The following is a 55,917-nucleotide window of genomic DNA, read 5'->3' as shown; positions in this document are numbered from 1 at the left end:
CGCGGCGAAGTGCAGCGCGCGCAACCCACAGCGCGGCGTTGGCGGCGACGATAAATCGAAGGAGAAAGCCGAAATAGGTCATCGGCGCCTCACCGCGATGACGGTCGGACGGTGTTCCAGCGCGGCGCGCATGGCGATGCGCGGCGGGCGTGACGTGGGTTGAAGGCTCACGTGTTGCAGGAGCCGGGCCAACATCCACTTGACCTCCATGCGCGCAAAGGTCGCTCCAGGGCAATATCGCGGACCCGCCCCAAACGGCAGGTAGGTGTAGGCGCCCGGGGCCAAGCCGCTCAGCCACCGCTCGGGGACGAAGCTGTCCGCGTCCGGCCAGAGCTCCTGGTGGCGGTGCAGGAGAAAGTAGCTCACCATGACGCGATCGCCAGATTCCGCCTCGGAGCGCAAGCCCGAATGGATGGGGGGATACAGGCGCAGCGTCTCCTTCACGACGGCATCCAGAAGGGGCAGCCGGTCGAGCACGCGGATTTCCGGCCGCTCGCGCCCCGTGGCGCCGTGAATCTCTCCCCAGAGCGCATCCTGGAGGTCGGGACGATGCGCGAGCAGGATGAGGAGCGAGGACAGAAGCGACGTGGCGGTGTCGTGCCCCGCCACCAAAAGCGTCATGAGCTGATCCACGGCGAACGGCGTCTCCTCATCTCCGTACGCCTGCGCGAGGGCGTGAATGGGCGCGTTGTCCCGTCGGATCAGCGCTTTATCGTACATCGCCGAAAGGCGAAGGCGCATCCGGTGATACGCCTTGGGCAACCGCGGCGTTTTGCCGAGCAACAGCCACCATCCGGGGCCAATGTAGTGGACGAGATGGGTGAGATCGGACAGGTACGCGCGCTCTTCCTCGGGCGTCAAACGATGGTGAAAGTACACGGACTCCAGCGCGCGCCACGTCATGCGCCTCGGCATGTCGGGCAGGGATATCGTGCCCTGGCCGAGGGCGCGCTGAAGCGCCTCGTCGAGCGCGGGCAGCTCGTCCCGGAGGCGCGACTCGAGGACGCCGCGCGTGCTGGACCTGACGATCACGTCCTTCGCAGCGCCATGCCTTGGGCCATCGATCACAAGCAGTCCTTGGCCAAAGAGGGCGGTGACGGGATCGCCTGCCAGACGAGACGAGTAAGCGTCGGCCTGTTCGTGCAGAACGCGTTTGATCGATGCCGGCCCTGCCGCGACGCGCATGCGCAGCCTCGGAGCCGCAAGCTCGAACTCATCCGACGCAAAGGCTCGGTGCAGCGACAGCAAACCCATGAGCGGACTGCCTGGAGGCGCGAGCATGTTTCGAAGCGCTTGCCAACCCTCCTCGGGCTTTACATTCCGGGTCGAGGGTATGCCTCGATGGATGTCTTCACGCACGCCCCTTCACCTCCCCCATGTCGCGCACGATAAGTTTCTCCGCGATTTTGGCCGACAGCAGGACCCCTGGAATCCCGGCGCCCGGATGGGTCCCTGCGCCCACGAGATACAGCCCGCGAATGAAGGGGCTTTTGTTGTGCGGGCGAAACCATGCCGACTGGGTGAGGCGCGGTTCGAGCGAGAAGCCCGTGCCGAGATAGGTGTTGAGATCATTGGCAAAGTATAGCGGGTCAATCCTGTGCCGCACTTCGATGAAGCGCCGAAATCCCGGCCAGAATCGTGCTTCGATAAACGACAGCACGCGCTCTTCCAGTCGCCCCAGCTCCTCGTCCCACGCGATGGTGGAGGCGAGATTGGGCACGGGGACGAGTACGTACATGGCGGTTTTGCCCGGGGGCGCTGCGGACGGATCGGTCCGAGTCGGGACGTGCAGGTAGAGGGAAAAGTCGTCCGCGATGACCTTCCGCTCAAAAATGTCGCGGATGAGGTCCTCGTAGCGCGGACCAAACACGATGTTGTGGTGCGCCAAGGTGTCGGGAACATCTGGCGTTGCGAGGCCGTAATACCACACGACAAGCGACATGCTGTACCGCGCTCGCGTCAGCCCGCGCCGCACGGACGAGGGGACTTCTTGAACGAGGTGGAGGTAGGTGGTGGCGGCATCGGCGTTCGACACGACCGCGTCCGCCGCGACGCGCTCTCCCCCTGCGATCACGCCCTCGACTCGCCCATTGGAGACGAGGACGCGATCCACGGATGTGCCTAGGTGAAGTCTGCCGCCGAGATGAGAGAAAAGCGCCACGAGCGCCTCCACGAGGGAGCGCATGCCGCCGCGGGGGTACCAAACGCCCCAACGCTGCTCGATGAGATGGATCATGGCGTAGATGGCAGACGCCTTCAGGGGATTCCCCCCGATAAAGAGCGGGTGAAACGTGAAGCACTGGCGAAGAAAGGGGTGCTGAATGTACCTGCCGACGAAACGATACACGGACTCGTACGCGCGAAGCCTCACGAGATCCGGGGCGACGCGCGCCATGTCCGTGGCGCGGAGAAAGGGTTCAGCGCCGAGCTCGACAAAGCCCTTCTGAAGCAAGGGTTCGGCGGCTCGGAGGAATTGCAGGTATCCGGGCGCATCCGGGGCGTGGATGGCCTCCATTTGCGGCATGACGAACGCCGGATCGCCGTTGTAGGTGAGGGCGTTGTCACCCTGGCCAAATAGCTTGTAGAACGGATCGACGGGAAGAAGCTCAACCGCGCGGTCAAAGCGCTGGCCTGCGAGTTCAAACAGCTCTTCAAACAGAAAGGGCGCGGTCACGACGGTGGGCCCGCCATCGAACTGGTAGCCGCCCATCTGAAACGTGCGCGCTCGGCCGCCGGGTTCGGGGAGCCGTTCGAACAAGTCCACCTGAAACCCACGCGCCTGCAGTCGCACGGCAGCCGCCAGGCCGCCGAAACCCGAACCGATGACCGTGATGCGCTTTCCAGTCATGGCGCACCTCCTTGTTGCGAGTGAATGCTGTGGAACGACGCATCCGTGGCGCGCGCGCGAGCCCTCACACTCCATCCGAAGGCGGCGGGCAACCCTTGGGAGCACGCGATGCGGAGTTTCCTGAGGAGCGGTACGTGCGCTCGCCGGGTGAACACGTCTCCGCCGTGGCGTTCGATATCGCGCAAGATGGCCCGGTACCACACGGCGGCCAAGGCGACCGGCACGCGCGCGGCGGGCGCAAGATGGCGAATGCCAGGGATGGCGTACTCGTAGAGCTGGCGCGCCAGCGCGATGTAGTGTTGAAGGAGTTGCTGCCAACCCTCGTGAAGGCGGCCGCACGCGAGATGGTCGGCCGTGACGCCAAACCGCTGCAGATCTTCGACGGGGAGATAGATGCGGCCCCGCGAGAGATCTTCCGCCACATCCCGCAGGATGTTGGTCAACTGCATCGCCATCCCCAGCGCGATGGCGCGCGCGAAGACGTCCTCGAGAGAACTCGTTCGCCGATAGCCGACGATGACCGTCGTGATGAGGCCGACCGTGGACGCGACACCGTAGGCGTACCCAAGGAGGTCCTCCAGCGTGGGGACCACGGAGCGCTGTGTATCTGCCAAAAGCGTCTCGACAAGCGACTCGCTCCACCGGCGCGGAATACGCATGGCATCGCCGATGGCGAGCCAACTGGCCAGGATGGGGTCTGGTGCGGGCGCGCCGCCGCGAATGGCCGCGAGATAGGCTTCCAGGCGTCGCTTACCCTCTTCACCGAGGTGATCGGCGAAGTCGTCGGCGGATCGGCAGAAGGCGTAAAAGGCTTCCACCGCCTTGCGCGAGCGCCTGGGAAGGCACCGCGCGGCAAGACTGAACGTCTTGCTGTGTTGGCGGATGATATGTCCGACGCGGGGTAAATCCCCTAGGCGCGTCCGGATTGTCGCGGGGGAAGCAGACAGCTCATGGGCGGCGCGGCGCCCTTCTTCCACCACAAAGTGAAGGACCCGTTCATCCAACTGCGTTCACCTCCGCCGCTGCACGAGGCGATGGATGGTTTCCAGCATCTCCGGCTTCCAAGCGTCCACGAAGGGCGCGCGCTCTATACGGTGTTGGAGCTCGGCGCGCACCCGTTCCTCGATGGCGATGGCCTCGCGCAGAATCGAATCGGTGATGAGCCGCGCGCGCAGGTGCGGCAACATCTCCTGATTGTCGCGCAGGCACCGCCACATCTCGGCAAATTCGCGATCGCGACTGAGCCCGAGCACGACCGGAAGCGTCTTCTTTCGGCGAAGGGCGTCCTGTGCGGTTGGTTTTCCCAGATCCTCCTCACGGCCGAACAAGTCATGGAAGTCATCGAGGATTTGAAAGAGAACACCGAGTTTCCTCCCGGCGCTTCGCAGGTCGTCACGCACGGATGGAGGGTGCCCGGCCAAAATGGCGGCAACCTCGAGCGCCGCGCCGAAGAGGGCGCCCGTCTTCAACTCCGCCATAGCCAGGTACTGTTCGATGGACACGTTTTCAACTTGTTCGAAGGCGAGATCGAGCTCCTGGCCCGCGGACAGCGCGATGCACGCGTCCGTCATGGCCTGATAAGTCTCCACGATCCATCGGGGGTCGAAGTGGGCGGCGAGATCGCCCATGACGCGAAACGCAAGGGCGAAGAGCGCGTCGCCCGCGTTCAGGGCGCGATCCACGCCCCACACGGCCCACAGGCTTGCCCGCCCACGCCGGAGAGGCGACCGATCCTCGATGTCGTCGTGGATCAGCGAAAATCCGTGCACGTATTCAATCGCGACGGCAGCCGGCAGGGCCGCTCGCCAGTCTCCGCCGAGTGCGGCGTGCGCCGTGAGGAGAAGCAGCGGCCGCACCCGCTTGCTGTGCCCGAGGGGCCGAGCGGGCGGGGCCGCGTGCACCCCCAGGTGATAGCGGATCATGGCTTCGATCTCGCCCTGCGACTCCGAGATGGACGCGGTCGCCCTGGCCAAGTGTTCCTCGATGGACTGAAGCATGTCGCGAGCCGTGGTCGTGACGGGCATGGCGATTCCCCCGTTTCGAACTTGAGCGCGTCAACCCCCAAGACGGATGAGGCGGAGCACTTCCTCGCGCTCGTGTGGATGGTGCAGGTAACGGCCTCGGGTCGCCACGGTGGTTGTGCGGCTCCCCGGTTTGCGAATGCCGCGCATGCTCATGCACAGATGTTCGGCATCCACAACCACCAGAACGCCTTCGGCCTCGAGTGCCTCCACCAGCGCGTCTGCGATTTCGTTCGTCATGCGCTCTTGGACCTGCGGCTTCTTCGCCACGACGTCGACGAGCCGCGCCAGCTTGGACAGGCCCGTCACCACATGGTTGTGCGGGAGGTAGGCGATGTGCGCGATACCGAAGAACGGGAGCAGGTGGTGTTCGCACATCGAATGGAAGGGGATGTCCCGCACCAGCACAACCTCGCCGTGTTCCACGTGAAAGCGAGCGGACAACTCGTCCCGAGGGTCTTGATGCAATCCCGAAAAGATTTCTTGGTACATTCGGGCGACACGCGCGGGCGTGTCGACGAGGCCCTCTCGATCCGGCGCCTCTCCAATCGCTTCGAGAATCATCCGAACCGCCTGTTCAATCCGTGCGGTATCGACGGATTTCGCCTGATGCTGAAGCTGCACCTGCCTTGCATTGACGTGAAACGTCGCCATAGGTCTTCCTCCTCGCTGGGGTATGAAAGGTCCGTGTCCCATCTTCCGCGCTTGACGATCGCGTCCTCAGCGCCTGACGAGCGAATTGGCTGATTCGTCCACCTTGTACGCCCGTTGACCGATCCGCGGATCAATGGAGCGCGCGGCAAAAAAGCCGCTCAAGGCTGCGGACAGCATACCGGGGCCCGGGAACACCGTGTCTCCCGCCAAGTACCAGCGCGGCCAAGATGTCTTCGGACCTCTCGGCTGGCTGATGGCGTTGGCAACGGTGAGCGGCACGCCGCCAACCCAAGCCTTGTTCAAATAGCGCGCGTACGTGAGCGGCGTGCCCATCGAGCACGTGACCATGTGCTCCGAAAAGTGGGGCAGACGCCGGTCGATGCGCTCGAACATGTCTTGCAAATACCGCTGCTTGAGCTCGTGATACATCGCCTTTGGGAGGTTCAGCCAGTCATGAGGGCGGGTGTGGGCACTGACCGTGATGCGGATGGCGTGATCGCCAGCAGGTGCGCCAGAGTCGCCTTCCGCTGCCTCTCCCGGATGAAACGTGATGTAAAGGGGACCACATGGCCGTTCATCAGGGGCGTCCAAACCAGCGTCGTCCGCGATTTGAATGGCGAAAGGTGCACGGAGGTCATCCCGGTGAAACCACGCTTCTTGAACGCCCTGTCCGCTCATCAGCGCGTCGACCCGAACTGCGCCCCACTGGGCTCCGCTCGCCTGCGATGCTGAGGTGTCCCCACTCACCGGTTCGTCGGTCTGCGCCGTCACGCGCGTTCCCGTCGCGTTGACAACGGCGTCGACACACAATTCGTGTCCGCGATTCGTCCTCAGGCACCATTGGTTCGACGCGTGGGAATAGGTGGCGTCCGTCACGGTGTTCGAAAACAGCACATGGACACCCAGCGTGCGCGCCCGATCCGCCATGGCCGCCGCCAAGGCTGGCACGCCGCCCTGAGGAAGCCACACGCCGTATCGGTAGATATCCAGCGCGAGACACGACGGAAGCCATGCGGCCCACTCGCTCGTGGTCTGAACCGCGTCGAACAGCTGCGCATCGATGAAGAGGCGAAACGGGCCATAGTCGTCGAGATGGAACTCTCGCAGTGCGTCGGCAACGGTCGCTCGCAGGCGTTGGACACCGAAGCCGAGCATGGATTTGTTCGCGACCATCGTGGCCAGAATGTGCAGGAAGTCTTCCCGAGCCTGAACAGGCAGTGCCGCTCGGGCCTTCGCAAACAGATAGGCAGCTTGCGCGGTCTTCTCCACGGCGCGCCAGAAGCGGACCACCTGGGAGGCGCGTTCGGGGAAAGAAGTCTTCAGCGCTGCCAACCATTCCGCTCTGGACGCGACCACCGGAACGTTCCGATCCGGCAATCGGACGTCCATCACGTGGTTCACGGAGTAGAGCGGAAGGTGCACGCCCACCTCTTGCAGGATGGACGCAAACAGACCTCCGGGTTCAAGCCCGAATGTCAGCGTGGCGCCGGTCGGATACACCCTACCGCGCTTTGTGTAGAAGCCGGCCGTCCCGCCCGGGTATTTCGCTCGTTCGAGGAGAAAGACTTCGTGGCCGCGCTGAGCCAGATAAAGGGACGCAGTGAGGCCACCCATGCCTGCGCCTACAACGGCCACGGAGCGTATCGGACGAGAGCGCATCATACACCCTCCCGTCGCGACAAGCGCAGACTGGGATGCGAGGTTGTCCTATGGAGGATTCGATGCCGGTTTTGCATGCACGTTCCACCTTCACGTGAGCACCGTGCCGATGCTCGGGGAACGGAGCATGGGGCTCCGGCCAGTGGGAGATGAACATTTTACCTGCCGCCTGTAGATTCGCACAGTTGTATGGGAAAGTCAAGTGCAATTCGATGGGGAACAATGGGCCAACGAGTTCATGATGAAGCTTGAGCGTGGCGAGCGACGTAGGTCAGAATTCCATGAGGCGCGTATCGAAACAGGGGTGCGTTGCATGCGTCAAACAGTTATGATGATTCAAGCGAAGGGTTGGCGATGTCCAACGGAGGGCTGAACGCGTGAGAGCGCGGAGCTGTTTCGCCCCGGAACGGAGGGTTTTTCATGCCCGCTCGAGTCGCGGCTTTGTATGACATCCACGGGAACCTGGCTGCCTTGGACGCGGTGCTCCAAGAGGTCGAGCGCGCCGGCGCAGACGCGTTGGTGTTTGGGGGCGATCTCGCCTTCGGGCCGCAGCCCTGGCGGGTATTGGAACGGGTGATGTCGCTCGGCGGAGCCGTTTCTTTCGTCCGCGGCAACACCGACCGGGAGGTCGCCGAGCGCCACGGCGTGGAGCAAGGGGTGCGGGGCTGGATTGCGGACGTGAACGCCTGGTGTCATGACCAGCTCACGCCTGATCAACGCGCGTTCTTGCTCAGTCAGAAGGCTCACGTGACGCTTCATGTGGAGGGGCTCGGCGACCTACTCTTCGTCCATGGATCGCCGAGAAGTGACGAGGAGGCCATTCGGCGGGACACGCCAGAAGCGGAGATCCTGCCCATGGTGGCCCATGTGCGCGAGCCCATCATCGTCTGTGGGCACACGCACGTCCAGTTTGACCGGATGGTGGCGGGCAAGCGCATCGTGAACGCGGGCAGCGTCGGCCTTCCGAACGCAGCGCGGGGCGCGTGCTGGGCGCTCATCGGCCCCGAGATCGAACTCCGGGAGACGCTGTACGACTTCGAGCGTGCCGCAGCGGAAATCCGGAAGTCGGGCGTTCCCATGGCGGGGGAGTTTGCGGATCACATTTTGAATCCGCCCGTCGCGGGGTCTTAATCTTTGTGCCCGCGGATGGCGCGGCCTGAGGCTTTGTCCTGCCAAGGGGCGACCGAGGTTTTGCAGACCTCGGCCCCGTGATGTCAGGTGCCGTGCATCGCTCATCGGCTTGCACCGCTCGGGCCATCCTTTGCCCTCACGCGCGAAGCTTCTCGACGAGTTCTCGCCAGGTGGCGTACCGCCGCTCCAGATCCGCGCGCGCAACCGCCTGCGCTTGCGGCCCCGGCATCACAGCGAGCATCGGCAGGTCCACGCCTACGCGCCGCCCTGCCATCATCGCTGCGCCGTAGGCGGCACCGTCCGCGTCTGCCTGCATCCAAACGGGCACGGGCAAAAGCGCTGCGGCTGACTCGGCAATCCAGGGCTGTTCAAACAGCCTGCCCGCGAGCATCACGCCGCGCGCTCCCTCGGCGAGGCCGAGCATCTCCTCGACCAGCCAGCGCGTGTGAAACAAGACCCCTTCGACCGCCGCGCGCACCATGTGCGGCGGGCCGTGGTGCAGGCGCAGGCCCACCCATGCCGCCGACATGCCCTCGTCCCAAAACGGCGCGCGCTCGCCCGCCACATACGGCAGCGCGAAGAGGTCGTCCACCTGAACATCGCCTGCCGCAGCAAGCAGTTGCTCAATCTCCCCCGGGTGGCCCAACAGCGTCTGCACGAGCCAATCGATGACAATCCCGCCCGCGTTGCTCGGTGCGCCGAGCACGTATTCACCCTCGCCGAGGGCATAGCAGAACGTGCGCAGGCTGGCGTTCGTCACCGGCCTGCGGCTTGCGGCGCGCACGGCGAGGCTCGTGCCGACGGTCGCCACGAGCATCTCGCGCTCCTTGGCGCCCGCTGCCAAGGTGGCCAATACGCCGTCCGATCCGCCGACGACCGCCTGTGCGCCCTCTGCGAGCGGCAGGCGGGGGGCAAGGCGGCAGGACGCAAGCGGCTGGCTCCAGTCGGAGGGCACCACGCGGCTCAGTTGGTCGGCGTGGACGCCCGCGAACTCGAGTGCATCCGGATCCCAGTCGAGCCTCTGCACGTCGAACAAGCCCGTGGCCGAGGCGATGGCCGGATCGCACACCCACTCGCCAAACAGGCGGTGCCACACGTACTCCTTGAGGGAGACGAAGCGCCGGGCTCTTGCAAACACGTCCGGCCTCTCCCGGCGCAGCCACGCCAGTTTGCAAACCGGCGCCATGGCGTGAATCGGCGTGCCCGTCCGCGCATAGAGCCGCGGGCCGTCCGGCGACGCCCAGAGCGCTTGCGCCACCTCGGCGGGCCGCGCGTCCATCCACGTCATGGCCGGCATGAGCGGCTCGTCGCGAGGGTCCAGCGCCACGAGGCTGTGCATGGCAGCCGACATGCCGAGCGCCGCGATGCGCCCCTCCTTCTGCGCGATCTCGGCCGCCAGATGGCCCAGCACCGCCATCGCCGCATCCGCCACGTCGTCCGGGTTCTGCACCGCGCGTCCGTCCGCGCCGGTCTCCGTCTTCACGACAGCCGAACGGCTGGCGAGAAGCTCGCCAGCCGGTGTATACGCGACCGCTTTGATGGACGTGGTACCCAAATCCAGGCCCACGATACAGGTATCTCGACGATTCACCGCAGTCACACCTTCGGATCCGGAATCGGCTCAATCTTACCGAGCATGAACACGTAGAACAAGATGCCAAGCAACAGCACCACGCCCGCGATGACAAACGCGGATTCGAACGATCCCGTCCTCTGCACCACAAACCCCGTGACGATGGGCGCGACGATGCTCATCAGGTTGTTGACGAAATTCATGATGCTGCCCACGAGCCCCACGGTGCCCTTCGGCGCGATGAGCGACGGGATGCTCCAGCCGACCGGCGCCGAAAACGCCAGGCCTCCAAGCGCGATGGCGATGAAGATGACCGCCGTGTTCGGGTTGTGCGTGAACGCGGCCGGAATGACGGCAAGGCCGAAGATCATGCCGACGACAAGCACGGTCTTGCGGACGCGCGTGACGTCGTGCCCACGCTGAATCAGGCGATCCACCAACCAACCGCCGATGACGAGATCGGTGATGGTGGCCACGAGCCACGGCCCAGCGGTGTACCAGCCCGATTTCAGCACCGTCATGTGCATCTCTTTGACGAGGTAACTCGGCAACCATGTGAGGAACAGGTAAAACGAGTAGCCGTAGGCCGCAAACCCAAGCGTCAGCCCCCAGACCTTGCGCTGGCGAAGCAGGTATGCGAGGCTCTTGCCGATCCCGGCCTCCGCCTCGCCAGCCTGCTGCGCGCCGCCCTCGCGCAACAGCTCGGCCTCTTCCTGGGAGAGCCGGGTTTCGTGCGGATCGCGATAAAAGGCCCAGTACAAGGCTGCGTACACGAGGCTGAGCACACCTGTGAGCCAGAAACCGCCTTTCCAGCCCCATGTGGTCACCGCCCATGCGACGAGCGGCGTTCCGATGACGTTGGAGAACTTGGCCGCCGCGTCGAACAGCGAGGTGGCCACGCCGCGCTCGCGCACGGGAAACCAGTAGCCCGTCGCCTTGGATGCCGCAGGGAAGGCGGGCGCTTCCGCGACGCCGAGCAGCACGCGAGAGAGGATGATGAGTCCCATGCCGCTTACGATGGCCGTCATGAACGTGGCGATGGACCAGAGGATGGTCGCGAGGCGATTTAGCCACTTCACGCCGATCTTGTCGAGCAAGGCGCCGACGGGAATCTGGAAGGCCGCGTACGACCATCCGAAAGCCGACAGGATGATGCCCATCTGGGCGTCGGACAGATGATATAAGTTCGAGATGGGCGTTGCTGCGACCGACAGATTGGTTCGGTCGAAGTAGTTGATGAGCACGCCGAGGCCAATGAGCAGGCCAATCCACCAGCGCTTCACGAGTAATCCCCCTTGCAAGTCAGGATAGCCGACTCCAGCGCGCGGCATGCCCGAAGCCAACAAGGGAGCGCAGTGCTGGAGCGGTAAAGAAAGTAAACGATTTACGAAATCGATATACTGAACATAAACGAAAGCGCTTCACAGAGCAAGGGGGATCTGCGTTCGGGTGCGGCCCCTCGAGTTGCGACAGGACCAGAAGACCTGCGGACATCTCCTAACCGTGTTATGAAAGATTCACTTGTGCAGTGACGGATGGAAACCAGTTTGGTAGGCTACAGGTGGGCACCACCTTGGGGGTCACTCCCTGCCCGCTCGCGGGAACGGGAGGGGGTGAGGCCATGACAGTGGCGGACGCGGTGTCACTGGGGATCCAATTTGGGTCGTTTGTGATTGCGCTCTTGTCGCTTGTTGTGGCTCTGGTTCTTGCCTTGACGCGCAAGTGACCGCCCCCCAGGTCTCCCAGCCTCGGGGCGGTCACTGCTCACAGCTATCACGTTCGATGGCGACGGGCAGGGACACTGCCCAGGCGTCGGTGCCTGAGCGCCGGAGGCTGCAACTCCGGCGCTCTTTTCAGTTTAAGTGTACCATATTGCGGATATTCGTCAATGTGTGGCCAGCCTTCACCAGACCGCACCACGGATTGGATATTAGGCAAGATGGACGAGCGAGTCACTCGAACGGCGCGTGTGCGGCGGATGGGATGTTGCTCCGGAAATGTTCAGATGAGGAGAACCCCCATCGCGCGGATTCTGATATCATCAGTTTAGCATTGGTGTTTGGGAATTGCCGTGTTGGGCATGGGAGGGACTGTGCATGGCCATGGTCGCTGTCAGCATTTCGCCCATCGGCACGGGCGAGACGAGCGTGAGCCACTTCGTCGCGGAAGCTGAGCGCGTGATCGCGCGCTATCCAGAACTGAACTATCGGCTGGATCCGATGTTCACGACCATCGAGGGAGATTTGAGTACCATCTTTGCGGCAATTCAGGAGATGCACGAGGCGCTCGTGGCCATGGGCGCCAAGCGGCTGTCGACCGTGATCAAAATCGACGATCGCCGCGACGTCCATCATTCGATGGACGAAAAGGTCGCGGCTGTGCTGTCGAAATTGAACGGCGAAGGAGCGTACAACCGTGCGCCATGACAGGCCGAGCTTGCTGTCCGGGAAAGGAGCCACAGGATGAGCATCGAAACTCCACCACGCGTCCCGTCTCCGGCCCCCAATTGGCCGACGTGTTTCGCCGCTCAGGCATCCGGCGCCCTGTTGACGATCTCGCTCGCATGGAGCGCATGGCTCACGCAGCGGATCTGATGGTCACCGCGTGGGACGGCGAACTTCTGGTGGGTGTGGCGAGATCGCTCACAGATTTTTGCTTCTGCTGCTACTTGTCCGATCTCGCCGTGGACCGCGCGTACCAGCGGCAGGGGATTGGCAAGCGGCTGGTGGAGATGACGCGCGAAGCGCTGTCGGATGAAGTCATGTTGCTTCTGTTGGCGGCTCCGACGGCGATGTCGTATTACCCGCATATCGGTTTTGACAAGGCCGACAACGCGTGGCTGATCCCGCGAAAGCGCTGAACAGCATACCCTTTGATACAGCGCCGTGCCACACAGGGCCATTCCGTGCAGGCGGCCGCGTCACGACGACGTTACGTTCACCGGCATGTACGCTTCGAAGAAGTCGACGACATGATGCACATACGCCTTCGGCTCCACATCGTACGCGCCCACGTGTTTCGCTCCCGGAACCAGCCACAGCGTATCCTCCGGATCGCGCCGATGCAACTCGTCGTACAGCGCCTCGCTGTTCGCCGGCGGAATGGTGGTGTCGGCGGTCCCCGCGATGAGGAGAATCGGGCGAGGCTTGGCCGACGCGAGCTGTTTCAGCGGATCGACCGCGTTCGGATCCAGGCCGAACAGGTGCTTGACCTCCCACAGAATCTCTCCGTTGAACGGGAACGAGGGCAGGTTGGTCCACACGCTTAAATTTTGCTGCAGGTAGGTCTCGAGATCGTCAAACGGGCTATCGGCGACGGTCGCGTCCACAGACGGATCGGCCGCCGTGGCCTCGAGCGCGGTCGACGCGCCCATCGAGTAGCCGATGAGCCCGACCTCGTCGTAGCCGAGCTTGTGCGCGTAGTCGATGGCGCCGAGAAGGTCCCGCAACTCGTAGTCGCCGACGGTCACCTCGGTGCCGGGCGATTCGCCTTCGTCGCGGAAATCGAACATGAGCACGGCAAAACCGGCGTCGTGCAGCGCTTTGGCCACCGGCAGCGCCGGGTGATCCAGGGCGCGGTTCTGCCGATACCCGTGCGCTTCAATCACGATGCGATCCGTCGGTCTCGCGGCGGGGATCAGCCAGCCAGAAAGCATCAGGTGATCCACGCGGGACGGAAAGCGGATGTTTTCGTATTTCAGGCCATACGCGGCAGGGGACGTGGAGATGGGTTTGCGCGCGGGATGCGTCAACTTCTCTGCAACCACGTATCCTATCGCCATCGTGGCGATCAATGCTAGAATGGCGAGAACCACTACGCCCACGACCATTCGCAACACCCAGCGACCTGCGTTCGTCAAGGTGCCTCATCCTTTCCGTGCGGCCGCGTCCATTCACGGCCCGGTCCATCGAGCGGGCCGCGCTCCGCCGTCTGATGAATTCGCTTTCAAAGGTGCGCCAACCTCCTCAGCCGCGCGCCAATCGTCGCGCACAGCCGGGCGACCGCCGAGGGGCGACACAAAGCCCCCTCGGCCTCGCCGGCGAACACGGGGCGCTCCGTCACCCGCGCATGATGCGCTCGATCTCGTCTGGGTCCTTCGGGATGCTCAGCGAGAGGTTGACCGCGCCGTCCTCCGTCACCAGCACGTCGTCTTCAATCCGAATGCCAATGCCCTCTTCCGCGATGTACAGCCCTGGCTCGACCGTGATGACGTCGCCCGCCTCGAGCGGCCACTTGGGCGATCCGACGTCGTGCGTGTCAAGCCCCAGCCGATGGCTGACGCCGTGGTAATAGTAGCGCGCGACTTCGCCGTCGTCCTGAATGAGTCCGATGCGCTTCAGTTCTTGCGCCAACACGGATTTCGTGACGTCGTTCAATTCACTCGTCGTCACACCCGGGCGAATAGCTTCGATCGTCGCTTCCATCGCCGCCAGCACGATGTTGTAAATCTCTCGTTGGCGCGGCGTGAATCGACCGGAGATCGGAAACGTGCGCGTGATGTCGGCCGAATAGCAGCCGTACTGCGCGCCGAGATCGCAGAGCACAAGCTGGCCGTCTTCAATGACCTGGTCGTTGTCGACGTAGTGGAGCACGCACGCGCGCTCGCCGCCCGCCACAATCGGCGGAAACGCGTGCTCCCGCACGCCCCGGGATCGGAGCGCGAAGTCAAAGTGCGCCTCAAGTTCGTATTCCCACATGCCCGGCCGCGCGCTTTTCATCATGGCCAACACGCCTTCGCGCGTGATGTCTATCGCCTGCCGTATGCAGTCGATCTCGGCCTCGTCCTTCACCGTGCGCATCCGGCACACCTCGGCGTAGGGGTTGCGGATGACGATGGCCGGGTATTTGTCCCGAAAGATGCGCGCGAAGCGGTGCGCCTCAGTCTCCGTTTGGTGGAATCGATCCTGCTCCACATCTAAATACAGCCACTCGTATTCGCCGGTGCGAAGCATGCGCCCGAGCGTCGTTTCGAACTGGGCGAGATCTTGCACCTCCGCGATGCCGGAAATCCTTCGGGCCAGTTGGTCGGGGAGCCGCTTGCCGGTCCACTTTTCCTCCACTTCGGAGACGTGTTCCGTGAAGAGGATGATCTGTTCATTGCCGTCGAGTTTGGCGAGCAAAAGGCGCGAGTGTTCCTGTGTGATGCCGGTCAGATAGAAGAAGTTGCGGTTGACGTGGAACGGACTGTATGGGTGATCGCCAGACATATAGGGGGCCTGGCCGGCGAAGAAGAGCGCGATGGAGCCGTCGGGAATGCGGCGAAGCAGGGCCTCGCGGCGCTTCGCGTACGGATTCATGGTTTCCGTCATGAGGGAGACCTCCTCGAGATAGGCTCACGGAGTGGGGCCCGTGGGGACGTGGCCCGGCCTTTAACGCTTGCGATCCCGCGGCCGAAACTCCGCCAGCCCGTGTTCAATGGCGCGGACGAGGATCTCCGCCGCGGCGAGGTTGGTCGCGAGTGGCACGTTGTGCACGTCGCAGATGCGGAGGAGCGCGGTGATGTCGGGATCGTGCGGCTGGGCGGTGAGTGGGTCCCGCAGGAAGATGACGAGGTCCATCTCGTCGTTCGCGACCATGGCCCCAATCTGCTGATCTCCACCGTACGGGCCGGACTGAAAGCGGTGCACCTCAAGTCCCGTGGCTTCCTGGATGCGGCGGCCGGTCGTGCCGGTGGCAAACAGGTTGTGGTGCTTCAGTATGTTCTGATACGCGATGGCCAGATTCACCATGTCGTCCTTCTTGTTGTCGTGCGCAATGAGGGCAACGTTCATCTCTGTGCCTCCTCGGCAAATCTTACGCCCCCAGTGTAGCGCAAAGGTGGCTTTGGGGGAATGATGGACCGAGAGGACGCGCGTGATACACTGAAGGTGTGCGAGAAATGGGGGGTGCATCATGGCGACGGGGGAAGAGGCGCTGGCGGATCGGCTTGGGCGGCCGCTTCGGGATCTGCGCGTGTCGCTCACGGATCGATGCAACTTTCGCTGTCCGTACTGCATGCCGAGTGACGTGTTCGGGCCGAATTATCCGTTTTTGCGCCCTGATGCGCTCATGTCGCCGGACGAAATTGCGAAGCTGGTGCGGGCGCTCGTGCCGTTTGGGCTGGAGAAGGTGCGGTTGACGGGCGGCGAGCCGATTCTGCGCCGGGAGGTCGTCGAGATCGTCGAAAAGGTGGCTGCCGTGCCTGGGCTTCACGAGATTGCCATGACGACGAATGGCAGCTTGCTGACGCCCGAGAAGGCGATGGCGCTGAAGAAGGCGGGGCTGACGCGAGTCACGGTGAGCCTCGACGCCCTTCGCCCGGACGTGGCGGCGCGGATGAACGGCGTGCGCTTTCCGGTCCAGCGGGTTCTCGCGGCCATCGACGCCGCCGCGGAGGCGGGGCTTTCGCCGGTGAAGGTGAATGTGGTGGTCCGCCGCGGCTGGAACGAGGACGAGGTGGTGGCCATCGCGGAGCGGTTCCGAGGGACGGGCGTGATTGTGCGCTTCATTGAATATATGGATGTTGGGACGACCAACGGCTGGCGCATGGAGGACGTGGTGACGGCCGACGAGATCCTGGACTGGATTGGGACGAGGCATCCGCTCGAGCCACTGCCTCCGCGGCGCGAGGGTGAGGTGGCGACGCGGTATCGGTACCGGGACGGTCAGGGCGAGATCGGCGTCATCCACTCGGTGTCTCGGCCATTTTGCCGATTTTGCACGAGGCTTCGCGTGACGGCCGCTGGCGAACTCTTCACCTGCTTGTTTGGCGCGCGTGGCGTTTCGCTTCGGCCGCTGTTCGATCGCGGCGCGTCGGAGCAGGAGATCGGTGCGTTTGTCGCGGATGTGTGGCGCAAGCGCCAGGATCGATATTCGGAAATTCGGAGCGAGGCGACGGCGAGAAAACCGAAGGTGGAGATGTCGCGGATTGGCGGCTGACCCGTTTTCGTTTCGCCCATCCCTTGGTATGATGCTGTCACCAAGCACGCGGAGGGAAGGCTCGTGAAGGTGGTACGCAAGGTCCTTCACATGTTTGTGGTGGCGTTTGTCGGCTTGAGCCTGATGCTGTTCACAGGATTTGCGCTTCTTGTGTGCGCGGCGCACCGCGAGTGGTGGGGCGCCATCGGCGCGGCGCTGATGGTGCTGGCCGCCATCCTCGCCGCTGCCATCGACATTCGCCTGCGAAGCCCCGAGGTGAGGCAGTCGTAGGTACGCCGCCAGCGCTATTTTGGGCGGTGAGAATCGAGACACCCTTCCTTTGGCTCGCATACCCTGAGGAGAGGCTCCGGTAGGGGCAACGCGAGGAGGAGGGTGCAACCATGGCGGCTTCATCCGGAAAGAAGGGGCGCAAGCCACAGGCGAAGGCCAAGCGGCCGCAGCAGGCTGCGGCGCCGGTGGATCAGCCACCGCTTTCGGTCGCAGCGCAGCAGCCGCCGGCGGGATCGCTCGACGTGTTGAAGCAAAACCTGGCCGGAAAGCGCAAGGCCATCTTTGAGATCCTCGAAGACGTCAAGAACGTTCCGCCGGATTCGTGGCGGGATCCGAACCAGGTCGAGTCGTTGGCGAAAAACTTCGCGAATAAGCTCGGCCTGCCCGTGCCCGAGAGCCGGTTCAAGCAGTTTGTGAAGGCCTACACGGACGCGACGAAGAACGGCCCGACGACGAACGTCGACGAGATCGTGAAAAAGTATGGGCCGCCCGTCGATGAGAAGACGCTGAAGGAAATTAAGAAGTTCGTCCCGAAGCAGACGAAGGACTGAAACGAAACAACGGCTGGTCCCCGCAGTTGTCGGGGGACCAGCCCTTTTGCTGTGCGGGGCATTTTACGCCTGTGGGTCCCGTGACTGCGGCGGTTCTTGGGAAAGATGTGCGCGCGAGTCCGAAGCCGGCTCGTCTCGAATACCGACGAGCTGCGGAAACGCGCGGTAGACGGAGCGGCGGTTCACGAGCCACAACAGGGCGACCGCCCAGGCGTGATCGCGTACGCGAATCCAAAGCGGGCCCGGGCCTAGGAAAAAGAGAAGGTACACGGTCAGGGCGATGTTCACGGCGAAACTGAAGTACCTCGTGAACCAGGAGATCCACCGGTTGCTCACGGCCATGGCGCCTCCCCGCACAGGTTCATCCTGTCTCCATTGTATTGCAGAGGCATGCGAACGGGATGATGCGGGAATGCGCAAATTTCGTGAAGAGGCACAAGAAGCCGCCCGGGCGGATGGCCAGGCGGCTCGTGGCGCGGGGCTCAGCTGGGCGCGCGTCCGGTGTCGGGGCCGGTTGCAGCTCTTGCCGGTGGCGGCACAGGCGCGGGCGGAGGTCCATAATACGGATACGGCGGCGCTCCGTACATTGGCTGCTGCGCAGCGTACGGCTGCACGGGCGCAGCGTAGGGCGCGTAGGCCGGCGGGGCGTATGGGGGCCCGGGCGCCTGCTGGGATTGGGGCGGCTGCTGGATGTTTGCGGCCGCGTTTGGTGCGCTCGGCGCGGGCTGCGCGCTTTGCGCCGATCCGGCCGGCTCATGCGCCGATGCGCTTTCGCCACCGTTGCCGCCCGATCCCTTGAGGAATCCCTCGGCTAGCGGCGACGACAAGAGCGCGGCGAGAATGTTGGTGAAATCTTCGGTCGTCAGGTTGCGGCCCTTGAATTTCAGCAGTTTGTCGAGCACGCCGCTCTCCTTCAGAGCCCCGGTTGTGACGTAGAAGGTATCCAGCATCTTGTCGGCCTGCTGGAGATAGTTCAGCCAGTTTTTGACCATGTTCCGCAGATTGCCGACCGTCTTCAGCGTGTCCTGCATGTTTTTGGGCGTCAGGAGCTGCGATGGAGCAGGCGACTTGCTGCCCGCCTTCGACTGCGCGGGCGAGCCGTTTCGCCCGCCGGATCGCGCGGCGCCTCTTCTCGTTCCCCGCCCGTTCGCGGGGCGCGACGCCTGCGCCTTCGCGAGCGCGACGCCGGGGATGCGCTCGGCCTTCTGGGGCTTGGCATTCATCACAGTCCACCTCGCTTCCCCAGCCTGCTCCTAAAGCGTATGACAATCGCCTGAGGGCCGTGCGGGGCACGCGCCCAAGTGGCATAGGCTCGGCGGCTTCGGAGGACAATACGCTTGTTGGCAAAGCGAGGAGGGGAGCGGATGACGTACAGGCGCGACTTGTACGCAAAGTACGGCGGGGTGCACTTCGTGCAACTGGCCCCAGCGCAGGACATCAATCAATTCGTGCGATCCCTGCCGGAGGACAAGCGCGACAGTCTCTTCGAAGTGTTGCAGGCGTTGCACAACGCGGGCCTCATTGAGGTGCAAGAGGATCACCAAATCCTCGATGCACACGGGGAGATCCACCCGGCGCATCCGGGCGCCTCGAGCGAGCCGCAGTGAGGCCGACATAAGCGGAGGGCCCCGAAGCGTCGGGGCCCTCGCGCCAAGTGCGGCTGGCTCAGTTCGTCAGCTTGCTGTGGAACTCGCGCATGCGATTCACGGCTTCGATCACGTCCTCGTCGCGCACCGCATACGAGAAGCGGACGTAGCCCGGTGCCCCGAACGCCTCGCCCGGCACGCTCGCGACAAGCGCGTGTTCGAGCAACAGTTCGCAGTAGTCCGCGCTCGACTCGATGGCCTGGCCCTCATAGCGTCTCCCGAAGACCCCGCGGACGTCGGGGAACGCGTAAAACGCGCCTTCAGGCACGAGGCAGCGCACGCCCTCAAGGCTGTTGAGTCCGGCCACGAGCGCATCGCGCCGACGGCGGAACACGTCGATCACGCCTGGATCGAAGTGCGCAAGCGCCGTTTCGCCCGCGATCTGCGACATGGTCGCCGGGCTGCCCGTGGAGTGGCTTTGGAAGCTCGCCATGGCCTTGGCGAGATCGAGCGGCGCGGCCACGTAGCCGAGGCGCCACCCCGTCATCGCGAATGCCTTTGAAAAGCCGTTCACGACGAGGGCGCGATCGTACAAATCAGGGCAGGCGGCCACGAGGCTCACGTGCTTCACGCCGTAGACCAGGCGCTCGTAAATCTCGTCGAGCACGACGTAGACGTCGTGCTGGCGCAGGACTTCGCCGAGCGCCTTCAGCTCGTCCTCGTGGTACACCGAGCCGGTGGGGTTGCACGGGCTGTTCAGCAGGACCGCCTTGGTCCGCGGCGTGATGGCCGCGGCGAGCTGTTCGGGCGTGAGCTTGAAGCCCGTCTCGGGCCCGCACTCGATCACGACGGGCTTGCCGCCCGCCACGCGGATCTGCTCTGGATAGGAGGTCCAGTACGGCGCGGGGAGAATCACCTCGTCCCCCTCGTCGAGGATGGCCACGAAGATGTTGTACAGCGTGTGCTTCGCGCCGTTCGAGACCACGATTTGCTCCGGCGCGTAGTGAAGGCCGTTTTCGGTCTGAAGCTTATGCGCGATGGCCTTGCGCAGAGCCAGCATGCCAGCGGCCTCGGTATAGCGGGTCTGCCCGTTGGTGATGGCGCGGATGCCCGCGAAGGCGGCGGGGACCGGCGTTTGAAAGTCCGGTTCGCCGACGCTCATGTTGATCACCGGCTGGCCCTTGGCGATGAGTTGCTTGGTCTTGCTGTCGACGCTCATGGTCGCCGACGGCCGGATGGTTCTGACTCGTCTCGACAGACGCTCTTCCACTCGTTCACGCCCCCATGGATTACTCTCCGCCATTGTACCACAGGCTGCGCTCGACTTGTCGCAAGATTCCGCGCCGGCGCGAGCGTTGCCCGCGCTCGTGCGGCTTTGCGCAAAGCGTCGGCCGCAGCGGGGCTAGAAGAGCCGCCGCAGCCAGTTCCACAATCGGCTCGGCGCGGGTTCGGGCACAACCGGCGCCCGATGAAGCGGGCACGTGGCCGTGGGGGCGGTTCCCGGCAGGAAGTAGTCCGTCTCCGCGGCGCCGCACTGGGGCGTGGCGAGCGCGCCGGACAGCGGATCGATCCGGACAGCCTCGAGATCGGACGGCGGCGTGTACCACGGCCCGGGCAGGTGCGCCTGTGCGGTGCCCATGAACTTGCCCCATATGGGTGCAGCGAGGTGAGACTCCTCCACCGTGAGCGGGCGGCCCGAGTCGTAACCCACCCACACCGCGACCACCAGCCGGGGCGTGTAACCCACCATCCAGGCGTCTGTATCCGTTGTCCCGGTCTTCGCCGCGGCCGGGGCGTGCAGGTACGGCCGAGCGCCATATCCCGTTCCGCCGGGTGCCAGCACGCTCTGCATGAGATCGGTCATCTGAAACGCGAGCTCGGGCGAGATGACGCGCGTCTTCTCGAGCGGATGGACCGTGCGGCCATACGGCGTGTCGACGGATTCGACGGTGTGTGGCGAGACCTTGTAGCCCCCGTTGGCGAAGGCCGCGTAGGCTGCGGCCAATTCCACCGGGGTGACGGGGAACACGCCGAGGGCCAGAGAGGGATACGGCTTCATCTCCTCCTGAATTCCGAGCTTCTTGGCGAAGTCCACGACGTTTTGGGCTCCGATGGCGAGTTCCGTCTGCACGGCGTACACGTTGTCCGACCGGGCGATGGCTTCCCGCAGCGTGAGCGGCCGACCGGCGTAGATGTCGCCGTAGTCGTGCACCGTGTACTCGTCCTTGGGAGACGGGCCGTAGATGAACGTGGTGAGCTTGGAGTCCACCTCGCGCGCGGGCGTCCAACCCCGTGTGAGCGCCGCCCCGTAGACGAACGCCTTAAACGTCGATCCCGGCTGCCGCTCGCCGAGCGCCCGGTTGTACGGGCTCTCGCGGTAATCCCGTCCGCCGACCAGCGCGCGGATGGCGCCGGTTTGCGGATCCAGGGCGACGAGCGCGGCTTGGAGCTCACTCCCCTTCGGCAGGGTCGACTGAATGGCGCGCTCTGCCGCCTTTTGCAGCAGCGGATCCAGCGTCGTGTGAATGCGGACGTAGCCCGCGTCGAGATCGCCGTCTGTGAGCCGGGCCATCCGCTTGGCTTCGTGGAACGCCATGTCGCTGAAGTACGGCGCCTGAAGCGTGGGCGGCTGGTGGCGCTCGATGTGCAGGGGCTCGGCGTACGCGGCGTCGGCCTCGGCCTGGGTGATGTAGCCCGTCTGCACCATGCGCTCCAGCACCACCTTTTGGCGAGCCTTGGCGCGCTCGGGGTGATCGAGCGGCGAGTACAGCGTCGGGCCCTTGGGCAGGCCGGCGAGCAGGGCGCTCTCGGCGAGATCGAGCGACTGAACGGGTTTGCCAAAGTAGAGCTGGCTCGCTGCGGGCGCGCCGTACGCGCCGTGCCCGTAGTAGACGACGTTGAGGTATCGGTCCAGAATCCAGTCCTTCGGCTCGTGCAACTCGAGCTGCGTGGCGAGCATGGCCTCGCGCAGCTTGCGGCCGAGCGTGCGATCCTGGGTGAGGTACAGGTTTTTCGCGAGCTGCTGCGTGATGGTGGAACCGCCTTGGACGATCTCGCCGTGCCGCAGATCGACCGCCACGGCACGGAGCGTGGAGCGCACGCTGATGGCGTGATCGCGGTAGAAATTGGCGTCTTCGGTGGCGAGTGTCGCCTGGATGAGCCAGCGCGGGAAGGTGCCGAGCGGCAGGGTGGCCCGCGCCTGTCCGGCTGGGGACCAGAGGGCGATGGGGCGGCCGTCCGCGCTCGTCAGCTCGGTCGGCGCGGTGTCTGCGGTCGACGGCAGGGGGAGCAGTTTGAGGCCCACGAGCACGAGCGAGGTACCGACGAATCCGGCGCCAAACGCGGCGCCAAAGGCCACGGCGGCGACTCGGGCGAAGGAACGCCGGGCGCGGCGCGGAAGCGGGGAATCGGCGTCGGAAAGGAACGGTTTCGGCATGGCTCGCGACCTCCGGACGGAAATTAGATGCGCACAACGGTAGTGTGCGCATAGAAAAGAAAAATATGTCAAGTTTCGTCTGCGTGAAAGCGGATGCTTGCGACAGAGAGTGAGGTCACGTACACTGAAATGAGAGGTGGGGGCTCGTTCGTTTGTTTCTTTTTTGAACTCTCGTTTCACATTCGAAAGGAGGGGGAGCCGTGAAAGCGTGGGTTGTGCGAGAATTGGGACACCATCGCGATGTGCTGCGCCTTGAAGAGATTCCTAATCCCGCGATGCAGCCAGCAAGCGCGCGCATCCGCGTCGAAGCGGCGGCGCTCAACTTTCTGGATCTGCTGGTCTGCCAAGGGCAGTATCAGGAGAAGCCGCCTCTGCCCTTCACGCCCGGCGTCGAGGTGTGCGGCGTGATCGAAGAGGTCACACCGGGGTCGGCGTTTCAGGTGGGCGAGCGCGTCATTGCCCTGCCGCAGCTGCCGCACGGCGGCCTGGCGGAGCAAGTGGTGGTGCCGCTTGCGCAGGTGCACCGCGTGCCCGAGGGGGCATCTCCGGCGGAGGCCGCCGCGATGTTTGTCACCTATCACACGGCGTATTACGCGCTCCACCGCCTGGCGCGGCTCAAAGCCGGCGAGGTCTTGCTGGTGCATGCGGGTGCGGGCGGGGTCGGGTCCGCGGCGATTCAACTCGGCAAAGCCGTGGGCGCGCGCGTCATCGCGACCGCGGGCGGGTCGGAAAAGGTGGAGACGTGCCGCCAGCTCGGCGCGGACGAGGCGATCGACTACCGCAGCGCAGATTTTGTGGAGGCGGTGAAAGCGTTCACATCGGGCCGCGGCGCGGACGTGATCTTCGATCCGGTGGGCGGCGACGTGTTCGACCAGTCGCGCAGGTGCATCGCGTTCGAGGGGAGGCTGCTCGTCATCGGATTTGCGAGCGGGCATATCCCGCAGGTCCCCATGAACCACGCGCTCGTGAAGAACTACAGCCTCGTGGGCGTGCACTGGGGGCTGTTTCACCGCCTGTATCCGGACGCGGTCCGCGCCATGCACGAGGAACTCATCCATCTGTATGAGGCGGGGCGCATTCGTCCTCTGGTGCGGCATGTCTACCCGTTCGAAGACGTGATTCCCGCGATGGACGCGCTCGGCGGGCGGCAGACGGTCGGCAAGGTCATCGTGACTGTGTCGTGACATCCAGGGCGATTCGCGCCGTGATCGAGAAGGGAGATTCGACGATGGAACAGGTTCAGGTGCCCGGCGGGGAATTTTTGGTGCGCTCGGCCGATCCGGCGGACGTCTACACGCCGGAGGAGTTCACCGAGGAGCACCGCATGATTCGGAAAACCGCGCGCGATTTCGTGGAGCGGGAGGTCTGGCCGAGTCAGGATGCCATCGAGGCCGAGGATTTCGACCGGGTGGTTCAACTACTTAAGCAGGCGGGCGATCTCGGCCTTCTCGCGCACAGCGTGCCGGAGGCGTACGGGGGCCTTGGGCTCGACAAGATTTCCAAGGGCATCGTGGGTGAGATGGTCGGCATGACGGGTGCGTACGGTGTGGCGCATTCCAACCACACCTGCATCGCGACACTGCCCATCACGTACTTCGCCAGTGATGCTGTTAAGCAGCGCGTGCTGCCGAAGATGGCGAGCGGGGAATATCTCGGCGCCTACTGCCTGACCGAGCCCACGGCCGGATCGGACGCGCTCGCGGCGAAGACGGTGGCGCGGCTCAGTGAAGACGGCACGCACTACCTCATCTCGGGGACGAAGCAGTTCATCACAAACGCGGGGTTTGCGGACACGTTTGTCGTGTACGCGAAGATCGACGGGGAGCAGTTCACCGCGTTCCTCGTGGAGAAATCGTTCCCGGGCATTTCCCTCGGGCCCGAGGAGCAGAAGATGGGCATTCATGGATCGTCCACGCGCCAGGTGATTTTCGACGAGTGCCCGGTGCCGGTGGAAAACGTGATTGGCGAGGTGGGCCGAGGACACGCGGTGGCGCTTGGCGTGCTGAATCTCGGCCGGTACAATCTCGGCGCGGGCAATGTCGGCGGGGCGAAGCGGGCACTGGCGGTGGCGGCGCGCTACGCGGCGGAACGGCGCCAGTTCGGCCGGGCCATCGCCGAGTTTCCCGCGACACAGGCGAAGCTCGCGTCCGTGGCGGCGCGAATTTACGCGGCCGGGTCGCTCGTCTACCGGACCGCGGCGATGCTCGAAGATGCGCTGGCGCCCCTGTATGGCGAACTGCCCACGCGCGAGAAGGAAGCGCGGCTGCGCGAGCACGCCATCGAGTGCGCCATCTGCAAGGTGCATGGTTCGGAGACGCTGTGGAAGGCCGCCGACGAGGCTGTGCAGATCCACGGCGGGTACGGCTACATTCGCAAGTATCACGTCGAGCGGATGCTCCGCGACGCGCGCATTCAGCGAATCTTCGAGGGGACAAACGAGATCAATCGCCTGCTCATCCCGACCCACTTCTTGCGCCGCGTGAGCCGTCAGCCCGAGCTGGTCTCCCGCTTGTCTGCCGCGGTGGACGCGCTGGGCAAGCCGCTGCAGGTGGGCGCTGGCCCGACGGCCCACGAGCGCGCGGCCATCGAGCAGATGCGCGCGCTGTACCTCGCCGGCTGCGCCCTGGTGGCGGATCGGTTCGCGGGCAGGCTCGATGCGGAGCAAGAGGTCGCGATGCATTTGGCCGATCTCGCCATTTCGCTCTACGCCGCGGAGAGCGCGCTGGCGCGCGCGGAAAAGGCGGCGTCTGGGGCACAGGCCGAGGTGCATGCCGCGCTGGCCAGCGTCGCGGTAGACGACGAGATCCAGGCGGCGGTACAGGCCGCGGTCGCGCTCTTCGCCGCGATTGGCGATCACGCGGGCGTGCGGGAGCGGGCGCTCGACGCCATCCGCAATCTTGCGGGTCTGCGCAATCCGGACGGGATCGCGAAACGGCGCAAGTTGGCGCGCACAGTGGTGGAACAAGGCGGGTATCCCATCGATTGAATGGGTGATAGGTCCCGGTGGTCGAGGCAGCCCTGCGGCAGGGCTGCCTCGTTCGCGCATAGGGGGGCAGACGGGGGCTCTGATGGATGAGCGCGCCCGTGACCCGCCACTTCAACTGGATTCGCTGAGTCGAATTGGGTACGCTTGTCCTCGGGCTTGTTTGGCGAGTTTGGTATAATACCGCCCGAGAAAGGATGGATGAGCGTGGCACAGACCAATCTGTGGTTTACCGAGCTTCAGAACGACAACCTGACGATTGGCTTGCGGATAGAGAAGACCATTCACAGCGAGAAGACGGAGTACCAGCAGCTCGATGTCTACAAGACGGTCCAGTACGGCAATCTGCTCGTGCTCGACGGCTGCATCATGACCACGGACAAGGACGAGTTTGTGTATCACGAGATGTTGGCGCACGTGCCACTGCACACGCACCCGAATCCGAAGAGCGTGCTCGTGGTGGGCGGCGGCGACGGGGGCATTATCCGCGAGGTCATCAAGCACCCATCGGTTGAGCGTGCGGTGCTTGCCGAGATCGACGGGCGCGTTGTGGAGGCGTCCAAGATGTACTTTCCGCACATCGCGTCGGGCCTTTCGGATCCGCGCGTCGACGTGCAGATTGTGGACGGCATCCGCTACGTGGAGGAGCATCCGAACGAGTTCGACGTCATCCTCATCGATTCCACGGATCCGGTGGGGCCAGCGGTCGGGCTCTTCCAGCGCCCGTTCTATGAGTCCGTGTTCCGAGCGCTGAAGGAAGACGGCCTCATGGCCGCGCAGACGGAGTCGCCGTTCATCAACCAGGACCTCATCCGCCAGGTGTATGGCGATGTGCGGGCGACGTTCCCCATCGTGAAGCTGTACCTCGCGTACGTGCCCACGTATCCGACGGGCATGTGGAGCTTCACGCTCGGCAGCAAGAAGTATCGCCCGCAAGACGTCCGCGAGGTGCGGGTGCACGACACGAAGTATTACAACCGCGACATCCACCACGCGTCGCTCGTCCTGCCGAACTTTGTGAAGGAGCTCGTCGGCGAATGACGTTCTCGTTTGATGTGGAGAAGCCTTTTCCGCTCGCCTACAGCGGCAACGTGTTCATCGGCGCCACCGAGGATTTCGCCGCCGCCCAGGCGGCCATCTACGGCATGCCCATGGATTGGACCGTGTCCTTCCGAGCCGGGGCCAGGCTTGGCCCCGCGCGCATCCGCGAAGTGAGCCTCGGGCTCGAGGAGTACAGCCCGTATCTCGATCGCGACCTGAGCGAGATCGCCTATTTTGACGCGGGGGACATTCCGCTTCCGTTCGGCAATCCGGAGGAGAGCCTGGAACGCATCTATCAGTACGTGTCGGCGCTCTACGACGCGGACAAGCTGCCAATAGGCCTCGGCGGCGAACACCTGGTCTCGTGGGGATCCATCCGCGCGGCGGCGGAGCGCTATCCGGATCTGCGCGTCATCCACATCGACGCACACACGGATCTGCGAGAGCACTACGAGGGCGAACCGCTTTCGCATGCCACAGTTATCAAGAAGGTGTGCGATCTCATCGGGCCAAATCGCGTATACCAGTTCGGCATCCGCAGCGGGACGCGCGAGGAGTTCCGCTGGGCGCGCGAACACACCCACTTCGCGCCGTTTGAGCTCGCCGAGCCGCTCCGCGCCGTGCTGCCGGAGTTGCACGGGAAGCCGGTGTACATCACCTGGGACATCGACGTGTTCGATCCGGCCACGGCTCCAGGCACGGGCACGGCGGAGCACGGCGGCATCTTCGCGCCCGAGGCGTTCCGCGCCATCACGTACATGAAGGCTCTGCGCGTCGTCGGCTTCGATCTCGTCGAGGTGGCGCCTCAGATCGATCCGACGGAGCAGACGCAGATCCTCGCGGCGAAAATCGTGCGCGAGGCCCTGCTCGCGTTTGTGCGGTGAGGACCATGGGTGCCTGGTTGGAACCGCAGGAAGGCGTGTCCTGGGGCTGCCACGTCACCTGGCGCCGGCGCGCGCGCATGAATGAAGGCGGGCGGGCGCGGTATCAGACCACCCGCGGGGAGGCAAAGGATGCGCGCTGGCTCCAGACAAAAGGCGGACACCTGCTCTCGTTCCAGGACGGCGAGGCCGTGTACGCCGTGCGCATGGAGCGCCATCGCGTCCTCATGGTGCGCCGCGGCGACGTATCGCTCACGCAGATCTTCGCCGCTGGCAAATCGCAGGACCTCGTCCTTCGCGCCTACGGGAAAGAGCTGCCGGTCCGCGCCGAGACGCGGTCCGTCGAGGTGTCCGTGGGCGAAGCCGGTGGCAGGGCGCACGTGACCTTCGATCTGATGTACGCGGACGAGGCGGAGCAGTCGGTCGATCTCGTCTTTCAGTGGGTCCGCCGATCCTGAGCGCCGGCGGACGTGCGAGGGACGAGATCGGCCACGTCCAGCCATCCTTCGGGATGCATTCCCCATACAATCTCGTACGGATCTCCCCATTCGCGCATGATCCGCTCGTACATCGCCTTTTTGATGGCGTTGAGTCGCGCCCGCTCCTCGGGGCGCGTGAGATTCGCCGCGTGCAGGCGGACGTGGTACAGCACGCGGTCCACGTGCAGGAATCGGCCGATGGCGGCGAGCTTGAGCAGGATGAGTTTGTCCTCGTAGAAGCGGCCTTGGCCGTGCGGGTCGCGCTCAAAACCTCCGACGCGCAGGACGGCTTCCGTGCGGTAAAAGCGAGGTACGAGATACGGCCCGTAGCGAAACACGTCAAACTTGTCCGAAAACGGGCGCCCGCGCAGGACGTGATCTCGCACCAGGCGGCCTCGGTCTTCTCGCCAGTGCTGCGCGTTGGCCGACGCCAGCACCGCATCTTCGGATCCCTCGTCCATGGCGGCCATCAAGTCGGCGAGAGCCGTCGGCGCGAGCCAGTCGTCGCTGTCCAGCGTGACGAAGTACGGCGTACGCACGTGCGGCAGGGCGGCCTGCAGCGCGTTGCCAAGGCCCACGTTGTTCCCGAGCGCCAGCACGCGCACGCGAGCATCCCACAGGTAGCGCCGGGCAATCGCGAAGGAGTCGTCCGTGGAGCCATCGTCCACGACGAGCAGTTCCCACGCCGGCGTGGTCTGGCTGAACACGCTGGCGATGGCCAGCGGCAGTTCGCGCGCACGGTTGTACACGGCGAGCACCACCGTCACGCGCGGCTCTCCCCCGCTCTGCATGGCCAACCTCCTTTGCGCGGAACAAGGCGCGAAAATTCGATACAATGAGTGTAAATCATCTCGGAAGGCGTGGGAAACGGCCGTGATCGAAGACAAGGTGCGACTGGAGTTCATGGGCGATCAGGCGCTTCTCCTGCGCCTCCCGGAGGACGTCTCCATCGAGACGGGCGAGGCGCTCGACAGGCTTCTGTCTTTGCGAGCGGCGCTTTTGCGAGAGTTCGAAGGCGTACGCGGGATTGAGGACATCATTATCGGCTATCGATCTGTCGCCGTCTATGCGCGCTTCGAGGATGTGGCACCCGAAGACTTGCTGGCGCGCGCTCGCCGCGCGATTCAGGGATCAGGGGGTGCGCCCGTGGCTTCGACGAGGCCGGGGGCTGTCGTCACGCTGCCGGTCGTCTACGGCGGTTCCTTCGGCCCGGACCTGGACGAGGTGGCCGAGCGCGCCGGGCTTTCGCCGCAGGACGTGATCAGGCTGCATCAGGAGGCGGTCTACCGCGTGGCGATGGTCGGATTTTCGCCGGGGTTCGCCTATCTCATCGGCTTGCCGGAACCGCTTCGCGTGCCGCGCCGCGAGACCCCGCGAAGCCGGGTGGAACAGGGCTCGGTCGGGATCGCGGGCTTTCAGACGGGGGTGTATTCGTTCGCGACACCTGGGGGGTGGCAGATCATCGGCCGCACGCCGGTGGCGCTCTTTGACGTGCGCCGGTCTTCGCCGAGCCTTCTTGCGCCGGGCGACGAGGTGCGGTTTGAAGCGGTGACGGAGGAGGAATACCATGGCGGCTTTGGCGCGTACACATGAGCCAGGTATCGCCCGCGTGCGCGTGTTGGCGCCAGGGCTTTTCACCACCGTGCAAGACGGCGGGCGCCCGCATCACCGCCTCATCGGCGTGCCGCTCGGAGGCGCGCTCGACGTGTTGTCGTTTCGCGCGGCCAATCGACTGGTGGGAAATGGCGAAGACGTCGCGGTGCTCGAGGTGACGGGTGCGGGGCCGCGGCTCTTGTTTGAGGCGCCCGCCGCCGTTGCGCTGTGCGGTGGGGACTTTCGGGCGTATGTAGACGGCGAGCCTTTGCCGCCGCAGCGCGCGGTCTGGCTCGGAGGCGGCGCGATACTCGAGATTCGACAGGTGCGGCGAGGTTTGCGCGGCTATTTGGCCATCCGCGGCGGCTTTCTCGCGGAGCAGGCGCTCGACAGCAGGAGCGCATTGCCCCGCTACGGCATCGGCAAGCTCCTGGCCGCGGGGGACGAGATGACCTATCAGCCTGGGCCTGCTGCGCCGCCCGCGGGTTTTCGCGCCATTTCTCTCCGCGCGGCCGTCGCGCCGTTCCAGGTCGGTGGATGGCTGGATCAAATCGAGGACGAGATCGTCATCCTGCGCGTGGTGCGCGGCGAGCAGGCGGACTGGTTCGACGAGGGTGCGCGGCGGGCTTTCTTCGACCGCACGTGGCAGGTGGCGCCGCAGTCGGATCGCATGGGCCTCAGGCTCCGCGGTGATCCGCTTGGCGCGCCTTCGCGGCAACTCGCGAGTGAGCCCGTCGTGCCGGGGAGTGTCCAGGTGCCGACGGACGGCCTGCCCATCCTACTCATGCGGGAGTGCCAGACCACGGGCGGTTATCCGAAGCTCGCGACCGTCATCTCGGCCGATCTCGACAAATTGGCGCATCTTCGACCAGGAAGTTCGGTGCGCTTTGTGGAAGTGAGTTTCGAGGAAGCCTTCAGGCTTCGGAGCGTGCAGGATCGACTTGCGCGCGTGTGGCTCCAGTTTGTCGCGGAGAGGGCACAGCAGGCGTGGGGCAGCGAAGGAGGGAACTGAGCGTGGCTTACGTGGATCTCAACGCGGATCTCGGGGAGGACTTCGGCGCTTACCGCCTGGCGGACGACGGCGAAATTCTGGCCTATGTGACGTCTGCGAATCTCGCGTGCGGCATGCATGCGGGCGATCCCGTCGTCATGGCGCGATCGGTCGCCCTGGCCAAGGCGCGCGGCGTGGCCGTGGGCGCGCATCCGGGCTATCCAGATCTTCAGGGGTTCGGACGGCGGGACATGGCGCTGGACGAGGACGAGATTCACGCGTTCGTGTTGTACCAACTGGGCGCGATCGCCGCGTTCGCCCGGTCGCAGGGCGTCCGCCTTCACCACGTGAAGCCGCACGGTGCGCTCTACAACCGGGCTGCGGTGGATCGCGCCGCCGCTCGCGCCATCTGCCGGGCCGTCGCCGAGTTCGATCCGTCGCTCAAAGTGTACGCCCCCTACCGCAGCGAGCTCGCGGCACAGGCGGAGGCCGTGGGGCTTTGCGCCTGTTGCGAAGTGTTCGCGGACAGGCGCTACGAGGAGGACGGCCAGCTGACGCCAAGGCGGCACCCGGACGCGATGATTCGCGATCTCGACGAGGCCTGCGAGCAGGTGCTGACGATGGTGCGCGAAGGGCGTGTGCGGTCGCGGACAGGCGAGTGGGTCGAGGTGGCGGCGGACACCGTCTGCCTTCATGGCGATGGCCCCCACGCCGTAGCGCTCGCCAAGGCACTACACGAGCGGCTGACGCATGCGGGCGTGCAAATCCGTCCGGCGTGATGCCGCCGGGGTGCGCGTCGCAGCATAGACGAATGGAGTGAGGAATTTGACAGAGATGTTCACCACGTATCGCGTGGAGGATCATGTGGCGGTATTGACGCTCAATCGTCCGCAGGCTTTGAACGCGCTTTCGAGGGAAGTGCTTTCGGAAATCGGGGCGCACCTTGCGATGTTGGATCTCAAGGACGTCCGCGTTCTCGTCATTCGCGGCGAAGGCCGGGTGTTCTGCGCGGGCGCGGACATCGCGCAGATGCAGCAAATGAGCGGAGTCGAGGGCGAAAGTATGGCGCGCCTTGGGCAGCGCGTGTTCCAGGCGATTGAACAGCTGCCCATTCCCGTTGTGGCGCTGATTCACGGCGGGGCGTTTGGCGGGGGGCTCGAGCTCGCGCTCGCGTGCGACTTTCGGATTGCGGCCGCGGGCGCCGTCGTCGGGCTGCCCGAGGTGACGCTGGGGGTCAACCCAAGTTTTGGAGGAACGTATCGCTTGCCGCGCGCCATCGGGTTTGCGCGCGCCCTCTCGATGATGCTTCTCGGGGAGCGGATCCCGGTCGAGAAGGCATTGGAGTACGGGCTCGTGAACGAAGTGGTGGCGCCCGACGAGATCCAAGCGAGGGGCATGGAGCTTGCGAGGAAACTGGCGAGCCAGTCGAGCGCCGCGATGGCAGCCATCAAGCGGTCGGCTCACCACGGATTTGGGCAGGACTCGGCTCGCGCGCAGGCGTACGAGGCGGCGCAGTTCGGCCTGTGCTTTGCTTCCGGCGACGCGCGCGAGGGGATGGCGGCGTTCAAGGAAAAGCGCCAGGCCAGGTTCCACGAGGACTGAGCCATTCTCCTCGGACTGAGAGCTCGGAGGGTCCACCTGAGGGGTGTATTCCCGTCATGGCGTCGGCAGGCGCTGGTTGCGCGCATGCGCGGCTGGCGCCCTTTGCTTTTTGCGTCTTCCGTGCCGCAAAAATGTCGGTTTGGAGTATGGACGTCATGTGCTAAACTTAGATAACATGTAAGCCGGTCATTCGAGCTGTGTTCATGGGTCGAAGTTGGCCACCGGCCTATCCCGAGCTGGAAGGGAAGATTCCAAGATGGCCATCTCATTGGCACGAACGGAACACGAGATACAGGAAATGCCTCTCGTGGAGCTCGTGTACGAGATCTTGAAAGCCCGGAAAGAGCCCATGTACTTCCGCGATATCATGCAAGAAATTCAGGAACTTCGCCACATGACCGATGAGCAGGTGGCGGAGGTCATCGCGCGGGTGTTCACAGAGATCAACGTCGATGGCCGGTTCGTCTGTATTGGTCACAATGTGTGGGGGTTGAATCGTTGGTATCCGACGGATCGCAACGCCGAGCGCCTGTCCGGTGGGAAGAAGTTCATCCGCAAGACTGGCGACGCGTTTGGCGATGAGGAGGACGACGAAGAGGATTACGAGGAGGACGTCCTCGAGGACGACATGGACTACGACGAGGTCGATGCGGTCGACGAGGAGGCCGAGTTCGACGAGGTCGAGGTTGCCGAAGACGAGGACGAAATCCTGCCAGAAGATGACGAATACGACGATGCGCCGCTGTTCGACGAAGACGAGGAAGTGGAGGAAGACGAGGAGGACTGAAGTCTTCCGCGCCTTTCGGACGCGTTCTGGACCTTCCGGAACGCGGTTTTTGTGTGCTTAGGTCGCGTGCTTGGCAGGGAGGACAGAGTCATGACGGCGAAGTACATCTTCGTGACGGGCGGCGTGGTGTCCGGACTCGGCAAGGGCATCACCGCCGCGAGCTTGGGGCGCCTCTTGAAGAACCGCGGGCTCAACGTCACCATCCAGAAGTTTGATCCCTATATCAATGTCGATCCCGGGACGATGAGCCCGTATCAGCACGGGGAAGTGTTCGTCACGGACGACGGTGCGGAGACGGACCTGGATCTCGGCCACTATGAGCGCTTTATCGACAACGATCTCAGCCAGGACAACAACGTCACCAGTGGGAGAATTTACTGGTCGGTCATCCAAAAGGAGCGGCGCGGCGACTATCTCGGCGCGACGGTTCAGGTCATTCCGCATGTGACGAACGAGATCAAGGAGCGCGTGATGCAGGCCGCGAAGCCGGACACGGACATCGTCATCACGGAGATCGGCGGAACGGTTGGCGATATCGAGAGTCAGCCGTTTCTTGAGGCCATCCGCGAGATGAAAAACGAGGTCGGCCGCAACAACGTGCTGTACATCCACGTCACGCTCATCCCGTACCTGCGGATGACGAGCGAGGTGAAGACGAAGCCGACGCAGCACAGCGTGGCAACCCTGCGCAGCATCGGCATCAGTCCGAACATCATCGTGTGCCGCACGGAGGTGCCGCTGTCGCAGGACGTGAAGCGGAAGATCGCGCTCTTCTGCGACACGGACGAGGACAGCGTGATTGAGGCGAGCGACGCCGAGGTGCTGTATGAGGTTCCGCTCCGGCTGCGGGACGAGGGCCTGGACGAAATTGTCCTCCGGCACTTTGGCATCTCGGCACCACCTGCCGATATGCGCGAGTGGGAGGGAATGGTCGAGCGGATCAAGCGCCTGCACCGAGACGTCGAGATCGCCGTGGTCGGCAAGTACGTGGCTCTGCCGGACGCGTACGCGAGCGTCGTGGCCGCGCTCCAGCATGGAGGCTTCGAGAACGACGCCCGCGTGCACATCCGCTGGGTCAATTCGGAGGACGTCACCGACGAGAACGTGGACAAGCTGCTTGAGGGCGTCGACGGCATTCTGGTGCCGGGGGGATTTGGCGATCGCGGCATCGACGGCAAGATTGTCGCTTGCCGCTATGCGCGCGAGCGGGACATCCCATACTTTGGCATCTGCCTCGGCATGCAGATTGCGGTGATCGAGTACGCGCGCCACGTCGCCGGGCTTGCGGGCGCGCATACGAGCGAGATCGACCCGCGCACGCCCTATCCCGTGATCGATTTGCTGCCGGAGCAGAAGGAAATCGAGGACAAGGGCGGGACCATGCGCCTAGGCGCGTATCCCTGTCGCCTGAAGCCGGGATCGCGCGCGCAGCAGGCGTACGGCTCCGACTTCATCTCGGAGCGACATCGCCATCGGTACGAGTTCAACAACGACTTTCGCGACCCGCTTGAAGCGCATGGCTTGGCCATCACGGGCACGTCGCCGGACGGCCGGCTCGTCGAGATCGTCGAGATCCCTGAGCACCGTTGGTTTGTCGGCGTTCAGTTCCACCCTGAATTCAAGTCGAGGCCGAACCGCGCACACGCGCTGTTCCGCGATTTCGTGGCGGCCAGCCTCGCCTATAGGCGCAACGGCGCTCACTCCTGACCCCGCCCGGTCAAGAGACAGGAATTTTGATCCTGTCCGGCGAAGATCCTCGAGACGAGTTGAGCTAGCGAAGAGGTGGGGGCATGGCATACAAGGTGCTCGTGGTCGACGATCAATTTGGGATTCGCGTATTGCTGCATGAAGTTCTACAGCGGGAAGGCTATGAGGTGTTTCAGGCGTCCAACGGGCCGAGCGCCCTCAGCATCGTCGAACGTGAGCAGCCCGATCTCGTCCTCTTGGACATGAAGATACCTGGGATGGACGGATTGGAGATCCTGCGCAATGTGCGCAAACTCGGTGTCGACGCGAAGGTCATCATGATGACGGCGTACGGCGAACTGGATCTGATTCACGAGGCGATGGAGATGGGAGCGGTGGCTCATTTCACGAAGCCGTTCGACATCGATGAATTGCGGCGCGTGGTGCGGGAGCACCTCGAGGCGCGCCGGCAGTCCCAGTGATGGTTTCGCGCGGTGAGCCGAAAGGTGAGTTTGCGTGCCGAAAGCATGGTATCATAGAGGTGGTACGCGGGTCGCCCGCGCGAGCCCTCAGGTGAGCCGAGCAGAGAGAAAACGAGTGGCGACCGGAGGACCGGAGATTTTGGGGACAGGAGAGGATGAGGAACATGAAGCTGTTCATCGATACGGCCAATGTCGACGAGATTCGCCGAGCCGCGGATATGGGCATTCTGAGCGGCGTCACGACCAACCCGAGCCTTGTGGCCAAAGAGGGACGTGACTTCGTTGAGGTGCTGAAGGAAATTGTCGAGATCGTCGATGGGCCCATCAGCGCCGAGGTCGTGAGCCTCGACGCCGAGGGTATGGTGAAGGAGGCGCTCCCTCTTTCGGAGATTCACCCCAATATCGTCATCAAGATTCCGATGACCGCGGAAGGTTTGAAGGCGGTACATCAGCTGGCGAAGCGCGGGATTCGTACGAACGTGACGCTGATTTTCAGCGCAAATCAGGCGCTGCTCGCTGCCCGCGCTGGTGCGTCGTTCGTCAGCCCGTTCATCGGCCGGCTGGATGACATCAGCATGGATGGCGTCGAACTGATTGCCGATATCGCGCAGATTTTTGATCTGCACGGCATTGACACGGAGATCATCGCGGCGAGCGTCCGCCACCCGATGCACGTCACCGCCGCGGCCAAGGCGGGGGCGCACATCGCCACGTGCCCCTTCAGCGTACTGGATCAGATGATCAAGCATCCGCTGACGGATCGCGGGATTGAGCGGTTCTTGGCCGATTGGAATAAAATGAGCCAGAAGTAATCAGCGAAGGCCAGGGCTGGTTCGCCGGCTCTGGCCCATTTCTGTTTTGAAAGTGCTCATTCGACAAGACTCGCCCTTGTAGAAACGCAAGGGCGTGTTTATACTACGGATAGCCGCAACAACGTCCGGTTGAGCCGTTGGATTCGCTTCTCCGCGCTCCTCGCGCGCAGCGTTTCTCCTCGCACTGAAGACTCCAATGGGCTTTGCCTGGATGGCACGTATCGTGCTGAATTGCCTCTTTCCATGCTGTGATCTGGGTCCCCGAGTGGTGTGAGAACAAGCCGCGACGACGCAAGGTGCATAGAATGACGCAGCCCGCCTCCAGCCGTCTGATTTTGCCCGGGCGCGGCGTGTGCCGCCGGGACACGAATGTGAGGGACGATGCTTGGACATCCGCGAACTTGAAGAAAAGAAGTTAACAGAGCTATACAAATATGCTCGAGAATTTCAGATCCCGCACTACGGTTCCATGAAAAAGAAAGAACTGATTTTTGCCATTTTGAAGGCGCAGGCCGAGCGGGACGGGCTGATGTTCGCCGAAGGCGTGCTCGAAATCATGCAGGAAGGTTACGGATTTCTCCGGCCCGTGGGGTACCTGCCGAGTCAAGAGGACATCTACGTCGCGGCATCCCAGATCCGGCGCTTCGACCTCCGAACGGGTGATCTCGTCAGCGGGAAAGTCCGCCCCCCCAAGGAGAACGAGCGGTACTTCGGTCTTTTGCATGTTGAGGCGGTCAATGGATACAGCCCCGAAGTGGCTGCGGAACGGCTTCACTTCCCGGCGCTCACTCCGCTTTTTCCATCCAAACGCATCGAGCTCGAGACCACTCCGGAAAACTTGGCCACGCGCCTCATCGACCTGTTTGCGCCCATTGGCTTTGGGCAGCGCGGCATGATTGTGGCGCCGCCCAAAGCAGGAAAGACGGTGCTCCTGAAGGAGATTGCTCACAGCATCGCCACGAATTATCCAGACGTGCACCTGTTTGTCCTGCTCATCGACGAGCGCCCCGAAGAAGTGACCGACATGCAGCGGTCAGTCAGGGGAGAGGTGATTGCGTCCACGTTTGATGAGGTGCCCGAGAATCACATCAAGGTGTCGGAGCTGGTGCTCGAACGGGCGCTGCGCCTCGTGGAGCACAAGCAGGACGTGGTCATCCTCCTCGACAGCTTGACACGCCTGACACGCGCTTATAATCTCGTCGTTCCTCCATCCGGGCGCACGCTTTCTGGTGGTATCGATCCGGCCGCATTTCACCGCCCCAAGCGGTTCTTCGGTGCGGCGCGCAACGTGGAAGAGGGCGGAAGCCTGACCATCCTAGCCACGGCACTCATCGACACCGGATCGCGCATGGACGACGTGATTTACGAGGAGTTCAAGGGAACGGGCAACATGGAGCTTCATCTCGACCGCAGGCTCGCTGAGAAGCGGGTGTTCCCCTCCATCGACATCCGCCGTTCCGGGACGCGTCGCGAGGAAGCGCTCATGCCCAAGGAAGAGCTCGAAAAGGTGTGGGCCATTCGCAAATCCATGGGTGACAACCAGGACTTCACAGAGATGTTCCTGCGCAAGTTCCGCCATTACAAGACGAACAAGGAATTCCTCGACAGCTTGAGCCTCAATCGGGTCGAGCGGAAGCCCCTCCCGAACGCGGAGAAGCCCGCGGCGCAACCTGTCGCGAGTGAGACCTGAGTTGAAGAAGCAAACACCCCTCCGACCGACAGAGGAGGGGTGTGGATTGCTGTGCGAAACCCGTGCGAAGGGCTACGCCTCTCGGTTGTTTTGGCTGGCTGAAGACGTGCTCGTCGTCCAGGGCGCTCACTCTTCGTCCGGCCACGGAGGCAGGAAAACGAAGTTGGGATGATTGTGCGTGAGTTGCGCCGACGCCGTGGCCTGAAGGGGAGCCGAGTGGTGGCTTTGAACCGTGTCAGCCAACGCGGTGCTGGCCCAAAGCATGCTTCCGGAACCTGCGGTCGCTGCCATGACGACCATGATGCGGGAGAACCCATGCAGGTGATTCACTGACGACCATCCTTTCGTTTCAATCGAAACCCTCTGATTTGCTTTTCCAAGAGCTCTTGGATGTCTGCGCGCACTTTGAGCGTACAGGTCTGCAAGGCCGTGCAGCAATGCAAACAAGTACGGATATGATATGATTATGTGAAGGGCGGCGCGGACGAGGCGCATCGCTCTGAGACCGCGATTGGTACGTGACAAGTGGGAAAGCTTTTGTTATAATCCTCTGCAGTGTGCTTAAGCAGATAGGGGTGAGACGATGAAGCCGGACATTCATCCGACCTACCATACAGTCACGGTGACGTGCGCTTGCGGCGAGACGTTCGAGACCGGATCGACAAAAGGGTCTATCCGCGTGGAAATTTGCTCGAAGTGCCACCCGTTCTTCACCGGCAAGCAGAAGTTTGTCGATTCGGGCGGCCGCGTTGATCGGTTCAACCGCAAGTATGGGCTTCAGCCTCAGGGCGAGCGCTGAGCGCAGAGGAGACTCAAGCCATGGTTGGCTCACCGGCCGCGATGGGAGGCGGGTGGGCCTGCTTTGGCTTTTTCTGTTCATGGGTGCTTTCCGGAGCTTCGCCGTGGCGGAAGAGCTGGAATTGGGAGGGGGGTGCGTCGGTGTTCGATCGGTTGGCGAGCATGGAAGAGCGGTATGATCACCTGAGCCAGCTGCTCTGTAGGCCGGACGTGGCATCGGATCCGGAAAAGCTCCGGGCGTACGCGAAGGAACAGGCGGATCTGGCGGAGACGGTGGAAGCGTACCGCGAGTGGAAAAAGATCTCCCAGAACATCGACGAGGCCAAGGCGATGTTGCAGGATAGGCTCGACGACGAGATGCGCGAGTTCGTCAGAACCGAAATGACAGAACTGCAACGTCGGCGGGAGGACCTGGAGCATCAGCTGCAGATTCTCCTCCTCCCCAAAGATCCGAATGACGACAAGGACGTGTTCGTCGAGATTCGGGCGGCGGCCGGCGGCGAGGAGGCTGCGCTCTTTGCCGCCGAGCTTTTGCGGATGTATCAGCGCTACGCCGAGAAGCACGGCTGGAAGACGGAGGTCATTGATGCCAGCTACACGGACATGGGTGGATTCCGCGAAGTGGTGATGGCCGTGCATGGAAAGGGAGCGTACGCAAAGCTCAAGTTTGAAAGCGGCACGCATCGCGTGCAGCGCGTTCCCGTCACGGAGTCGGGCGGCCGGATCCACACTTCCACCGCGACCGTCGCGGTTCTTCCGGAAGTGGAGGATGTCGAGGTCGAAATCCACGAGAAGGATCTCCGCATCGACACCTTTTGCTCAACGGGTCCCGGCGGACAAAGCGTGAACACCACTCAATCCGCGGTGCGGATCACGCATCTGCCGACGGGGATTGTGGTGTCCTGCCAAGACGAAAAGTCTCAATTGAAAAATAAGGAAAAAGCGATGCGGGTGCTGCGCGCGCGTCTGTACGAGAAGGCCCAGCGCGAGCAGCAGGAAGAGCTCGCGGAAAAGCGCCGCCTGCAGGTGGGCACGGGGGACCGCAGCGAGCGCATCCGCACCTACAACTTTCCGCAAAGCCGAGTGACGGATCATCGCATTGGCTTGACGCTACACAAACTGGACGCCGTCCTGGACGGTGAGCTGGATGAGATTGTCCAGGCCCTCATCGTCGAGAGCCAGGCGGAGATGTTGAGGGTCAGGGAAGCATGAGCGAGGCCAAATATTTTGTCGCGAGATTGTTGAAGGCAATCGCGGAACAACTTCCCGAGTCACCGGCGTACCGGGAGTTGCCTCTTGACGAGCGCAAACGGCTCGCGGAGCGCGAAGCTGAGCAGATTGTCGCGCATGCGCTCGGCTGGGATCGCGTGAAACTGCTCCAGTCGCTTGGCGACGAGGTGCCAGACGAGATCGCCGAGCGGGCCGCGCGACTGGCGGCGCTGCGGGTCCAAGGAGAGCCGCTGGCGTACGTCCTCGGGAAACAGGATTTTTACGGCCGGACGTTTGAAGTCGGACCGGATTGTCTGATTCCGCGCCCCGACACGGAGGTGCTGGTGGAGGAAGCCATTCGGTTTTTGAAGCGCATGCCCGGCGGAACGCGCGTCATCGACGTTGGCACAGGGTCCGGATGCATCGCGGTCTCCATCGCGCTCGCCTGCCCGGGCGTTTCGGTCACGGCCGTGGATCTGTCCATGGACGCCCTGGCTGTGGCCCGCCGCAATGCAGAGAGGCTTGGCGCTGTGGTGGATTGGGCTGCGGCAGACGGGATCGAATGGCTGATCGAACGCGCCGAACGCGGGAGGCCGTGGCATGCCATTGTCAGCAATCCGCCGTATGTTCCCACGGACGAGATCGCGCAGTTGGAGCCGTCCGTGCGCGACTACGAGCCGCGGCTCGCCTTGGACGGCGGCGAGGATGGGCTGCAGTTCTACAGGCGGATGGCGGCGCTGCCACCGTACGTGCTGGCCCGCAGCCGCGCTGGTGTGTTCCTTGAGGTGGGCCACAACCAGGCAGATGACGTGGCTCGCCTGTTTGCGCCGTGGAGGGAACGCGGTTTTCGCGTGCGGAAGGTGAAGGATCTGCGGGGGATCCAGCGCGTCGTTGCCGTGACGCGAGAGCCCGGAGGCGCGCAGGACCCGGAGAATCTCTGAATCTAGTTCGATGCGCCGATAGCAGTTTAAGAATTGCGAGTCCCGTCCATACTGACTGCCAGAACGGCAGGAGGGATGGACGATGGGGTTTGCGAAGCGGTTTGCGGGATTTGTCACAGCCATCTTGGTCGGCGTGGCGCTGTCCAGAGCGGCCATGGCGCACGCGAACGTGCGCGGTGCGGGTGACGGCGACGTGCTCGCGAGCATCGCGGCGCCTCACGCGCCAGCTATCCCGGAGGACGCGCTGCGGCTCCGGATCATCGCGAACAGCGACAGCCCGCGCGATCAGGCGTTGAAGCTTGCGGTGCGCAACGCCGTGATCGAGGAGGTGGGCGGTTGGCTGCAGGGCGCCCATTCCGAGGCGGAGGCGCGCGCCATCGTGGAGGCGCATGTGGCGCAGATTCGCGCCACCGCACTGGCGGTGGAGGCGTCGTGGCACGTGGACCAGCCGGTGCAGGTGGAGGTGGCGCGGGTGCCGTTTCCGACGAAGGAGTACGGCAACATCGTGTATCCCGCCGGCGAGTACGAGGCGCTGCGCATCGTGCTCGGACGAGGCCAGGGCGCGAACTGGTGGTGCGTCCTGTACCCGCCGCTTTGCTTCATCGATATCACGGAAGGCGATGCGGTGCCCAACACCGGCGGCTTTCCCGATCTGCCGCCGCTCGAAACCCTGTCCATCCCGACGGGCGACGGACATACGCAGAAGGTTCAGGTACGGCTCTGGACGCTCGATCACGCCGAAGAATGGATCCGCGCGATGGCGGCGCGTTTTCACTGACAACCACGCGAGGAGAGGTACGGAATGCGACGATTGACGGTGGTCGGAGTGCGCCACGAGGCGCAACTGCGCGAGATGTTGAGGGAGCCCGCCCAGTCTCTGCGACGAGGCGGGCTTGTGGCGTTTCCCACCGAAACCGTGTACGGCCTCGGCGCCAACGCGATGGAGGAGGAAGCGGTGAGGCGCATTTTCGCAGCCAAGGAGCGGCCGCGCGACAATCCGCTGATTGTGCACATCGCCCAGGATGACCAGCTTCGGGACGTGATCGACGAGAACCAGCCTTTGCAGGACGACGCCGTACGGCTGATGCGGGCGTTTTGGCCTGGGCCGCTCACGCTGCTTTTGCCGGCCGGAGCGCGGCTCGCGCCATCGGTTCACCCGGGGCAGCCGCTTGTCGGCATCCGCATGCCGGATCACCCCGTGGCCCGTGCGCTCATTGCCGAGGCGGGTGTCCCGGTGGCGGCGCCGAGCGCAAACCGGTCCGGCAGGCCGAGTCCCACGGCGGCCGACGATGTGGAGGTCGATCTCGGCGACCGGATCGACTGGCTCGTCGACGGCGGGCCGTGCCCCATCGGCGTGGAGTCCACCGTGCTCCTGCTCGAGCCGGACTGCGCGCGCATTCTCCGGCCGGGCGGCGTGACGCAGGAGATGATCGCGAGCGTGATCGACCGGCCGGTGCTGTACGCGGCCGACGCGTTCGACGTGGCGGCTGCGCCTCTGGCGCCCGGCATGAAGTACCGCCACTACGCGCCGGATGCCAGGGTGCACGTGTGGTGGGGAGAGCCGCAGGCCATCGACGAGGCGATGCGCGCCTTCTTGCTCGAGGCCGCGCAGGATGACGACGTGATGGTGCCTGCACTCATTGCCCCCGATGATTTCGTCCGGCGCTTTGGATGGGCGCTGGCGGAAGAGCGGCAGGCATCTTTACCCGCCGACGCCTATGCCGAGGAGCTCGCGCGCCACTTGTACCGACTGCTGCGGGCGTTCGATCGCGCCGGCGCGACCGACGTGATGGTCCACGGTGTCGATCCGGCGCACGGCGTGGGGGCGGCCGTGATGAACCGGCTGCACAAGGCCTCGGCTGGGCGCGTGCGATGGGTCGGCTAGCGTGCGATCCAAAATCACCCTGATGTATGGCGAAACTTCGGCGCCAATTCGAACAAAGTGCGACAAGTCCTCTGAACCCGCTTTCATCAAGGGATGCTGACGACACCGCCAGCTATAATGACGGTGTCAGCAGGGAAGAACGATGAAAAGCGGGAGATGAGCAAAATGGAGCTGGCTTTGTTCATCATCACCATGGCACTGATTTTGGTTGTGGGTGCGGCGCTCCTTATCGGTAACCGCGTGGTGGACCGGATGGTTCATGAGGATTCGCGCGAGGCCGAGGCGCTCCTCGCCGCAGCGGCTGCTCGCAATCGGCAGCGCACCTCGGCGTGAAGCGGGCGAGCTTGCCATTCGGCCAGCGCTTCCCATACATCGGACAAAAGGGGCAGTCCCAGCGCATTGACGCGCAACGGGCTGCCTCTTTTTCCGTCTCGGACGTAAAGATCCGCGGTTCTCGCGTTTTGTGCGCTTGGCTCGGCGAAGATGCATCAGGGCGCGACCGTATTGTTGGCAGCTGCGCCCGTCGAGGACGAAACGGTCTGTTGCGACGTCGCGTTTTGCAGCGGGGAGGGCGTCGCGCGTGGCGCCTGTGTCCCCGCGGAGCTTGTCCCCTGCGACGTGCCGTTCGTCGCCTGCTGCGAGGTGGCGGTGCTGGTCGAGTTGGTCTGCGACGGCTGGCCGCCCGCCTGCGGCGTTGAACTTCCGCCCGATGTGCCGGTGGACGTGGCGTTGCTGTTTGGCGCGTTTGCGCCCGATCCCGCGCCCGTCCCTTCGGACCCGCCGGAAGCGTTCAAGCCGGTCGCGTTGGACGAATTGTTGGTATCACCCGTCGGCGCGCCGCCAAGATCTGTGCCGTTCCCGTATGCGCCCCCGCCGCTCGCGTTGGTGTCACCCTGCGATGCGGTGGCTTGGCCCGAGGACGATTGCGTCGCCGAAGTCGACGTGCCGGTCGCAATCGGCGAGGTGCCCGAACTCGTTCCCGTCGATGTGCTCACCGGTTGCGTCTTCGGGGGCATCGTCAACGGATTTTGCACCGTCGCGACTTGCTCGTTCGGCGACCAAGTGGGCTCGTTGGTCGGCACAATGGCGCTCGATCCCGACGCAGGCGCCGCCGTCTCGTTGCCCGATCCCGGCGATGACAGGTGCCCTCCGCCGGTCGAGTTGGAACTCAGTGCGGGGTGGACAGCGGCGAGAGCGTCCGTCTGCCAGCGCGGGGAGAGCCCAAAGATCATGAACCACGCGTAGCTTGCCAGAGCGGCGCACCCCACACCGCCCGCCACCCATTTGGCCACGCGCTTCTTCGGCCATTTGGTCTTATTCATGGCCTATCCGCTCCATTTTGTGTCCAGAGTCGAGATTATTATCGCGCACCTGGTCGAATTTTGCGAGAGAGATGGATGGGCTTTGTCGTGGTATGATGAAGGAAGATACACCAGAAGCAAGCATGCGCTCTGTGCATAGGAGGGGAGAGATGGGGTGGAGCGACGGGAAATGTCGGCCGTCTCTGCTCGCGTATTTTTGTTGGTGCTGACGGTCGTTTCGGGTTGCGTGGATGCCATGAGCTTCATGCGGCTCGGGCAGGTGTTTACCGCTGCCATGACAGGCAACACGGTGCTCGGCGGGATCGCCGTCGCCACGGGCGACTTCCGCCATGCGGTGCATTACCTCGTCGCCCTGGTCGGTTTTGCGTGCGGCGCGGCTGCGTCCGGCTTTGTGGCGGCGAGTGAGCGCAAGCGGTCCGGATGGAGCCGCACCGTGACGCATGCGCTGTGGCTCGAACTCGCGGCACTTGTCGCGTTCTGGATTGTTGCGGATGAACTGGGCCCGGTGGGTGTGGCGCGACATTCGGGCCAGCTTCTGTTCGTCCTCGCCTTCGGCATGGGCGCGCAGGGCTCGATGGCGCGGCGCGTCGGGGTCAACGGGATCACCACGACCGTGATCACCAGCACCACCACGGGGCTGATGGAGACGCTCGTCTGGAAGGTGATGGGGCTTGCGCCGTCGCGGCGGAATGCCTCCGATCCTTTTGATCCAACCAAGCCGTGGCTCGTGTGGATGTGGGTGTTGGCCGTTGTGGTGTACGGCGTGGGTGCGGGCATCGCGAGCCTGGTCATTGCGCATGTCGGGTACAATGAAATGGCCATCCCCGTTGCGCTTGTCGCCATCACCATCGCGTGGGGGTTGTACCAGACCCGCTCGAAACCCGAGCCCGCGCCGTCACGCCGCCCTGCCGCGGATCGGTGACGCCATGATCAGAAGAGCCGCCGGACGTCGGCGATGCGGGCCGTGAGGCCGCTTTCGGGACCGATGTGAAGGCGAATCACCTCGCCTGCCGCGGGGTCGCACGCGGCCATCTCGTCCGCACCCAGGTAGATGCCCACGAGGTCGCCGCGGTCGAGAATGACGAGATCGCCTGGGCGCATATCCCAGACCGGGACGCTGACGCCTGTCGACTCCCACAAGCCGTCCAGGGTCGCAGGCAGTCGGTAGCCGAGTGCGCGCCGATAGACGGCCGCGACGAATGTGGCCGGATCGCAGAATCCCGCGGCAGGGTCTGCGCCCCAGGCGAGCGGTGTGCCAATGAGCGCCTCCGCCGCTTGCAGCACGAGCGCAACTTTCACCGCTTCGGGCGCCGAGCGCCTCGCCGCCGCGGACGGATCCAGCGACACGCCCGGAGGTGTCTCGGCGAGCGACGGGCCGACGGCCATCTCGGCGCGCTCGCCGTCGACCTCAGGCTCGACACGTCGATCCCGCCCGATTTCCGCCGCCAACACCTCGCGCCCGCGCTCGGTCTTGCACACGGCGCGCCGGAGGCCCGCTTGCACCGCGTGCGCCCGGATGTAATTTTCCACCGCAACTTGCGTCAGTACCATCGCGCTGTCCCCCATGGCGCCCGGGTCGGGCTGCACCACGAGCGTCAGCTGCTGCGCGCTTTGCTCCTCAATGGTCTCTTCAATTCTCCACAGCTGCGGATTCGCGTGCACGACGGGCGTAAGCCCCAGCGCCGCGGCGAGCCCCAACGCCAGACCTCCGCAAGTCCATCTCCGTCGATGCAATCGGATGTCACCCCTATAGTTTTTGTGGGTATTCTGCATCTTTATGGGGTTCCCTATCCTCTCCATCATCCCGCGGACAGGCTGCGCATATAGATGGAGAGGTGCAAAGGAGGGGCCTCGTTGTCCAATCTGCAGGCTGCAATCGAGATCGCCATGATGGCTGTTGCGCTCGGCATGGACGCGCTATCGCTCAGCATCGGGGTCGGACTTGGTGCCATCACACGCAGACAAGGTCTCGAACTGGCGCTGACCATCGGCGTCTGGCACATCGTGCTCACACTCGTCGGGCTCATGTTTGGCGATCTCGTCGGCCACTACCTGGGCCATGTGGCGCGATCGTTCGCGGCGGTGGTGATCTTGGGACTTGGGCTGCACATGGCGTATCACACGTGGAAGACATCGGAGGCCCCCACTCCGCGGCCGCTTGGGAGTTGGATTGGGCGCATGACGTTCGCGGCGAGCGTCTCCATCGACGCCCTTTCGGTAGGCTTTGGCCTTGGACTGAAGACTGTTGCGTACGGCGTGATCTCCGCCTTGGCCTTTGGCGTGGCGAGCACGTTGATGTGCGGTGCGGGGCTGTTGATTGGACGGCAGTTTGGGCGTGCGGTCGGCCGAGTGGGCGAAATGGTCGGAAGTGCGATCCTCATCCTTTGTGGGCTGATGTGGCTCGTGTGAGTTCCCGCAGCGACGTTTCAATTTGCGAGCGCCATGGGAAGCTCCTATACTGAAGGCAAACGTAGAAGCAAACAAAAGGCTAAAGCATGGAGGAAACAATGCACATTCTCTTTGTCTGCACGGGAAACACATGCCGCAGTCCCATGGCTGCGGCCTTCTTGCGTACACTCGCCGAGGAGCGTGCGCTCGACTGGAAGGTGGACTCCGCTGGCCTGATGGCCATGGAGGGGGCTCCCATGACCGAGCACGCGGCACAGGCCCTCGCGCGCCGACAGATCGCTGGCGGCGGACACGCCGCCAAGCGGCTCACGCGAGAGATGCTGCGCGAGGCCGATCTCATCCTCACCATGTCGAGATCGCACAGACAGGCGCTGGTGGACGTGTTCCCGGAGTTGGCCGGTAAGGTGCACACCCTGTACGCGTTCGCGCACGAAGTGCCGGAGGACCAGTCGCAGGATGTGGTCGATCCGTTTGGCGGCGGTGAGGAAGCATACGAGGCGTGTGCGGAACACCTTGCCGATCTCGTCCAGCGCGCGTTTGCTCGCCTGACGCGGCGTGTGGCGGGCGATGTCGAGGAGAAGGGGGAAGGTCGAGATGACGCCTCCGAACAGGGAGGTTGAGGCGGAGTCGATTGCTTCGGTCCGGCGCCATCTGCCGGCGCTGTTGGCGCACCTCGCGCGCGAGGCAAATCTGGGGCCGGGCAAGCTGCTGGTGGTGGGCGCGTCGACGAGCGAGGTGGCGGGTGAGCGCATCGGCAGCGCGACGTCCGTCGCCATCGGACAGGCCATCGCCGAGGTTGTGCTTGCGTTTGCCCGGGAAGCGAGGTGCGACGTGGCGTTCCAATGTTGCGAGCACCTGAACCGCGCGCTCGTCGTGGAGCGGGCCGTGGCGAGATCGCGCGGCTTCCAAGAAGTCGCGGCCATCCCCGTCCCTGGCGCGGGCGGCGCCGCGGCCGCTGCGGCGTACTGGGCGATGGAGGATGCGTGCCTGGTGAGCTCCGTGTCCGCGGACGCGGGCATCGATATCGGCGACACGATAATCGGCATGCACCTGCGGCCTGTCGCGGTGCCTGTTCGTGGCCCTGTGCGGGAAGTCGGGGGCGCGCACGTGGTGATGGCGAAATCGCGCCCGCCCCTCGTCGGCGGTGCCCGCGCCGTGTACGACCCGGACGAGGCGCGGCGGCGGATGCACGCCCATCCCTAACGCAGCGTGACGCGCGAGCGCTCATCCATGGCCCGCTGTGATCTCGGCGCCGCCGGACGTTCGGGGCTTGTGCGCCCTATGTGCGAACCGTAAGATGAATGTGAATCGCGGCGCCTTCTCCCACGTGGCGCTGGATGAAAGGAGTTGCGCAGTTTGACCACCCTTCTGCAGCAGGTTGACCCGGATGTCGCGTCTGCGATGCAGGCCGAGCTTCGGCGGCAGCAGCGGAACATCGAACTCATCGCTTCTGAAAACTTTGTCAGTGAGGCCGTTCTTGACGCGCTCGGATCCGTCCTGACCAACAAATACGCCGAAGGCTATCCAGGCCGGCGCTATTACGGTGGCTGCGAGTACGTCGACGTGGTGGAACGAATCGCCATCGATCGCGTCAAGGAGCTGTTTGGCGCAGAGTATGCGAACGTCCAGCCGCACAGCGGTTCCCAGGCCAACATGACGGTGTACTTCAGCGTCCTCAAGCCAGGAGACACAGTGCTCGGCATGAATCTGGCGCACGGTGGCCATCTGACGCATGGGAGCCCGGTTAATTTCTCCGGGCAGCTGTACAAGTTCGTCTCGTATGGCGTCGATCCGGAGACCCATCTCATCGATTACGACGAGGTGCTCAAGGCCGCGAAGGAACATCGGCCGAAGATGATCGTCGCTGGCGCGAGCGCATACCCGCGCGTCATTGATTTCAAGCGCATGCGCGAAATTGCCGACGAGGTCGGCGCGTACCTGATGGTGGACATGGCCCACATTGCGGGTCTCATCGCCGCGGGGCTTCATCCGTCGCCCGTGCCGCACGCGCACTTCGTGACGTCCACGACACACAAGACGCTCCGGGGTCCGCGCGGCGGGTTCATTCTTTGCCAGAAGGATGTCGCCAAGCTCATCGACAAGACCAACTTCCCCGGCGTGCAGGGCGGTCCCCTCATGCACGTCATCGCGGCAAAGGCGGTGGCGTTCGGGGAGGCCCTGAAGCCCGAGTTCAAGGCGTACCAGGAGCAGATTGTGAAGAACGCGAAGGCCCTCGCCGAGGCGCTCACCGGATACGGTTTTCGCCTCGTGTCCGGTGGCACCGACAACCACCTGATGCTCATCGACGTCCGCAGCGCGGGGCTGACCGGCAAGGAATCCGAGCGCAGGCTGGACGAGATCGGCATCACGGTCAACAAGAATGCCATTCCGTTCGATCCCGAGAGCCCCATGGTGACAAGCGGCATTCGCGTCGGCACGCCTGCTGCCACATCGCGCGGCATGGACGAGGGCGCGATGCAGGAGATCGCCGATATTTTCAAGATCGTGCTGCTCGGCGACTTTAGCGACGAGGTGAAGCGTGAAGCTCGGGCGCGAGTCGACAGTTTGACGGATAGATTCCCGCTGTATCCGAGTTTGTCCTACGTCGAGTGAACTTGCAGATGGTCCAGAGCCGCCCGCGAGGGCGGCCCCATTTTGACAAAGGAGCGTTGTCCTTGGGACAGGTGCATGTGCTTGATCACCCTCTCATCCAGCACAAGTTGACCCTCATTCGTGACAAGAACACGGGGACGAAGGAGTTTCGAGCGCTCGTCCAGGAAGTCGCGATGCTCATGGTCTACGAAATCACGCGCGATCTGCCCCTCCAGGAAGTCACGGTGGAGACGCCCGTTGGTGTCGCCTCGGCGAAGGTCATCGCGGGCAAGACGCTCGCCATCGTACCGGTTCTGCGCGCGGGTCTCGGCATGGTCGAGGGAATTTTGAACTTGATACCCGGTGCGAAGGTCGGTCATATCGGGCTGTATCGCGATCCCGAAACGCTCATGCCTGTCGAATACTACTGCAAGCTCCCGGCTCATTTGGAGAAACGGGACGTGTACGTGGTCGATCCGATGCTCGCCACGGGCGGTTCCGCGGTGGCGGCGCTCCGGTCGGTCAAGGAACGCGGCGCTCAGCGTCCGAAACTCATGTGCCTCGTCGGTGTGCCCGAAGGGATCCGGGCCGTTCAGGAGCAACATCCGGACGTCGACATCTATCTTGCCGCCGTGGATGAACACTTGAACGATCACGGCTACATTGTCCCCGGCCTCGGCGATGCGGGGGATCGCCTTTTTGGGACGAAGTAGCTGGCGCCGCCCGGACGAGCCTGGGAAAGACAATGAGGGGGTCCTATCGTTGAAATCAACGCCCGTCCGTGTGCTCACCGTCTTCGGAACGCGGCCTGAGGCCATCAAGATGGCGCCGCTTGTGCAGGCGCTTGAGGCGCATCCGCAGATTGAGTCGCTCGTCTGCGTCACTGCGCAGCACAGGCAGATGTTGGATCAGGTGCTCGAGGTCTTCTCAATTCGCGTCGACGACGATCTCGATATCATGGAGCCCAAACAGACACTGGCCACCATCACCGTGAAGGCTCTCGCGGGCTTGGAAGGCGTGCTCGAGCGCCGCAAGCCGGACATCGTGCTGGTGCACGGAGACACCACCACGACATTTGCCGCGAGCCTGGCCGCGTTTTATCAGCAGATTGCCATTGGCCACGTGGAAGCGGGGCTTCGGACGTATCAGAAATACAGCCCGTTCCCGGAAGAGATGAATCGCCAGCTGACCGATGTGCTGTGCGACCTTTTCTTTGCTCCGACGGATGTCGCCGCGGCCCATCTCAGGCAGGAGGGGCGGCCGGAGGAAGCCATCTTTATCACTGGCAACACTGCCATCGACGCCATGCGCACAACCGTCCGCAAAGCGTACACGCATCCGGTGTTGGACGGGATGCCACAGGGCGCCCGCCTCATCTACATGACGAGCCACCGACGCGAGAACTGGGGCGAGAAACTCGAGAGCATCTGCCGTGCGGCGCGCCGCGTGGTGGATCTTGCGGATGACCTTCATTTGGTGTATCCGGTTCACCTGAATCCCCGCGTGCGCGACACGGTGTTTTCCATCCTCGGCGGCCATCCGCGAATCCACTTGCTCGATCCGCTCGGCGTGATCGACAATCACAATTTCATGGCGCGGGCGACGCTTATTCTCACCGACTCCGGCGGCATTCAGGAGGAGGCGCCGTCGTTGGGTGTGCCGGTGCTCGTGCTGAGAGACACAACGGAGCGGCCGGAGGGCATTGATGCGGGAACGCTGAAGCTCGTGGGAACGGACGAGGAAATCATCTTCTCCGAGGCCAAGCGCCTGCTGACGGACGAAGCCGCATACCGGGATATGGCGTTGCGCAAGAATCCGTACGGCGACGGACACGCGTCGGAGCGCATTGTACAAGCCATTCTGTATCATTTCGGACTCGCGGATCGGCCGCAGCCGTTTCGCTATCTGGAATCCGAAGGGCCGTTTCAGCGCCGATAATGGTTTCCAGTATGTGCTTGCGCTTTCACTTCCATTTGTGGAATGGGCGACGTGAGTTCTGCATGACGGGGCGCGCACCGGGGATTTTGTGAACAATCAGGGACAGCCGCGCAAAATCCCTGGTATTCCGCGGGGTTTCCGCGTTGACAGCGAATTTTGGGCTAGTGTACTATAGGCGAGGGTTCTGGCATTTCACCATACAAACAGGCGTTTCGCGCTACGAAAAGGGCGAGCTAGCGCGCCCATTTCTGGAAACGCCTTCCTTGCTACGGTTATCCTGGCTTGCAAGCGGAAACCCTATAGGTATGTGGTGGAATGTTACAATTGCTCCACTCAGTCTCTTTGCATCACACGAGTTTGTCCCTCTCTTCAATCTGTTCTAGGTGGTGTGTGCGTTCGCAGACGAAGACCGCAATGAGGCGCGTTCTGCGCGCGGAAAGCCGAGTGACTGGACGTTATTCGCCGTCTACTCAGGTGCCACGCTGCAACTCGCTGGGTGCATCGTTGGCCTGGGGTTTTTGGGGCATGTCGTAAGTTTGCATGTCCACCGGTTGTGGCCGACGGTGGCAGGCGTGGTGCTCGGCGTGATCGCCGGAGTGTCGGGCCTCACGTTCCTCGTCAAACAGGTTCTAGGAGACCGACAATGAGTGCCAATTCCCTCATGAAGCGGCTTCGGGCCATTCAATGGTCGTGGCTCGGGCTGATGGTGCTGACTGCGATTTCCGTCGCCGTCTTTCGAGAAGTGCGTCCCGTCTGCAGTGGCCTGCTGCTGGGCGAGGTTGGCGGCCTGTTTGTCATCTTCAGCATGATTCGCCAAGGGCACCTGAACGACGATGTGCAGGGACAACTGCTCTTCGCCTCCGGCATGGTGGGCATGTTCGCGCGACTCGCGCTGATCGTGGTCATCATGGTGATCTCGCTGAAGTTCAAGGCGCTGTTCAATCCGTACGCGGCCTTGGTCGGGTACGCGCTGAGTTTCGTGTTCATCATCATTGGGATGTATCGGTATGCCAAGAACCCGCCTGATCAAAGAAGATGACGGAAAGAAGGTGAAAACGTGCCGGTCTTCCCGACGCTATTCCCGGGGACCATCTGGCAGACGAACGTCGTGGTCATCGCGACCATCTTCCTGACGGGGCTCATCGTCTTCGTGCTGCTGCGGCTGGCCGTGGCGCGGATGGACATGCGTCACCCCCGTGGGCTGCAGAACCTCGTGGAGTGGGCCTTCGACTTTTCGGAGAGCATGGCGAAAGACGTGATGCCGAGCGACGACTCGAGGCGATTTGTGCGTCCTCTCGCGTTCATCATGTTGCTCTTTCTGTTCGTCGCCAACTGGCTCGGGCTCATCATGACCATCACGGTGCACTTCGATCCGCACCTCCACATTTGGGGCTTGGGCCCGTCCGACCTGCAGAACGCCAAGGGGGACGTGGAGCTCTTTGACTCTCCGACGTCCAACATGAGCATGGCACTTGGGCTCGCCATCATGGTGTGGCTCATCAGCCACGCGCGGGGACTCAGGCATCCCATCAAGTGGTTCCGCCACCTGCTCCGCCATCCTCCATTTGGTCTGCTGGAGGAGATCACGAATCCGCTGACGCACGGCATGCGACTTTTCGGCAACATCTTCGCTGGCGAAATCCTGCTGGGGCTTCTGTTGCGCGCGCCGTTCGCGTTCCACTTCATTCCTTGGCAGCTTCCGTTCATCATCGTCTGGCTGCTGTACAGTGGTTTTGTCGCGACGATTCAAGCCTATGTGTTCAGCATTCTGATGTGCCTATACATCGGCATGAAGTCGTTTGAGGTCGACAGCCAGCACTGATCCGTCGAGGCCCGCAAGGGCTTGCGCGAACCAAGTTTACGTCCATCAACAAAAGGAGGAACAGACTGATGCAACTCGACATGGTCAAGGCGATTTACGACATTGCGGTGGCGCTTCTGCTCGGCCTGGCGGCCGTCGGTTCCGGCGTCGGCGACGGCATGGTCATGAGCAAATACGTCGAGGGCGTCGCCCGCCAGCCCGAAGCGCGCGGCTCCATCTTCGGCAGCGCGCTCCTTGGTGTCGCACTGGTCGAGGCGTTCCCGGTCATTGCGCTGGCATTCGGTATCATCATCCTCTTCACGAAGGGCGCGTTCTGATGCCTGACGCGCCCGGCCGAGAGCCGGGCGCTCTTGTGAGCCGGATGCCAATCCAAGGAGGAGGGAGTGTTCCAGGTGGGCGGCATCTTTCAAGTTGGAACGTTCATCTTCTCCGTGATTTCGTTCCTCATCGTGTTTTTCATCATTCAGCGGTTTGCGTTCAAGCCGCTGGCGCGGATGTTGGAACAGCGGAGAATCCATATTGAAACGCAGATCAGCGAGGCGGAGAAGAACCGCGAAGAAGCGGAGCGCCTTCTGGCCGAGCAACAGCGCCTGTTGGAAGAGGCGCGCAAAGAGGCACGCAACTTGTTGGATCAGGCGCGCATTCGCGCTGACGAGCAGGCGCGCGAGATCGTGCAGAAGGCCGAGGAGGAAGCTGCCCGCATTCTCGAGGAGAGCCGCCAGGCCATCGTTCGCGAGCGGGACGAGGCGCTGGCCGCCGTCACGAAGCGCGTGGCGGAGTTGTCTGTCGAATTGACCACCAAGCTGCTGCGCGATCACGTCACGGCGGAGCTGCACAACGATCTCGTGGTCGAAGCCGAGAACAAGCTGGGTGAGCTCGTATGTTGACCGGCACGGTGGCGAATCGCTATGCCCGCGCGCTCGTGGCGTACGCGCAGGAGCACGGCGCGGTGGACGAGATTGGCGCCCAGTTGAGCAAGATTCACGCCCTGCTCGGCGCTTTCAAGGAACTGTCACATTTTCTCGCGAGCCCAGTTGTCACGTCGGAAGACAAGCTCAGGGCGCTGGCAAATGTCTTGGGGGAACCCTTGCGTCCCGACATGACTCGCTTTCTAACCCTCTTGTTGGAAAGAGGGCGTGGTTCGTACGTCGCCCTCGTGGCGGAGCGCTACCAGGAGCTCGCGGACGAGATGAACGGGCGCGTGCGGGTCGAGATCGAGACGGCGCAGCCGTTGGCCGAGGCGGACCTGGAGGAGTTGGTCCGCCGTCTCACGGAGGCTTGCGGGAAGACCGTGATTCCAAAGGTGATCGAAAATCCGGCGCTCATCGCGGGCGTGCGAATTCACATGGGCCATCGCGTCCTGGACGCGACGACGGCAAACGCTTTGCGCCAGTTCCGCGATCGCCTGTTAGCCCGCGCAGTGCGTAAGGAGGGAATACGTTGAGCATTCGACCGGATGAAATCAGCGCGCTCATCAAGCAGCAAATCGAGCAGTTCGAGGTCAAGGCCGAGGTGCGCGACACCGGCACGGTGCTGTCGGTGGGCGACGGTATCGCGCGCCTGTACGGCCTGGACAACGTTATGGCGGGCGAGCTGGTCGAGTTTGAAAGCGGCGTGTACGGCATGGCGCTGAACCTGGAGGAGGACAACGTCGGCGTCGTGGTGCTCGGTTCCGTGCAGGGCATTCGCGAAGGCGAACAGGTGCGCCGCACGGGGCGCCTCGTCACGGTGCCCGTGGGGCCACAGCTCCTGGGGCGTGTCGTCAACGCGCTGGGTCAACCCATTGACAACAAGGGCCCCATTGAGGCCACGGAGTACCGGCCCGTCGAGTCGCCCGCGCCGGGTGTCATCGTGCGGCGCTCGGTGCACGAGCCGCTCGAAACGGGTATCAAAGCCATCGATTCCATGGTGCCCATCGGGCGCGGTCAGCGCGAGTTGATCATCGGCGACCGCCAGACGGGTAAGACGGCCATTGCGCTGGATACCATCATCAACCAAAAGGGCAAGGACGTGAAGTGCATCTACGTGGCCATCGGGCAAAAGCAGTCGACGGTGGCGCAGGTCGTGGAGACGCTTCGCCGCTACGGTGCCATGGAGTACACCACGGTCGTCGTCGCGAGCGCTTCGGAGCCTGCTCCGCTTCTGTTCCTCGCGCCCTACGCTGGATGTGCGATGGCCGAGTACTTCTTGTACAACGGACAACACGCCCTCGTGGTGTACGATGACCTGTCAAAGCAGGCCGCGGCATACCGCGAGATGTCGCTCTTGTTGCGGCGACCGCCCGGCCGCGAGGCGTATCCCGGCGACGTGTTCTATCTGCATTCGCGCCTCCTGGAGCGCGCCGCGAAGTTGAACGACGAGCACGGTGGTGGGTCGCTGACGGCCCTGCCGTTCATCGAGACCCAGGCGGGCGATATCTCCGCCTACATTCCGACGAACGTCATCTCCATCACGGACGGGCAGATCTTCCTCGAGTCGGACCTGTTCTTCGCAGGTGTGCGGCCGGCCATCAACGTCGGATCGTCGGTGTCTCGCGTGGGTTCAGCCGCACAGACCAAGGCCATGAAGAAGGTCGCGGGCACGCTGAAGCTGGACCTCGCCCAGTACCGTGAACTCCAAGCGTTCACCCAGTTTGGCAGCGATCTCGACAAGGCGACTCAGGACACGCTGCGCCGAGGTCAGCGGATGACGGAACTGCTCAAGCAACCGCAGTATCACCCGCTCACGTTCGATCGCCAGGTGGCGTCTCTCTGGACCGGTGTGAACGGCTACCTGGACGACATTCCGGTCGAGGCTGTGCAGAAGTTCGAGCGGGAGTGGCTCGCCTTCCTGGACCGCGAGTATCCGCAGGTCTTTCAACAGATGCAGGAGCGCAAGTCGTTGGAGGATGACACCATCGAACTCATGAAAGAGGCGATGGCGAAGTTCAAGCCGACGTTTGTGCCCTGATGAACGGATAGTGCACGGCCCTTCGCGGGCCGTGCCGCACGAATCGGGGCTTCGGCCCAAATGGTGGTGAGAACGGGCGATGGCGCAAAACAGCATGCGCGACATTCGGCGGCGCATCAAGAGCGTCCGGAATACCGCGCAGATCACGAAGGCGATGGAGATGGTCGCGGCTGCCAAATTGCGCCGCGTGCAGGATGCGGTGCAGAAGTCCAAGCCGTACCTCTCCAAGATGCAGGAGATGCTTGCGAACCTGTCACTCTCCGCGCGTCATGTCAAGCACCCTTTGCTCGCGGTGCGACCCGTGCGGCGCATTGGCTACCTGGTCATCACGGCCGATCGCGGCCTGGCAGGACCGTACAACGCGCAGGTCGTGCGCGC

At 63.7% G+C, this 55,917-nt stretch carries 62 protein-coding genes (2 of these 62 only partly in view); 42 read left to right on the top strand and 20 right to left on the bottom strand.

The genetic code is table 11. The features are described 5' to 3' along the window. The 7 genes from AMA01_RS02565 to AMA01_RS02535 all read right to left on the bottom strand — a co-directional run. On the bottom strand, positions 1-82 hold the start of the coding sequence (locus AMA01_RS02565; protein WP_067846814.1) for a lycopene cyclase domain-containing protein. 725 nt of this gene lie to the left of the window's left edge; 82 of the gene's 807 nt are visible here — the first part of the coding sequence; the start codon lies at positions 80-82; its stop codon lies beyond the left edge, outside the window. Then, entirely contained in the window at positions 79-1,359 is a 1,281-nt protein-coding gene (locus tag AMA01_RS02560; RefSeq protein ID WP_231862784.1) for a cytochrome P450, read from the bottom strand. Before AMA01_RS02560 ends, AMA01_RS02565 begins: the two co-directional genes overlap by 4 nt. Next, a complete protein-coding gene (gene crtI, locus AMA01_RS02555; protein ID WP_067846811.1) occupies positions 1,352-2,848 on the bottom strand; it encodes a phytoene desaturase family protein in 1,497 nt (498 codons plus the stop codon). The genes AMA01_RS02560 and crtI overlap by 8 nt, the downstream gene beginning before the upstream one ends. Then, positions 2,845-3,852 (bottom strand): phytoene/squalene synthase family protein, encoded by a 1,008-nt coding sequence (locus AMA01_RS02550; protein ID WP_067846808.1) that lies wholly within the window; start codon positions 3,850-3,852, stop codon positions 2,845-2,847. The genes crtI and AMA01_RS02550 overlap by 4 nt, the downstream gene beginning before the upstream one ends. A 6-nt stretch (positions 3,853-3,858) precedes the next feature. Further along, positions 3,859-4,872, bottom strand: coding sequence for a polyprenyl synthetase family protein (locus AMA01_RS02545; RefSeq protein ID WP_067846805.1), 1,014 nt, complete (start codon positions 4,870-4,872; stop codon positions 3,859-3,861). A 30-nt stretch (positions 4,873-4,902) separates the two neighbouring features. Further along, positions 4,903-5,523 carry a GTP cyclohydrolase I FolE gene (gene folE / locus AMA01_RS02540; protein WP_067846801.1) on the bottom strand — a complete coding sequence of 207 codons (621 nt, stop codon included), beginning with the start codon at positions 5,521-5,523 and terminating at the stop codon, positions 4,903-4,905. A 66-nt stretch (positions 5,524-5,589) separates the two neighbouring features. Continuing rightward, on the bottom strand, positions 5,590-7,182 hold the full coding sequence (locus AMA01_RS02535; protein ID WP_197459967.1) for a phytoene desaturase family protein: 1,593 nt from the start codon (positions 7,180-7,182) through the stop codon (positions 5,590-5,592). A 420-nt stretch (positions 7,183-7,602) separates the two neighbouring features. Between AMA01_RS02535 and AMA01_RS02530 the strand changes: the two genes are divergently transcribed. Beyond that, entirely contained in the window at positions 7,603-8,313 is a 711-nt protein-coding gene (locus AMA01_RS02530; RefSeq protein WP_067846795.1) for a metallophosphoesterase family protein, read from the top strand. A 136-nt stretch (positions 8,314-8,449) separates the two neighbouring features. Here AMA01_RS02530 and AMA01_RS02525 read toward each other — a convergent pair whose 3' ends face one another. Both AMA01_RS02525 and AMA01_RS02520 read right to left on the bottom strand, forming a co-directional pair. Then, positions 8,450-9,904, bottom strand: coding sequence for a gluconokinase (locus AMA01_RS02525; protein WP_231862783.1), 1,455 nt, complete (start codon positions 9,902-9,904; stop codon positions 8,450-8,452). A 5-nt stretch (positions 9,905-9,909) separates the two neighbouring features. Beyond that, the gene (locus tag AMA01_RS02520; protein ID WP_067846789.1) at positions 9,910-11,169 is read right to left on the bottom strand and encodes an MFS transporter; all 1,260 of its coding nucleotides are present in this window, start codon (positions 11,167-11,169) and stop codon (positions 9,910-9,912) included. 338 nt (positions 11,170-11,507) lie between these two features. Between AMA01_RS02520 and AMA01_RS13995 the strand changes: the two genes are divergently transcribed. The 3 genes from AMA01_RS13995 to AMA01_RS02510 all read left to right on the top strand — a co-directional run bounded on the left by AMA01_RS13995 (position 11,508) and on the right by AMA01_RS02510 (position 12,746). Continuing rightward, a complete protein-coding gene (locus AMA01_RS13995) occupies positions 11,508-11,612 on the top strand; it encodes a putative holin-like toxin (RefSeq protein WP_230087674.1) in 105 nt (34 codons plus the stop codon). 370 nt (positions 11,613-11,982) lie between these two features. Then, positions 11,983-12,312, top strand: a complete 330-nt coding sequence (locus tag AMA01_RS02515) for an MTH1187 family thiamine-binding protein (protein WP_067846786.1) — start codon at positions 11,983-11,985, stop codon at positions 12,310-12,312. Continuing rightward, entirely contained in the window at positions 12,309-12,746 is a 438-nt protein-coding gene (locus AMA01_RS02510) for a GNAT family N-acetyltransferase (protein ID WP_067846784.1), read from the top strand. Before AMA01_RS02515 ends, AMA01_RS02510 begins: the two co-directional genes overlap by 4 nt. Before the next feature lie 60 nt (positions 12,747-12,806). Here the strand turns inward: AMA01_RS02510 and AMA01_RS02505 are convergent, their stop codons facing one another. The 3 genes from AMA01_RS02505 to AMA01_RS02495 form a co-directional block, all read right to left on the bottom strand. Continuing rightward, the gene (locus AMA01_RS02505) at positions 12,807-13,745 is read right to left on the bottom strand and encodes an alpha/beta hydrolase (RefSeq protein WP_067846782.1); all 939 of its coding nucleotides are present in this window, start codon (positions 13,743-13,745) and stop codon (positions 12,807-12,809) included. 199 nt (positions 13,746-13,944) lie between these two features. After that, positions 13,945-15,195: an aminopeptidase P family protein gene (locus AMA01_RS02500; RefSeq protein ID WP_067846779.1), complete on the bottom strand. Its 1,251-nt coding sequence runs from the start codon at positions 15,193-15,195 to the stop codon at positions 13,945-13,947. Between the two features lie 60 nt (positions 15,196-15,255). Further along, complete coding sequence (locus tag AMA01_RS02495; protein WP_067846776.1) at positions 15,256-15,657, bottom strand: methylglyoxal synthase; 402 nt, start codon at positions 15,655-15,657, stop codon at positions 15,256-15,258. A gap of 121 nt (positions 15,658-15,778) precedes the next feature. On the opposite strand from AMA01_RS02495, the gene moaA reads away from it, so the two are divergent. From moaA to AMA01_RS02480, 3 genes are all read left to right on the top strand, one after another. Continuing rightward, positions 15,779-16,804 carry a GTP 3',8-cyclase MoaA gene (gene moaA / locus AMA01_RS02490; RefSeq protein ID WP_067846775.1) on the top strand — a complete coding sequence of 342 codons (1,026 nt, stop codon included), beginning with the start codon at positions 15,779-15,781 and terminating at the stop codon, positions 16,802-16,804. 63 nt (positions 16,805-16,867) lie between these two features. Then, positions 16,868-17,074 (top strand): hypothetical protein, encoded by a 207-nt coding sequence (locus tag AMA01_RS02485; RefSeq protein WP_067846772.1) that lies wholly within the window; start codon positions 16,868-16,870, stop codon positions 17,072-17,074. A gap of 110 nt (positions 17,075-17,184) precedes the next feature. After that, the gene (locus AMA01_RS02480) at positions 17,185-17,625 is read left to right on the top strand and encodes a hypothetical protein (protein ID WP_067846770.1); all 441 of its coding nucleotides are present in this window, start codon (positions 17,185-17,187) and stop codon (positions 17,623-17,625) included. Positions 17,626-17,688: 63 nt separating this feature from the next. On the opposite strand, the gene AMA01_RS02475 is transcribed toward AMA01_RS02480, so the two are convergent. Both AMA01_RS02475 and AMA01_RS02470 read right to left on the bottom strand, forming a co-directional pair. Beyond that, the gene (locus tag AMA01_RS02475) at positions 17,689-17,967 is read right to left on the bottom strand and encodes a hypothetical protein (protein WP_067846767.1); all 279 of its coding nucleotides are present in this window, start codon (positions 17,965-17,967) and stop codon (positions 17,689-17,691) included. Positions 17,968-18,107: 140 nt separating this feature from the next. After that, the gene (locus AMA01_RS02470; RefSeq protein WP_067846764.1) at positions 18,108-18,848 is read right to left on the bottom strand and encodes a hypothetical protein; all 741 of its coding nucleotides are present in this window, start codon (positions 18,846-18,848) and stop codon (positions 18,108-18,110) included. Between the two features lie 141 nt (positions 18,849-18,989). On the opposite strand from AMA01_RS02470, the gene AMA01_RS02465 reads away from it, so the two are divergent. Beyond that, a complete protein-coding gene (locus tag AMA01_RS02465) occupies positions 18,990-19,232 on the top strand; it encodes a hypothetical protein (protein WP_067846761.1) in 243 nt (80 codons plus the stop codon). 58 nt (positions 19,233-19,290) lie between these two features. On the opposite strand, the gene AMA01_RS02460 is transcribed toward AMA01_RS02465, so the two are convergent. Both AMA01_RS02460 and AMA01_RS02455 read right to left on the bottom strand, forming a co-directional pair. After that, positions 19,291-20,481, bottom strand: coding sequence for a pyridoxal phosphate-dependent aminotransferase (locus AMA01_RS02460; protein WP_067846758.1), 1,191 nt, complete (start codon positions 20,479-20,481; stop codon positions 19,291-19,293). Between the two features lie 132 nt (positions 20,482-20,613). Beyond that, positions 20,614-22,647 carry a transglycosylase domain-containing protein gene (locus AMA01_RS02455; RefSeq protein WP_067846755.1) on the bottom strand — a complete coding sequence of 678 codons (2,034 nt, stop codon included), beginning with the start codon at positions 22,645-22,647 and terminating at the stop codon, positions 20,614-20,616. 200 nt (positions 22,648-22,847) lie between these two features. On the opposite strand from AMA01_RS02455, the gene AMA01_RS02450 reads away from it, so the two are divergent. The 5 genes from AMA01_RS02450 to AMA01_RS02430 all read left to right on the top strand — a co-directional run bounded on the left by AMA01_RS02450 (position 22,848) and on the right by AMA01_RS02430 (position 28,010). Then, positions 22,848-23,831 (top strand): NADPH:quinone oxidoreductase family protein, encoded by a 984-nt coding sequence (locus AMA01_RS02450; protein ID WP_067846752.1) that lies wholly within the window; start codon positions 22,848-22,850, stop codon positions 23,829-23,831. Positions 23,832-23,875: 44 nt separating this feature from the next. After that, the gene (locus tag AMA01_RS02445; RefSeq protein WP_067846749.1) at positions 23,876-25,633 is read left to right on the top strand and encodes an acyl-CoA dehydrogenase family protein; all 1,758 of its coding nucleotides are present in this window, start codon (positions 23,876-23,878) and stop codon (positions 25,631-25,633) included. 198 nt (positions 25,634-25,831) lie between these two features. Further along, a complete protein-coding gene (speE, locus tag AMA01_RS02440) occupies positions 25,832-26,671 on the top strand; it encodes a polyamine aminopropyltransferase (protein WP_067846746.1) in 840 nt (279 codons plus the stop codon). Then, positions 26,668-27,555, top strand: a complete 888-nt coding sequence (gene speB, locus AMA01_RS02435; RefSeq protein ID WP_067846744.1) for an agmatinase — start codon at positions 26,668-26,670, stop codon at positions 27,553-27,555. The genes speE and speB overlap by 4 nt, the downstream gene beginning before the upstream one ends. Before the next feature lie 17 nt (positions 27,556-27,572). Then, on the top strand, positions 27,573-28,010 hold the full coding sequence (locus AMA01_RS02430) for a DUF1934 domain-containing protein (RefSeq protein WP_230087678.1): 438 nt from the start codon (positions 27,573-27,575) through the stop codon (positions 28,008-28,010). On the opposite strand, the gene AMA01_RS02425 is transcribed toward AMA01_RS02430, so the two are convergent. Next, a complete protein-coding gene (locus AMA01_RS02425) occupies positions 27,989-28,822 on the bottom strand; it encodes a glycosyltransferase family 2 protein (protein WP_067846738.1) in 834 nt (277 codons plus the stop codon). The genes AMA01_RS02430 and AMA01_RS02425 overlap by 22 nt on opposite strands. Before the next feature lie 82 nt (positions 28,823-28,904). Between AMA01_RS02425 and pxpB the strand changes: the two genes are divergently transcribed. The 9 genes from pxpB (at position 28,905) to rho (ending at position 37,674) form a co-directional block, all read left to right on the top strand. Continuing rightward, the gene (gene pxpB / locus AMA01_RS02420; RefSeq protein WP_067846905.1) at positions 28,905-29,624 is read left to right on the top strand and encodes a 5-oxoprolinase subunit PxpB; all 720 of its coding nucleotides are present in this window, start codon (positions 28,905-28,907) and stop codon (positions 29,622-29,624) included. Continuing rightward, on the top strand, positions 29,599-30,636 hold the full coding sequence (locus tag AMA01_RS02415) for a 5-oxoprolinase subunit C family protein (RefSeq protein ID WP_067846735.1): 1,038 nt from the start codon (positions 29,599-29,601) through the stop codon (positions 30,634-30,636). The genes pxpB and AMA01_RS02415 overlap by 26 nt, the downstream gene beginning before the upstream one ends. Positions 30,637-30,638: 2 nt before the next feature. After that, complete coding sequence (locus AMA01_RS02410; RefSeq protein ID WP_067846731.1) at positions 30,639-31,394, top strand: LamB/YcsF family protein; 756 nt, start codon at positions 30,639-30,641, stop codon at positions 31,392-31,394. A 55-nt stretch (positions 31,395-31,449) separates the two neighbouring features. Next, positions 31,450-32,217, top strand: a complete 768-nt coding sequence (locus tag AMA01_RS02405; protein WP_230087689.1) for an enoyl-CoA hydratase/isomerase family protein — start codon at positions 31,450-31,452, stop codon at positions 32,215-32,217. A 256-nt stretch (positions 32,218-32,473) separates the two neighbouring features. Then, complete coding sequence (gene rpoE, locus AMA01_RS02400; protein WP_067846726.1) at positions 32,474-33,004, top strand: DNA-directed RNA polymerase subunit delta; 531 nt, start codon at positions 32,474-32,476, stop codon at positions 33,002-33,004. 90 nt (positions 33,005-33,094) lie between these two features. Beyond that, positions 33,095-34,711: a CTP synthase gene (locus tag AMA01_RS02395; protein WP_067846723.1), complete on the top strand. Its 1,617-nt coding sequence runs from the start codon at positions 33,095-33,097 to the stop codon at positions 34,709-34,711. Positions 34,712-34,794: 83 nt separating this feature from the next. Beyond that, a complete protein-coding gene (locus AMA01_RS02390) occupies positions 34,795-35,172 on the top strand; it encodes a response regulator (protein WP_067846720.1) in 378 nt (125 codons plus the stop codon). 164 nt (positions 35,173-35,336) lie between these two features. Beyond that, positions 35,337-35,984 (top strand): fructose-6-phosphate aldolase, encoded by a 648-nt coding sequence (fsa, locus tag AMA01_RS02385; protein ID WP_067846717.1) that lies wholly within the window; start codon positions 35,337-35,339, stop codon positions 35,982-35,984. Between the two features lie 385 nt (positions 35,985-36,369). After that, positions 36,370-37,674, top strand: coding sequence for a transcription termination factor Rho (gene rho, locus AMA01_RS02380; protein WP_067846714.1), 1,305 nt, complete (start codon positions 36,370-36,372; stop codon positions 37,672-37,674). A 126-nt stretch (positions 37,675-37,800) separates the two neighbouring features. On the opposite strand, the gene AMA01_RS02375 is transcribed toward rho, so the two are convergent. Then, positions 37,801-38,004 (bottom strand): hypothetical protein, encoded by a 204-nt coding sequence (locus AMA01_RS02375; RefSeq protein ID WP_067846710.1) that lies wholly within the window; start codon positions 38,002-38,004, stop codon positions 37,801-37,803. Positions 38,005-38,257: 253 nt separating this feature from the next. Here AMA01_RS02375 and rpmE point away from each other — a divergent pair, with 253 nt between their 5' ends. The 6 genes from rpmE (at position 38,258) to AMA01_RS02345 (ending at position 42,840) form a co-directional block, all read left to right on the top strand. Continuing rightward, positions 38,258-38,473 carry a 50S ribosomal protein L31 gene (gene rpmE, locus AMA01_RS02370; protein WP_067846706.1) on the top strand — a complete coding sequence of 72 codons (216 nt, stop codon included), beginning with the start codon at positions 38,258-38,260 and terminating at the stop codon, positions 38,471-38,473. A gap of 140 nt (positions 38,474-38,613) precedes the next feature. After that, positions 38,614-39,684: a peptide chain release factor 1 gene (prfA, locus tag AMA01_RS02365; protein ID WP_067846703.1), complete on the top strand. Its 1,071-nt coding sequence runs from the start codon at positions 38,614-38,616 to the stop codon at positions 39,682-39,684. Next, a complete protein-coding gene (gene prmC / locus AMA01_RS02360) occupies positions 39,681-40,622 on the top strand; it encodes a peptide chain release factor N(5)-glutamine methyltransferase (protein ID WP_067846700.1) in 942 nt (313 codons plus the stop codon). Before prfA ends, prmC begins: the two co-directional genes overlap by 4 nt. Before the next feature lie 82 nt (positions 40,623-40,704). Then, positions 40,705-41,400: a stage II sporulation protein R gene (gene spoIIR / locus AMA01_RS02355; protein WP_067846697.1), complete on the top strand. Its 696-nt coding sequence runs from the start codon at positions 40,705-40,707 to the stop codon at positions 41,398-41,400. 24 nt (positions 41,401-41,424) lie between these two features. After that, the gene (locus AMA01_RS02350; RefSeq protein WP_067846694.1) at positions 41,425-42,507 is read left to right on the top strand and encodes an L-threonylcarbamoyladenylate synthase; all 1,083 of its coding nucleotides are present in this window, start codon (positions 41,425-41,427) and stop codon (positions 42,505-42,507) included. A 165-nt stretch (positions 42,508-42,672) separates the two neighbouring features. Further along, positions 42,673-42,840 carry a hypothetical protein gene (locus AMA01_RS02345; protein WP_230087762.1) on the top strand — a complete coding sequence of 56 codons (168 nt, stop codon included), beginning with the start codon at positions 42,673-42,675 and terminating at the stop codon, positions 42,838-42,840. 155 nt (positions 42,841-42,995) lie between these two features. Here the strand turns inward: AMA01_RS02345 and AMA01_RS13490 are convergent, their stop codons facing one another. Next, the gene (locus AMA01_RS13490; protein ID WP_082743892.1) at positions 42,996-43,829 is read right to left on the bottom strand and encodes a hypothetical protein; all 834 of its coding nucleotides are present in this window, start codon (positions 43,827-43,829) and stop codon (positions 42,996-42,998) included. A 154-nt stretch (positions 43,830-43,983) separates the two neighbouring features. On the opposite strand from AMA01_RS13490, the gene AMA01_RS02335 reads away from it, so the two are divergent. Further along, complete coding sequence (locus AMA01_RS02335) at positions 43,984-44,751, top strand: YoaK family protein (RefSeq protein ID WP_067846687.1); 768 nt, start codon at positions 43,984-43,986, stop codon at positions 44,749-44,751. A gap of 8 nt (positions 44,752-44,759) precedes the next feature. On the opposite strand, the gene AMA01_RS02330 is transcribed toward AMA01_RS02335, so the two are convergent. Continuing rightward, positions 44,760-45,527 (bottom strand): C40 family peptidase, encoded by a 768-nt coding sequence (locus AMA01_RS02330; protein WP_067846684.1) that lies wholly within the window; start codon positions 45,525-45,527, stop codon positions 44,760-44,762. Between the two features lie 156 nt (positions 45,528-45,683). Between AMA01_RS02330 and AMA01_RS02325 the strand changes: the two genes are divergently transcribed. The 13 genes from AMA01_RS02325 to atpG form a co-directional block, all read left to right on the top strand. Continuing rightward, positions 45,684-46,238, top strand: coding sequence for a manganese efflux pump MntP (locus AMA01_RS02325; RefSeq protein ID WP_067846681.1), 555 nt, complete (start codon positions 45,684-45,686; stop codon positions 46,236-46,238). 86 nt (positions 46,239-46,324) lie between these two features. Beyond that, the gene (locus AMA01_RS02320; RefSeq protein WP_231862782.1) at positions 46,325-46,858 is read left to right on the top strand and encodes a low molecular weight protein arginine phosphatase; all 534 of its coding nucleotides are present in this window, start codon (positions 46,325-46,327) and stop codon (positions 46,856-46,858) included. Next, positions 46,833-47,441, top strand: a complete 609-nt coding sequence (locus AMA01_RS02315) for a TIGR01440 family protein (protein WP_067846675.1) — start codon at positions 46,833-46,835, stop codon at positions 47,439-47,441. Before AMA01_RS02320 ends, AMA01_RS02315 begins: the two co-directional genes overlap by 26 nt. 153 nt (positions 47,442-47,594) lie before the next feature. Continuing rightward, the gene (locus tag AMA01_RS02310) at positions 47,595-48,851 is read left to right on the top strand and encodes a serine hydroxymethyltransferase (RefSeq protein WP_067846672.1); all 1,257 of its coding nucleotides are present in this window, start codon (positions 47,595-47,597) and stop codon (positions 48,849-48,851) included. A 62-nt stretch (positions 48,852-48,913) separates the two neighbouring features. Further along, entirely contained in the window at positions 48,914-49,543 is a 630-nt protein-coding gene (upp, locus tag AMA01_RS02305) for a uracil phosphoribosyltransferase (protein ID WP_067846669.1), read from the top strand. 109 nt (positions 49,544-49,652) lie between these two features. Continuing rightward, positions 49,653-50,768, top strand: a complete 1,116-nt coding sequence (gene wecB, locus AMA01_RS02300; protein ID WP_067846902.1) for a non-hydrolyzing UDP-N-acetylglucosamine 2-epimerase — start codon at positions 49,653-49,655, stop codon at positions 50,766-50,768. 643 nt (positions 50,769-51,411) lie between these two features. Then, positions 51,412-51,807 (top strand): hypothetical protein, encoded by a 396-nt coding sequence (locus tag AMA01_RS02290; RefSeq protein ID WP_067846663.1) that lies wholly within the window; start codon positions 51,412-51,414, stop codon positions 51,805-51,807. 18 nt (positions 51,808-51,825) lie between these two features. After that, positions 51,826-52,590, top strand: coding sequence for a F0F1 ATP synthase subunit A (gene atpB / locus AMA01_RS02285; protein ID WP_067846658.1), 765 nt, complete (start codon positions 51,826-51,828; stop codon positions 52,588-52,590). A 68-nt stretch (positions 52,591-52,658) separates the two neighbouring features. Then, entirely contained in the window at positions 52,659-52,907 is a 249-nt protein-coding gene (gene atpE / locus AMA01_RS02280) for an ATP synthase F0 subunit C (RefSeq protein ID WP_008339894.1), read from the top strand. Positions 52,908-52,982: 75 nt separating this feature from the next. Continuing rightward, positions 52,983-53,477 (top strand): F0F1 ATP synthase subunit B, encoded by a 495-nt coding sequence (gene atpF, locus AMA01_RS02275; protein WP_231862781.1) that lies wholly within the window; start codon positions 52,983-52,985, stop codon positions 53,475-53,477. Continuing rightward, positions 53,471-54,034: an ATP synthase F1 subunit delta gene (gene atpH / locus AMA01_RS02270; RefSeq protein WP_067846653.1), complete on the top strand. Its 564-nt coding sequence runs from the start codon at positions 53,471-53,473 to the stop codon at positions 54,032-54,034. The genes atpF and atpH overlap by 7 nt, the downstream gene beginning before the upstream one ends. Then, positions 54,031-55,539, top strand: coding sequence for a F0F1 ATP synthase subunit alpha (gene atpA, locus AMA01_RS02265; protein WP_067846650.1), 1,509 nt, complete (start codon positions 54,031-54,033; stop codon positions 55,537-55,539). Before atpH ends, atpA begins: the two co-directional genes overlap by 4 nt. A 79-nt stretch (positions 55,540-55,618) precedes the next feature. Next, on the top strand, positions 55,619-55,917 hold the start of the coding sequence (gene atpG, locus AMA01_RS02260; protein ID WP_067846647.1) for an ATP synthase F1 subunit gamma. The gene runs 565 nt beyond the window's last position; only the first 299 of its 864 coding nucleotides appear in the window; the start codon lies at positions 55,619-55,621; its stop codon lies off the right edge, out of view.

Source organism: Alicyclobacillus mali NBRC 102425, from assembly GCF_001570745.1.
GTDB classification, from domain to species: domain Bacteria; phylum Bacillota; class Bacilli; order Alicyclobacillales; family Alicyclobacillaceae; genus Alicyclobacillus; species Alicyclobacillus mali.
This window is presented reverse-complemented; position numbering and strand designations above follow the sequence as displayed.

Excerpts from the sequence above, each read along its gene's own strand:
- crtI (WP_067846811.1), bottom strand. The coding sequence starts at position 2,848 with ATGACTGGAAAGCGCATCACGGTCATCGGTTCGGGTTTCGGCGGCCTG.
- AMA01_RS02545 (WP_067846805.1), bottom strand. The coding sequence starts at position 4,872 with ATGCCCGTCACGACCACGGCTCGCGACATGCTTCAGTCCATCGAGGAA.
- folE (WP_067846801.1), bottom strand. The coding sequence starts at position 5,523 with ATGGCGACGTTTCACGTCAATGCAAGGCAGGTGCAGCTTCAGCATCAG.
- AMA01_RS02535 (WP_197459967.1), bottom strand. The coding sequence starts at position 7,182 with ATGCGCTCTCGTCCGATACGCTCCGTGGCCGTTGTAGGCGCAGGCATG.
- AMA01_RS02530 (WP_067846795.1), top strand. The coding sequence starts at position 7,603 with ATGCCCGCTCGAGTCGCGGCTTTGTATGACATCCACGGGAACCTGGCT.
- AMA01_RS13995 (WP_230087674.1), top strand. The coding sequence starts at position 11,508 with ATGACAGTGGCGGACGCGGTGTCACTGGGGATCCAATTTGGGTCGTTT.
- AMA01_RS02515 (WP_067846786.1), top strand. The coding sequence starts at position 11,983 with ATGGCCATGGTCGCTGTCAGCATTTCGCCCATCGGCACGGGCGAGACG.
- AMA01_RS02510 (WP_067846784.1), top strand. The coding sequence starts at position 12,309 with ATGACAGGCCGAGCTTGCTGTCCGGGAAAGGAGCCACAGGATGAGCAT.
- AMA01_RS02500 (WP_067846779.1), bottom strand. The coding sequence starts at position 15,195 with ATGACGGAAACCATGAATCCGTACGCGAAGCGCCGCGAGGCCCTGCTT.
- AMA01_RS02495 (WP_067846776.1), bottom strand. The coding sequence starts at position 15,657 with ATGAACGTTGCCCTCATTGCGCACGACAACAAGAAGGACGACATGGTG.
- moaA (WP_067846775.1), top strand. The coding sequence starts at position 15,779 with ATGGCGACGGGGGAAGAGGCGCTGGCGGATCGGCTTGGGCGGCCGCTT.
- AMA01_RS02480 (WP_067846770.1), top strand. The coding sequence starts at position 17,185 with ATGGCGGCTTCATCCGGAAAGAAGGGGCGCAAGCCACAGGCGAAGGCC.
- AMA01_RS02475 (WP_067846767.1), bottom strand. The coding sequence starts at position 17,967 with ATGGCCGTGAGCAACCGGTGGATCTCCTGGTTCACGAGGTACTTCAGT.
- AMA01_RS02470 (WP_067846764.1), bottom strand. The coding sequence starts at position 18,848 with ATGAATGCCAAGCCCCAGAAGGCCGAGCGCATCCCCGGCGTCGCGCTC.
- AMA01_RS02465 (WP_067846761.1), top strand. The coding sequence starts at position 18,990 with ATGACGTACAGGCGCGACTTGTACGCAAAGTACGGCGGGGTGCACTTC.
- AMA01_RS02455 (WP_067846755.1), bottom strand. The coding sequence starts at position 22,647 with ATGCCGAAACCGTTCCTTTCCGACGCCGATTCCCCGCTTCCGCGCCGC.
- AMA01_RS02445 (WP_067846749.1), top strand. The coding sequence starts at position 23,876 with ATGGAACAGGTTCAGGTGCCCGGCGGGGAATTTTTGGTGCGCTCGGCC.
- speE (WP_067846746.1), top strand. The coding sequence starts at position 25,832 with ATGAGCGTGGCACAGACCAATCTGTGGTTTACCGAGCTTCAGAACGAC.
- speB (WP_067846744.1), top strand. The coding sequence starts at position 26,668 with ATGACGTTCTCGTTTGATGTGGAGAAGCCTTTTCCGCTCGCCTACAGC.
- AMA01_RS02425 (WP_067846738.1), bottom strand. The coding sequence starts at position 28,822 with ATGCAGAGCGGGGGAGAGCCGCGCGTGACGGTGGTGCTCGCCGTGTAC.
- AMA01_RS02415 (WP_067846735.1), top strand. The coding sequence starts at position 29,599 with ATGGCGGCTTTGGCGCGTACACATGAGCCAGGTATCGCCCGCGTGCGC.
- AMA01_RS02405 (WP_230087689.1), top strand. The coding sequence starts at position 31,450 with ATGTTCACCACGTATCGCGTGGAGGATCATGTGGCGGTATTGACGCTC.
- rpoE (WP_067846726.1), top strand. The coding sequence starts at position 32,474 with ATGGCCATCTCATTGGCACGAACGGAACACGAGATACAGGAAATGCCT.
- AMA01_RS02395 (WP_067846723.1), top strand. The coding sequence starts at position 33,095 with ATGACGGCGAAGTACATCTTCGTGACGGGCGGCGTGGTGTCCGGACTC.
- AMA01_RS02390 (WP_067846720.1), top strand. The coding sequence starts at position 34,795 with ATGGCATACAAGGTGCTCGTGGTCGACGATCAATTTGGGATTCGCGTA.
- fsa (WP_067846717.1), top strand. The coding sequence starts at position 35,337 with ATGAAGCTGTTCATCGATACGGCCAATGTCGACGAGATTCGCCGAGCC.
- rpmE (WP_067846706.1), top strand. The coding sequence starts at position 38,258 with ATGAAGCCGGACATTCATCCGACCTACCATACAGTCACGGTGACGTGC.
- prmC (WP_067846700.1), top strand. The coding sequence starts at position 39,681 with ATGAGCGAGGCCAAATATTTTGTCGCGAGATTGTTGAAGGCAATCGCG.
- spoIIR (WP_067846697.1), top strand. The coding sequence starts at position 40,705 with ATGGGGTTTGCGAAGCGGTTTGCGGGATTTGTCACAGCCATCTTGGTC.
- AMA01_RS02350 (WP_067846694.1), top strand. The coding sequence starts at position 41,425 with ATGCGACGATTGACGGTGGTCGGAGTGCGCCACGAGGCGCAACTGCGC.
- AMA01_RS02345 (WP_230087762.1), top strand. The coding sequence starts at position 42,673 with ATGGAGCTGGCTTTGTTCATCATCACCATGGCACTGATTTTGGTTGTG.
- AMA01_RS13490 (WP_082743892.1), bottom strand. The coding sequence starts at position 43,829 with ATGAATAAGACCAAATGGCCGAAGAAGCGCGTGGCCAAATGGGTGGCG.
- AMA01_RS02320 (WP_231862782.1), top strand. The coding sequence starts at position 46,325 with ATGGAGGAAACAATGCACATTCTCTTTGTCTGCACGGGAAACACATGC.
- AMA01_RS02315 (WP_067846675.1), top strand. The coding sequence starts at position 46,833 with ATGACGCCTCCGAACAGGGAGGTTGAGGCGGAGTCGATTGCTTCGGTC.
- wecB (WP_067846902.1), top strand. The coding sequence starts at position 49,653 with ATGGCGCCGCTTGTGCAGGCGCTTGAGGCGCATCCGCAGATTGAGTCG.
- AMA01_RS02290 (WP_067846663.1), top strand. The coding sequence starts at position 51,412 with ATGAGTGCCAATTCCCTCATGAAGCGGCTTCGGGCCATTCAATGGTCG.
- atpE (WP_008339894.1), top strand. The coding sequence starts at position 52,659 with ATGCAACTCGACATGGTCAAGGCGATTTACGACATTGCGGTGGCGCTT.
- atpH (WP_067846653.1), top strand. The coding sequence starts at position 53,471 with ATGTTGACCGGCACGGTGGCGAATCGCTATGCCCGCGCGCTCGTGGCG.